The 42,458-nt window shown below is 64.4% G+C and carries 39 protein-coding genes; 12 read left to right on the forward strand and 27 right to left on the reverse strand.

The features are described 5' to 3' along the window. Positions 1-82: 82 nt before the first annotated feature. Both FJ471_RS20320 and FJ471_RS20325 read right to left on the reverse strand, forming a co-directional pair. Positions 83-997 carry a DMT family transporter gene (locus FJ471_RS20320; protein WP_140806317.1) on the reverse strand — a complete coding sequence of 305 codons (915 nt, stop codon included), beginning with the start codon at positions 995-997 and terminating at the stop codon, positions 83-85. Positions 998-1,034: 37 nt separating this feature from the next. Next, complete coding sequence (locus FJ471_RS20325; protein ID WP_140806324.1) at positions 1,035-1,931, reverse strand: DMT family transporter; 897 nt, start codon at positions 1,929-1,931, stop codon at positions 1,035-1,037. 165 nt (positions 1,932-2,096) lie between these two features. Between FJ471_RS20325 and FJ471_RS20330 the strand changes: the two genes are divergently transcribed. Further along, a complete protein-coding gene (locus tag FJ471_RS20330) occupies positions 2,097-3,074 on the forward strand; it encodes a hypothetical protein (RefSeq protein ID WP_140806331.1) in 978 nt (325 codons plus the stop codon). 24 nt (positions 3,075-3,098) lie between these two features. Here the strand turns inward: FJ471_RS20330 and FJ471_RS20335 are convergent, their stop codons facing one another. Continuing rightward, positions 3,099-4,601 (reverse strand): peptidase S10, encoded by a 1,503-nt coding sequence (locus tag FJ471_RS20335; protein WP_140806338.1) that lies wholly within the window; start codon positions 4,599-4,601, stop codon positions 3,099-3,101. A gap of 164 nt (positions 4,602-4,765) precedes the next feature. On the opposite strand from FJ471_RS20335, the gene FJ471_RS20340 reads away from it, so the two are divergent. Continuing rightward, positions 4,766-5,521: a LuxR family transcriptional regulator gene (locus FJ471_RS20340; protein WP_140806346.1), complete on the forward strand. Its 756-nt coding sequence runs from the start codon at positions 4,766-4,768 to the stop codon at positions 5,519-5,521. 15 nt (positions 5,522-5,536) lie between these two features. Here the strand turns inward: FJ471_RS20340 and FJ471_RS20345 are convergent, their stop codons facing one another. Further along, positions 5,537-6,637, reverse strand: coding sequence for a polyamine ABC transporter substrate-binding protein (locus FJ471_RS20345; protein ID WP_140806353.1), 1,101 nt, complete (start codon positions 6,635-6,637; stop codon positions 5,537-5,539). 89 nt (positions 6,638-6,726) lie between these two features. Further along, on the reverse strand, positions 6,727-7,833 hold the full coding sequence (aguA, locus tag FJ471_RS20350) for an agmatine deiminase (RefSeq protein WP_140806361.1): 1,107 nt from the start codon (positions 7,831-7,833) through the stop codon (positions 6,727-6,729). A 304-nt stretch (positions 7,834-8,137) separates the two neighbouring features. Here aguA and FJ471_RS20355 point away from each other — a divergent pair, with 304 nt between their 5' ends. Next, positions 8,138-8,644 carry an OsmC family protein gene (locus FJ471_RS20355; RefSeq protein WP_140806369.1) on the forward strand — a complete coding sequence of 169 codons (507 nt, stop codon included), beginning with the start codon at positions 8,138-8,140 and terminating at the stop codon, positions 8,642-8,644. Between the two features lie 300 nt (positions 8,645-8,944). Here the strand turns inward: FJ471_RS20355 and FJ471_RS20360 are convergent, their stop codons facing one another. From FJ471_RS20360 to rpsF, 13 genes are all read right to left on the reverse strand, one after another. Then, positions 8,945-9,169 (reverse strand): hypothetical protein, encoded by a 225-nt coding sequence (locus FJ471_RS20360; RefSeq protein WP_041008353.1) that lies wholly within the window; start codon positions 9,167-9,169, stop codon positions 8,945-8,947. Between the two features lie 125 nt (positions 9,170-9,294). Continuing rightward, positions 9,295-9,936 (reverse strand): hypothetical protein, encoded by a 642-nt coding sequence (locus FJ471_RS20365; RefSeq protein ID WP_140806374.1) that lies wholly within the window; start codon positions 9,934-9,936, stop codon positions 9,295-9,297. A gap of 88 nt (positions 9,937-10,024) precedes the next feature. Further along, on the reverse strand, positions 10,025-10,768 hold the full coding sequence (locus FJ471_RS20370; protein WP_140806376.1) for an SDR family NAD(P)-dependent oxidoreductase: 744 nt from the start codon (positions 10,766-10,768) through the stop codon (positions 10,025-10,027). A 79-nt stretch (positions 10,769-10,847) separates the two neighbouring features. After that, the gene (gene purF, locus FJ471_RS20375; protein ID WP_140806383.1) at positions 10,848-12,329 is read right to left on the reverse strand and encodes an amidophosphoribosyltransferase; all 1,482 of its coding nucleotides are present in this window, start codon (positions 12,327-12,329) and stop codon (positions 10,848-10,850) included. A 113-nt stretch (positions 12,330-12,442) separates the two neighbouring features. Further along, on the reverse strand, positions 12,443-13,120 hold the full coding sequence (locus FJ471_RS20380) for a CvpA family protein (RefSeq protein ID WP_140806391.1): 678 nt from the start codon (positions 13,118-13,120) through the stop codon (positions 12,443-12,445). A gap of 42 nt (positions 13,121-13,162) precedes the next feature. Beyond that, positions 13,163-14,566: a DNA repair protein RadA gene (gene radA, locus FJ471_RS20385; protein WP_140806398.1), complete on the reverse strand. Its 1,404-nt coding sequence runs from the start codon at positions 14,564-14,566 to the stop codon at positions 13,163-13,165. Between the two features lie 221 nt (positions 14,567-14,787). Beyond that, positions 14,788-16,278: a replicative DNA helicase gene (locus FJ471_RS20395; RefSeq protein ID WP_140806411.1), complete on the reverse strand. Its 1,491-nt coding sequence runs from the start codon at positions 16,276-16,278 to the stop codon at positions 14,788-14,790. 457 nt (positions 16,279-16,735) lie between these two features. Then, the gene (locus FJ471_RS20400; protein ID WP_140806417.1) at positions 16,736-17,701 is read right to left on the reverse strand and encodes a small ribosomal subunit Rsm22 family protein; all 966 of its coding nucleotides are present in this window, start codon (positions 17,699-17,701) and stop codon (positions 16,736-16,738) included. Between the two features lie 69 nt (positions 17,702-17,770). Continuing rightward, positions 17,771-18,091, reverse strand: coding sequence for a YnfA family protein (locus FJ471_RS20405; RefSeq protein WP_140806423.1), 321 nt, complete (start codon positions 18,089-18,091; stop codon positions 17,771-17,773). 67 nt (positions 18,092-18,158) lie between these two features. Then, the gene (locus FJ471_RS20410; RefSeq protein WP_140806429.1) at positions 18,159-19,445 is read right to left on the reverse strand and encodes a cyclopropane-fatty-acyl-phospholipid synthase family protein; all 1,287 of its coding nucleotides are present in this window, start codon (positions 19,443-19,445) and stop codon (positions 18,159-18,161) included. A 229-nt stretch (positions 19,446-19,674) separates the two neighbouring features. Beyond that, on the reverse strand, positions 19,675-20,259 hold the full coding sequence (rplI, locus tag FJ471_RS20415; protein WP_140806436.1) for a 50S ribosomal protein L9: 585 nt from the start codon (positions 20,257-20,259) through the stop codon (positions 19,675-19,677). A gap of 212 nt (positions 20,260-20,471) precedes the next feature. Next, entirely contained in the window at positions 20,472-20,720 is a 249-nt protein-coding gene (rpsR, locus tag FJ471_RS20420) for a 30S ribosomal protein S18 (protein ID WP_006203718.1), read from the reverse strand. Then, positions 20,720-21,211 carry a 30S ribosomal protein S6 gene (gene rpsF / locus FJ471_RS20425; RefSeq protein WP_140806442.1) on the reverse strand — a complete coding sequence of 164 codons (492 nt, stop codon included), beginning with the start codon at positions 21,209-21,211 and terminating at the stop codon, positions 20,720-20,722. Before rpsF ends, rpsR begins: the two co-directional genes overlap by 1 nt. Positions 21,212-21,666: 455 nt before the next feature. On the opposite strand from rpsF, the gene FJ471_RS20430 reads away from it, so the two are divergent. Next, complete coding sequence (locus FJ471_RS20430) at positions 21,667-23,295, forward strand: pilus assembly protein (RefSeq protein WP_140806450.1); 1,629 nt, start codon at positions 21,667-21,669, stop codon at positions 23,293-23,295. A 280-nt stretch (positions 23,296-23,575) separates the two neighbouring features. Here the strand turns inward: FJ471_RS20430 and FJ471_RS20435 are convergent, their stop codons facing one another. Both FJ471_RS20435 and FJ471_RS20440 read right to left on the reverse strand, forming a co-directional pair. Continuing rightward, positions 23,576-24,406: a hypothetical protein gene (locus FJ471_RS20435; protein WP_140806458.1), complete on the reverse strand. Its 831-nt coding sequence runs from the start codon at positions 24,404-24,406 to the stop codon at positions 23,576-23,578. A 358-nt stretch (positions 24,407-24,764) separates the two neighbouring features. Continuing rightward, positions 24,765-25,682, reverse strand: coding sequence for an NADP-dependent oxidoreductase (locus FJ471_RS20440; protein WP_140806465.1), 918 nt, complete (start codon positions 25,680-25,682; stop codon positions 24,765-24,767). A 103-nt stretch (positions 25,683-25,785) separates the two neighbouring features. On the opposite strand from FJ471_RS20440, the gene FJ471_RS20445 reads away from it, so the two are divergent. Continuing rightward, the gene (locus tag FJ471_RS20445) at positions 25,786-27,189 is read left to right on the forward strand and encodes a PLP-dependent aminotransferase family protein (protein WP_140806472.1); all 1,404 of its coding nucleotides are present in this window, start codon (positions 25,786-25,788) and stop codon (positions 27,187-27,189) included. Positions 27,190-27,268: 79 nt separating this feature from the next. Here FJ471_RS20445 and FJ471_RS20450 read toward each other — a convergent pair whose 3' ends face one another. Next, positions 27,269-29,197: an LTA synthase family protein gene (locus FJ471_RS20450; protein WP_140806478.1), complete on the reverse strand. Its 1,929-nt coding sequence runs from the start codon at positions 29,195-29,197 to the stop codon at positions 27,269-27,271. Between the two features lie 275 nt (positions 29,198-29,472). Between FJ471_RS20450 and fabD the strand changes: the two genes are divergently transcribed. The 7 genes from fabD to gmk all read left to right on the forward strand — a co-directional run bounded on the left by fabD (position 29,473) and on the right by gmk (position 36,274). After that, positions 29,473-30,414, forward strand: a complete 942-nt coding sequence (fabD, locus tag FJ471_RS20455) for an ACP S-malonyltransferase (RefSeq protein WP_140806485.1) — start codon at positions 29,473-29,475, stop codon at positions 30,412-30,414. Positions 30,415-30,645: 231 nt separating this feature from the next. Continuing rightward, positions 30,646-31,383 carry a 3-oxoacyl-[acyl-carrier-protein] reductase gene (gene fabG, locus FJ471_RS20465; RefSeq protein WP_140806501.1) on the forward strand — a complete coding sequence of 246 codons (738 nt, stop codon included), beginning with the start codon at positions 30,646-30,648 and terminating at the stop codon, positions 31,381-31,383. A gap of 220 nt (positions 31,384-31,603) precedes the next feature. Continuing rightward, on the forward strand, positions 31,604-31,840 hold the full coding sequence (locus FJ471_RS20470; RefSeq protein ID WP_006203723.1) for an acyl carrier protein: 237 nt from the start codon (positions 31,604-31,606) through the stop codon (positions 31,838-31,840). A gap of 34 nt (positions 31,841-31,874) precedes the next feature. Then, positions 31,875-33,137 carry a beta-ketoacyl-ACP synthase II gene (gene fabF, locus FJ471_RS20475; protein WP_140806509.1) on the forward strand — a complete coding sequence of 421 codons (1,263 nt, stop codon included), beginning with the start codon at positions 31,875-31,877 and terminating at the stop codon, positions 33,135-33,137. Positions 33,138-33,291: 154 nt separating this feature from the next. After that, positions 33,292-34,569, forward strand: coding sequence for an endolytic transglycosylase MltG (gene mltG, locus FJ471_RS20480; protein ID WP_140806517.1), 1,278 nt, complete (start codon positions 33,292-33,294; stop codon positions 34,567-34,569). 134 nt (positions 34,570-34,703) lie between these two features. Next, positions 34,704-35,594, forward strand: a complete 891-nt coding sequence (locus FJ471_RS20485) for a YicC/YloC family endoribonuclease (protein WP_140806523.1) — start codon at positions 34,704-34,706, stop codon at positions 35,592-35,594. 5 nt (positions 35,595-35,599) lie between these two features. After that, positions 35,600-36,274, forward strand: a complete 675-nt coding sequence (gene gmk / locus FJ471_RS20490) for a guanylate kinase (protein WP_095767013.1) — start codon at positions 35,600-35,602, stop codon at positions 36,272-36,274. Between the two features lie 39 nt (positions 36,275-36,313). Here the strand turns inward: gmk and FJ471_RS20495 are convergent, their stop codons facing one another. The 6 genes from FJ471_RS20495 to FJ471_RS20520 all read right to left on the reverse strand — a co-directional run. Continuing rightward, positions 36,314-36,607, reverse strand: coding sequence for a type II toxin-antitoxin system RelE/ParE family toxin (locus FJ471_RS20495; RefSeq protein WP_140806530.1), 294 nt, complete (start codon positions 36,605-36,607; stop codon positions 36,314-36,316). Beyond that, positions 36,604-36,912 (reverse strand): type II toxin-antitoxin system RelB/DinJ family antitoxin, encoded by a 309-nt coding sequence (locus FJ471_RS20500; RefSeq protein WP_140806536.1) that lies wholly within the window; start codon positions 36,910-36,912, stop codon positions 36,604-36,606. The genes FJ471_RS20495 and FJ471_RS20500 overlap by 4 nt, the downstream gene beginning before the upstream one ends. A gap of 81 nt (positions 36,913-36,993) precedes the next feature. Next, positions 36,994-37,839, reverse strand: a complete 846-nt coding sequence (gene rsmA / locus FJ471_RS20505) for a 16S rRNA (adenine(1518)-N(6)/adenine(1519)-N(6))-dimethyltransferase RsmA (protein ID WP_140806543.1) — start codon at positions 37,837-37,839, stop codon at positions 36,994-36,996. Between the two features lie 7 nt (positions 37,840-37,846). Further along, positions 37,847-38,881: a 4-hydroxythreonine-4-phosphate dehydrogenase PdxA gene (gene pdxA / locus FJ471_RS20510; RefSeq protein ID WP_140806549.1), complete on the reverse strand. Its 1,035-nt coding sequence runs from the start codon at positions 38,879-38,881 to the stop codon at positions 37,847-37,849. 69 nt (positions 38,882-38,950) lie between these two features. Then, positions 38,951-39,874 carry a peptidylprolyl isomerase gene (locus FJ471_RS20515; protein WP_140806555.1) on the reverse strand — a complete coding sequence of 308 codons (924 nt, stop codon included), beginning with the start codon at positions 39,872-39,874 and terminating at the stop codon, positions 38,951-38,953. 222 nt (positions 39,875-40,096) lie between these two features. Then, positions 40,097-42,458 (reverse strand): LPS-assembly protein LptD (locus FJ471_RS20520; protein ID WP_246684774.1); only part of this gene is annotated, 2,362 nt, incomplete at its 5' end.

The following is a 42,458-nucleotide window of genomic DNA, read 5'->3' on the forward strand; positions in this document are numbered from 1 at the left end:
GGGTGTGGGGGGACTTGGGGGGTGACCCGTCGAACTAACAATGCCCGACTCGAATGATGGTTCCGTGACTGGCAAAATATTTTTACGAACGCGCCGATTTCGCCTTCAACCAGTCGCGGCCGGCATGCGCGAAAACCGCGCAAAGCACGATGGCGCCGCCGATAATGCTGGCCGTCGGCGGGATTTCACCGAGAAACAGTAGGGCAAACAGGATGGCGAACGGCACTTCGGCCGAGCCGAGCAGTCCGGCCTCCGCCGACGGGATGAGCCGCGAACCTTCCGTCCACAGGATCGAGGCCAGCGCGAAAGAGCAGCCGAAAGTGGCAAGCAGCACCACGTCGCGGGCGGACACCGCGAGCGGATCGGTGACGAACCAGCCGAGCACGAAAAGCAGGAAGGCGGAGACTGCACCCGCCCACACGACCGGCGAGTCGCGAAAGGCGCGCACCATGATCATGTAGAGCGCGCTGCCGGCGGTCATCAGCAGCGCCAGCCCATCGCCGAACAGGTGCCCGTTGCCGAGGCCGGCGCCCACCATGATGGCGACGCCGCACAGCGACACCGCCGCCGCAACCATCGTCTGCAGCCGGAATTTTTCCCGCACCAGCACGAAGGCAAGCAGCGCCGCGATGAAGGGCGAGGTCGCGTAGATGACGGCGACATTGGCGACATAGGTGAATTTGAAGGCCGAGATGAAGGCGATGCTGGCCGCCGCCCCTTCGATCGCCAGCAGCCAGCCGCGCCAGCCGAGTTTCAGGCTTTCGCGCCCGCCCGAGCGCCGGCGGCGCCACAGCACGTAGAGGCTGATGAGGATCGAGCCGAAAAAGCCGCGCCAGCAGGTGATGGTCAGCGGATCGGCATGGATCGACTTGGTCAGCACGCCGGTGAGCGCGAAGGCGACCGCCGAGGCCGACACCAGGATGATGCCGAGCGTGCGCTCGGCCGCCACGTCGGCGGCAGGCGCAACCTTTTCGGGCAATTCGAGCGTATCCGTCATGGCGCCAGACTATTGGGTTGCTGCTGACAGCCTTCTGTCATGAGGCCTGCTCCCGTTTGCGGAAACGTTCGTTGCCGACGATGAGCAGGCCGGCGCCGATGATCAGCGTTGCGCCCATCAACACTTCCGTGCGTGGCAGATCTCCCCAGATGGCGTAGCCCAGCGCGAAGGCCCAGACCAGCGAGGTGTATTCGAACGGCGCGATAATCGACACCGGCGCGCGCTTCATGCCTTCGAACAGCACATATTGCGCCACCCCGCCAAGCGCCCCGACGCTGAGCAGCAACAACAGCTGCGCCCCGTCGGGCATGCGCCACCAGAGCAGCGCCGGCACGGCCGAGAAGAGCAGGAAATAGAAATTGTTGAGCGCGAGTTGGATCATGGTGCGCTCTTGCAGCGCCGTCTTGCGCAACAGCACGACGGCAATCCCCCAAAGCACGGCCGCGGCCAGCACCAGAAGCACCGGCGCCGAGAAGCCGAGCCGTGTCGGATCGCAGGCGATGAACACACCGACGAAGCCGATGAACACCGCCAGCCAGCGTAGCAGCGGCACCGTCTCGCCCAGGATCAGCACCGACAGCACGGTGACGATGATCGGCGCGGCGTAATAGATGGTGGTGAGCTCGGCGAGCTGCAGCGAGCGCGCGGCGTTGTAGTAGCAAAGCCAGGCGGCGAGCGTGAAGGCGCTGCGCACCAGCATCGGCTTGACGATCGGCGAGTCGATCGTGTCGGCGAACAGCCGCCTGCCGCCGATCGCGCCGCAGGCGACGAGCACCGTGATCGAGCGGACGAACATGATCTGCCAGACCGTCAGGCCGACCACCAACAGCTTGATCGAGGCATCCTGCGCCGAAAACAGGAAATAGGCGGCGGCCGTGAACAGGATGCCGGCCAGCACCCTTTCGCGGCTTTCAAGGACGACGACATCGGCCATGCGGTTTCAGCGGGTTTGCGTGAGGCGGCTCCGTCCAGCGGAGCCATGTCCGCAGCTATACGGGTGAAAACAGGCGCTGCGCTGCTCCAGCGCGACGCTTGCGTTGGCGCAGCCCACGAACAACACTCACCCCAATCAATCCATACCTCAGTGAGAATTGTGATTATGAACAAATCTATCGGATTTCGTGTTCGGCTTCGCGTGAGGATCGGAAAACCTCTAACAACCGATGAGATAAGCCGATCAGTTGAGCTCTCGGGGCGAGAAGTGACGGTTAGGTCTCAAAAAAAAGATCAGCCCTTGTCACAGGCGACGTGGATTGTTTTGTCTGCTAACGGGTTCGGAACAGAAGAGGAGGCGAAAAATTTTGGTGATCGACTCAGATTGCTCGTGGAGATAGCGGCCCTCAGTTCCCGTTTGGGTACAGATGTAGGATCAGATCGACCTACTTCTTGGCTGAATGAAGAATTTGCGCGATCCATGGGCTTGCTTCAGGCAGATGAGCGACTCGCACCAAACATTCATGGTCTTTTGATCTTACCTGACGACGATAAGATCCGCTTCCCAGCTGGAGAAATGAAGGCCCGGGTCACAGCGGATCCGGGTCATTTGCTGGGCGCGCTGGCAGAACTTGGCGAAACACTCCCGAAGGACATTACGGCAGTCATCCAAGGAGTGCGGGTGTTGAATCTCGCCCTAATGAACTCTCAGCCGCTCGCTCAAGTCGTTCTAGCCTTCTCGGCTGTTGAAGCTCTTGGCCAAGATGAGACCTGGACAAAGGCGCAAAAGGCTTTGCTCGAGGGCTTCGCCGAACAAGCGGAAAAAAATGCTAGCGAGAACGATCAAGGGAGCTTGGAGGTGGCCGAAGCGTTGCGTCGCAGCCTTCATCGAATTGGATTACGGCAAGGAGTCATGCGCGTTCTAACTCGAATGAGGTTAGATGAACTAAAAAAAGAATGGGACCGCCTATACAGTCTTCGCAGTGGGTTGTTTCATGGAACACTTGCAGTGGACGATAAGGTCAGTCAATTGGCCGTAGATGCTGTAACGCTCTGTGGCAGGGTGATTTTGAAGGTTTTGGAACAAGAAGGCGTCAAGGTACCGAAAGTTGCAAGCCTACATTTTGGCGCGTTTGATATCTAAGGCAGATCTGCAAATTGTCGGGAGCTATTGCGTCGCCTGGTAGAGCTCCGATGCCGCGTCCTTCAATGCACGCCGGCCGTCGGGCCGCAGATACATCATGTGGCCGCCTTCGACGACGTCGAGCTGGATCGGCTTGGCGTTGGCGAGCGAGGGGACCTGGTTCACCAGGTAGCGCGAGGCGAGATAAGGCGTGACGAGGTCGGTATAGCCGTTGACGATGACGACGCCGAGCGCAGGGTTGAGCGAGCGGGCGCGCTGCAGGTCGTTCATCACGCCGGCATAGCCCTGGCCCGAGGTGCCGTAATCCCAGTTGCGGCTGATCTCGCCATTGAGCAGCCGGTAGCTGACATCGGTGCGGTAGTTGAGCTCGTCGCGGGCATAGGCGACGAAAGCGGAGGTCAGCACCGGAACGCTGCGGTCGAGCACTGGGTCGGGGCCGGCGTCACGCGCGCTTTGCGGCGCGATGTCGGCGGTGCCGATGGTGGCGTCGTAGGGGCTGAGCACCTTGCCGGTGGCGCGCTGGAATTCCTTGGCGAAAAGCCCGGTGGGGACGCGGGCGAAATTGCGTTGGACAAGCTCGAGCGGCAGGCCAGTGATCTCCGACACGCGCGTGCTGGCGAGCTTGCCGCCTTGCTCCAGCCCGCTGTTCAGCGCCGTCAGGTAATCGCCGAGCGCGTAATGCTCGACCTCGGCCAGTCTGTCGCGCAATGCGTCGCCGCTGACGCCGTCGGCCTTGAGCCGCGTTGCCGCGAGCGAAGGCAACTCCAGCGCCCAGTGCAACTGGTCGAACTGGTCGGGGCGCACCAGCATGAATTCCAGCGCCGGCGAGATCAGCACGATGCCGCTCGGGCTCAGGCCCACATCCTCCTGCAGCGTGCGGGCAAGCAGTGCCGCGCGAAACCCGCCGTAGCTTTCGCCGGCGAGATAGAGCGGCGATCCGGTGCGGCCGTTCTGCGCCAGATAGAGGCGGATGAAGGCGCCGACCGAGCTGGCGTCGGCATCGACGCTCCAGAATTCCTTCGGCTCGTGCCCCGGCGCTTCGCGGCTGTAGCCCGTGCCGACCGGATCGACGAAGACGAGATCGCTCATGTCGAGCCAGCTGTCGGGATTGTCGATGAGCTTTTGCGGCGGCCGCCGGAATTCGCCGTCGGCGGCGGTCTCGACGATGCGCGGCCCGATCGCGCCGAGATGCAGGTAGGCCGACGCCGCGCCCGGTCCGCCGTTGAAGACGAAGGTGATCGGCCGGTCCTTCGCAGGCGCCGGCGACTGCTGCGTGTAGGCGACATAGAAGATCTCGGCGGTGACCTCGCCCTTGGCCGACAACAACGACAGTGTGCCGGCCTTGGCCTGGTAATCCAGCTTGCGCCCGCCAAGCGTGATCGAATGCTCGGTCACCTGCGGCGCCGGCAACAGCGACAGCACGCCGCCTTGGGGGGCGGGGCGTTCCGGCGTTTCGGCGAGCGCCGGCTGGGAAAAGGCGGCAAGCGCCAGGAGGATGAAGGGGACGAGTCTCAGCTTGGACCTCATGATGCCTCCGCAAGGGTTCCGCAATAGGTATGGCCTGGGCCTGCGAAGTCAAAGCAACTATTCGGCCTCGCGATCCGTCACGGTGCCTGAGCCAGCCATACCGGTCCGCCTTGCCGCCATTCGCCAGGTTGAACTTGCGGCGGCATGCGCTACGCTAGGCGCGAATGCTCTCGAATTTTTCCCTCGACCGATTTGCAAGCTGGAGCGGCGGCGTCGCCGCCGCGGCCGGCGCCGCGACGCCCGAGGAATTGTCGGCTCGCTTCACCACGGCGGCGGGGGTGCTGCTCGGCTCCGATCGCGTCTATGTCGGCTTCTATCGCCGTGACATCACCTCCCTGACGATCGACGACGCCGGCCCCGATCGCTGGAACCGCGACTACGACGCCCGCGTCTACCGGCTGGATCCCTTCTTCCAGCGGTTCGCCAGCAGCCGGCAGGATTTCCTGTTGCCGTTATCGGCTCTCCGCAGGGGCGATTTTCAGCGCTCGCCCTATTATCGCGAATTCTATGGCCCCTCCGACAGCTTCGACGAGATAACCGGCGTGTTCAATCTCGACCGGCTGACCGCTGGTTATGTCACCTTTCTCCGACGCAACGGCGCGCCGCCCTTTGGCGAGCAGGACCTGGCGCTCGCCGGCGCCGCGGGCGGCGCAACGAAGCTGGTTCTGGAAAGATTGTTTCACTTGTGCCGGCTCCGGGACAAGGGCCGGGCAGTCGAGGCCGCGCGGTCCCTGCTCAGCGCGCGCGAGAGCGAGATCGCGCGGCACCTGATCGACGGCGGCAACGCCAAGACCATCGCGCGGAGCCTTTCCATTTCGCCGGGCACGGCCCGCAACCACATCAAGCAGGTCTACCGCAAGCTCGGCGTGCACTCCCAGGTGGAGTTGCTGGCCGCCGTTCGCGAGGCCGCACGCAACTGATGTTGCGCGCCAGCCCTACTGCCCCGTCACCACGCGCGTCCACATACGATTTTGGGACCGCAGCAGCTTCGCGTCGCTGTTGCTGACCACGAACAGCTTGGCCTTCACGTCGTCGGGAGGAAAGACGCCGGGGTCGCCGGCGACCGCCTTGTCCATCAGCGGCAGCGAATCCGGTATCGCGTTGGCGTAGGAGACATAGCTGGAGTTGGCCGCGGCGATGTCGGGCCGCAGGTTGAAGTTGATCCAGGCCATGGCGTTGTTAGGGTGCGGCGCATCTTTCGGCACCGCCATAGTGTCGAAGTTGATGAGCGTGCCTTCCTTCGGAATCAAATAGGCGATCTCCAGCTTCTTGGCGGATTCGGCGGCACGCGTTCTTGCCTGAAGGATATCGCCCGACCAGCCAAGCACGACGCAGATGTCGCCGTTCGCCAGGTCGTTGATGTATTTCGACGAATGGAAATAGCGAATGTAGGGACGCACCTTGCCCATCAATTCCTCGACCTTGGCGAGGTCGTCGGGACTGGTCGACCGCGGGTCGATATGCAGATAGTTGAGCGCCATCGGGATGACTTCGGCCGGGGCGTCGATCATCGCCACGCCGCAATCGGAGAGCTTCTTGACGACGTCGACGTCGAAGACCATGGCGAAGGAATTCGTCGGCGCGTCCGGCAGCCGTTGCTTGACCGCGGCGACGTTGTAGCCGATGCCGTCGGTGACGGCCATATAAGGCACGGCATGCTTGTTTTGCGGGTCCGCGCCCGCGATCAGCGAAAGAGCGTGCGGATCGATCTTCGTGTGGTTTGCGAGCTTGGACGTGTCGAGCTCAAGGAAAGCTCCCGCCTTCACCTGGTTCTTCAGGAACGGATAGGCCGAAGGATAGACCACGTCATATCCGGAGCCGCCGGTGAGCAGCTTTGTCTCGAGCACCTCGTTGCCGTCATAGACATCGTAGCGAACCTTGATACCCGTCTCCTTCTCGAACTTCTCGGCGGTGTCCGGCGCGATGTAGTCCGACCAGTTGTAGACGTTGACGACTTTTTCGTCGTCCGCCGAAGCCGTGCTGGCGATGCCGCAGGCGAGCCCGGCAAGCAGCGTTGACAGGATCAGGGCGCGCATGAATCTCCTCCTTTTCGCCTAGGCTGGCACCGATTGATTGCTCAGCCCTCAGTTCTGTTTCGCAGCCGGTAGCCGGCGTTCGCCTTCGCTCAACATCGTTGTGGGGCATAGACCGGCAAGGTGATGCAGGCGACATTGCCGCCACCCAGCAAAATCTCGCGGGAGTTCTCGATGCCGACTATTCTATGGTCGGGAAACAGCTCGGCCAGCTTTGCCTTTGCTTTCACGTCGAGGCCGGAGCCGAACTCAGGCACGACCACGACGCTGTTGCCTGGATAGTAGTTGATGTAGCTCGCCGCGATCCGGTTGCCGGCCGGTCGCGCCCAAGTCGAATCGAGCCGGTCCAGGCTCTCGCTTTCTTCCGGCGTCATCTCGATCGGCATGGGATGAGGCAGGCGATGCACCTCGAGGGCACGGCCACGCGCGTCGCGGGCCGAGCGCAGCACTTCCTCGGCTTCCCGTACGATCTCATATTGCGGATCGTCGCGATCGTCGGTCCAGCTCAACACCACCACGCCGGGGCGCACGAAACAGCAGACATCGTCGACATGGCCGTCCGTCTCGTCGAAGGCAAAGCCGCGCGGTAGCCAGATGATGGTGTCGACGCCGAGATAGTCGCCCAGTTGCCGTTCCACCTCGGCCTTGCCGAGATGGGCGTTGCGATTTCGATTGAGCACGCATTGCTCCGTCGTGATGAGCGTGCCCTGGCCGTCGCATTGCAGGCCTCCGCCCTCGGCGATCAGCGGCGCGCGATAACGATCCATCCCCTCGATTTCGAGCACCTTTTGCGCCGCCAGGTCGTCCAGGTCCCATGGCGCGTAGAGCCCGCCATCGAAACCGCCATAGGCGTTGAAGGTCCAATCGACGCCGCGCACGGAGCCTTGATCGTTGACGACGAAATTCGGGCCGCTGTCGCGCAGCCAGGAATCGTTGGCGGACATCTCCACCACGCGCACATGCTCGGGCAGGCGGGCCCTGGCGTTCTGCCACTGCCGGCTCGATGCCGCCACCGTCACCGGCTCGCTTTGCGCGATCGCCGCGGCGACATTGGCAAACAGCTTCTGCGCCGGCTTGGCGCCGAGGCGCCAGGTGTCCGGCCGCTCCGGCCAAATCAGCCAACACCCCGATTTGGGCTCGAACTCGCCGGGCGCGCGAAATCCGTCCTGTTTCGGCTTCGTCGAAAGGGTACGTGGCATGTGGGGCACCGGAAAATGGCAGACGACACTCGTCCGGATCAGACTTTTCGGGGGATCGTCCGTCAATGTCCCATTTGGGATACCCGGATGCCGGCTGGAGCAAGTCCAGGAGAGGGATGGCAGGTACTTTCCCGGCTTGCCACGAACCAAGGAAGCAGGGCCGCTCGCCCTTCCTTTCGACGGTGAGGACCTGGGGCGGAGCGGCGGCAGGGATAAATGCATTGCCTTGCCGATCGATCGGGGCAAATCTCGATCCGACGGCGAATGGCGATGCAGCAACAAGTCGACGAAAAGGACCCGCAAAATGGACTCCACAGCACTCAAGGCCATGCAGGCCCCGCTCAAGGAAGCCTATCGCGACGATGCTGCCAGGGCGCTGATCACGCTCAAGGCGCGCGGTACGCTCGACGACCAGTCGATCGCCTGCAAGGTGGAGACGGGCAGGGCGCTTGCGGTTGCCGGGCTTCATCCCGCAACCGGCGGCTCGGGTCTCGAGCTCTGCTCGGGCGACATGCTGTTGGAGGCGCTGGTCGCCTGCGCCGGCGTGACGCTGAAGGCGGTGGCGACGGCGCTGGAGTTCAAGCTCGGCAACGCCACCGTCGAGGCGGAGGGCGACCTCGATTTTCGCGGCACGCTCGGCGTCGCCAAGGACGCGCCGGTCGGTTTTCGCGAGATAAGGCTGAAGTTCGACCTCGACACCGACGAGCCGCAGGAGCGCATCGATTCGCTCATGAAGCTCACCGAACGCTATTGCGTGGTGTTCCAGACGATCAACAACAAGCCGGCGTTGACGGTGAGCGCGGGGCGCTGAGGCTGCCAATCTCCCCCTCAAGGGCCCTTGTGGGGGAGATGCCCGGTAGGGCAGAGGGGACGCTGTCCCGCCGACGTCAGGCACCTGGCTCTACGGCGCGGCCCATGCCTTCGTCATACTCGGGCATGACCCGAGTATCCATGCCTTGACGCGCAGCGGTGCAGAATTCTGTAACCGCAGCAACGCCTTAGCGTAACGGCATGGATTCTAGGGTCTGCGCGCATCGCTTCGCTCCTTGCTCCGCCTAGGATGACGAAGCAGAAGGTCGCGCCGTTCAAGGGAGGAGAGATCTGCCCCCCGCTATTGCGCGGACGGCGTCTCCGCATCGCCTTCATCGGTGAAGGGTGAGGCGCTCGGCACGCATTGCACGGCCCAGCCCTGCGGCGTTGGCTGCTTCTGGTATTCGGTTATGGCGTTGGTGCACTGTTCGCGGGTGTCGAAGGTGCTCGGCAGCACCACCATGCCGCCTTGCGGTCCGGCGATCACAAGATACCAGACCAACGCTACGCTGGGGGTGGCAGCCATGGGTATTCCTCACTTTGCTCGAATGTCGGAGTCAGACCGATCCTAGCAACTCCCTCGGCACGGCGAAAGCAGGGCAGCGGCACACGCTTCCACCGCCCTGGTCACAGACCCGTGAACGACCGCGCCTACTCGGCCGCGAAGCAGTAGAACAGGCCGTCGCCGCCGGTGCCTTTGAGCGCCTCCTGGCTGCAGCCGCCGCGCGAGGCATGCGAGGAATTCCACGACTTCGCCGCCGCCGAGTCGTCGAGCCCGGTGCGGTCGTGATGGCCCATCATGGCAACACCCTCGGCGCCGCTCATCGTCCAGTCGCCGCAGGTCTGGTCGGCGATCCTGGTGCCGTCGGGCTTGGAGCCGGTCAGCATGTCGTGCCGGTTCGGCGTGTCGCCGCGGCCGTTGATCGTCTCGCCCTTTTCGGTCAGCGCCGTCTTTTTGCTGATGCCGTTGGCGTCGCTGTGCAGCGAGGCGACATCGTCGGCGATCTTCTCGCCCTTGGCGTTGAACCACGGACCCTTGCCGATCCGGTCGCGCACGTCCTCGGTGCTGCTCGACAGGTAGGCATGCCAGGTCTTGCCGGTGACGCCGGCCGCTTCCGCCAGCGACGCGCAGTGGGCATCGGCGCCTTTCAGGCCGCCGAGATCGGCGCCCTTGCCGGAGCCGACGCTGGTCACGAAGAAGCTCATGGTCTTGTCTTGCGAGAGGGCCACGCCGGCTGTGGCCGCGAGTGCCGCGGCAATGACGGTGGCGGCAAGGAGAGTGGGTCTACGCATGTCGATCCTCCGGTTTTCGAATGTTCTACATTCGAAGAACGTTGCCGGAGGGCTATTTCATCCGTCTTCAGTTCTACTTTCAGCAGGCCTATTCCGGCTGCCGGTAGGCGACGAAGCGGTTGTGCTTGGCCCGGAAGATCAGGCCCGTCTCCTTCAACTCCGGGCTTGCCAAAGGCACGATACGTTTGGCGATCTCGGACGGATGCGGCAGCGTCTCCGGATCCTCGCCGGGCATCGCCTGCGCGCGCATCGCCGTGCGGGTAGCGCCTGGGTCGGCGGCATTGACCCGGAGCGCCAGGCTCTCGGTCTCATGCGCCCAGGAACGCATCATCGTCTCGACCGCCGCCTTGGAAGCCGCATAGGGCGCCCAGAAGGCGCGCGCCGAATGGGCCGCGCTGGACGACAGGATGATGGCGCGGCCGGCGTCTGAGAGCCTCAGCAGCGGGTCGACCGAGCGGATCAGCCGCCAGGTCGACGTGACGTTGACGGTCATCACCTTGTCGAAGGTCTTGGCCTCGACATGGCCGATCGGCGAGATGACGCCGAGCACACCGGCATTGGCAACCAGGATATCGAGCTTGCCCCAGCGTTCATGGATCGCGCCGCCCAGCCGGTCGATGCCGGGCATGTCGGTCAGGTCGAGCGGCACCAGGGTCGCCTGGCCGCGGCCATCGGCCTTGATCTGGTCGTCAAGCTCCTCCAGCCCGCCCACCGTGCGGGCGACCGCGATCACATGCGCGCCGGCCGCCGCCAGTTCCCTGGCGATGAAATAGCCGATGCCGCGCGAGGCGCCGGTTACGACCGCCACGCGGCCGGAAAGGTCGAGGGTCATGCGAGAATGTCCGTGAGCTAAAGCAATTCCAGGAAAAGTGTTCTACGGTTTTCCGTCCGGAATTGCGTCAAAACAAATATTACGACCCGCTCGACGCCAGCAGCGACAGCGTGCGCACATTGTCGTGGCCTTCGAAGTCGAGCAGGCGGGTGGGGTATTGTCCGGTGAAGCAGGCGTCGCAGAATTGCGGCTGGTCATCGTCGCGGCGCGCCTCGCCGACGGCGCGGTAGAGCCCGTCGATCGACAGAAAACCGAGCGAATCGACACGGATGAACTCCGCCATTTCCTCGACCGACATGCGCGATGCGAGCAGCTTCGACTTCTCCGGTGTGTCGACGCCGTAGAAGCAGGATGCGCTGGTCGGCGGCGAGGCGATGCGCATGTGCACTTCCTTCGCGCCGGCGTCGCGCACCATCTGCACGATCTTCTGGCTGGTGGTGCCGCGCACGATCGAATCGTCGACCAGCACCACGCGCTTGCCCTCGATCATGCGGCGGTTGGCGTTGTGCTTCAGCTTGACGCCCATGTGGCGGATCGAGTCGCCCGGTTGAATGAAGGTGCGCCCGACATAGTGGTTGCGGATGATGCCGAGCTCGAAGGGAATGCCGGCGGCCTGGGAAAAGCCGATCGCGGCCGGCGTGCCGGAATCCGGCACCGGCACGACGATGTCGGCCTCGACCGGGTTTTCCTGCGCCAGCTCGGCGCCGATGCGCTTGCGCACCTCGTAGACATTGCGGCCTTCGACCGAGGAATCCGGCCGCGCGAAATAGACATATTCGAAGATGCAAAAGCGCGTCTTCTGCGGCTCGAACGGAAAGATGCTCTCGATGCCCTTCGAGGTGACCACCACCATCTCGCCGGGCTTGATGTCGCGCACGAAGCGGGCGCCGATGATGTCGAGCGCGCAGGTCTCGGAAGCGAGGATCCAGGCGCCATCGAGGTCGCCCAGCACCAGCGGCCGGATGCCAAGCGGGTCGCGGCAGCCGATCATCTTCTTGGCTGTCATCGCAACCAGCGAGAAAGCGCCCTCGACCTGGCGCACCGCGTCGATGAAGCGCGAATTCAAATCGCGCTCCTTGCTGGTAGCGACAAGGTGCAGCAGGGTTTCGGTGTCAGACGTCGAAGAGAAGATAGAGCCCTGCTTCTGCAACGCGCGCTGCACGGTGAGCGCGTTGGTGAGGTTGCCGTTATGGGCGACCGCAAGCCCGCCCTCGGCAAGCTCGGCGAAGAAGGGCTGGATGTTGCGCACGCCGGCGCCGCCTGTCGTGGCGTAGCGCGTATGGCCGATGGCGCGATTGCCCTGCAGGCTGTCGATGACGCGCTTCTTGGTGAAGGTGTCGCCGATCAGGCCGACATGGCGTTCGACATGGAACTGTGTTCCATCATAGGAGACAATGCCGGCCGCTTCCTGGCCGCGATGCTGAAGGGCGTGCAGGCCGAGTGTGACGATGGCCGCCGCGTCCAGCCGGCCGAAGATGCCGAACACACCGCATTCGTCATGGAAATGGTCGTCGGCCTCGGCGGAAGGGACATTGCCTGCATCTGCCGTTGAGTCTGCCATCTGGTGCTCAAGCTCCGCTAAAGCTGCCATATAGGGCGATCTCTCGCGGAACGCAACGCGCACCGCCGGGCATTCACAAATAGCAGGGGCAAGCCGCGCCGGCTTGCCCGCAATCAGTTTGCCGGCGCTGGAGCGGGAGCCGGGGCAGGCGCCGGAGCCGACTCGTTGTCGGCTGGGGCGTCGCCCTCGCTGTCGTCGGGCGCCGGCGCGCTGTCGTCGCCGGTGGCCGGCGGTTCGGCCGCGGGCTGGTCGGTCGTCGCCGGCGCGCCGGCCTGCGGCGTGCCCTTATGCGTGTATTTGTTGACCAGCTCTTCCGTGTTCTCGGGCAGCACGCTTTCGAGCTTGGCGCCGATCGTCTCCAGCAACGGCCGCGACTTGGCGTTGGCGATCCAGGCCGGCGCCTTGGCGCCGGCCAGCCAGTTGAAGAACAAAAGCGCCACCGCGACCACCAGGATGCCGCGTGCCGCGCCATAGAGGAAGCCGAGCGTGCGGTCGAGCGCGCCGATGCGCGAATCGATGATCCAGTCGGCGAGCTTCATGGTGATGACGGAGACGACGATCAGCGCGATCAGAAAGACGACGCCGGCGGAAGCCGCCATCGCGATCTTGTCGTTGTCGACATAGGGCTGAACATAGGGCAGGACCGGCTTGTAGAAGAAGAACGCCGCCGCCGCCGCCGCCGCCCAGGAAACCACAGACAGCACTTCGCGGGAGAAGCCGCGCACCATGGCGAGCATTGCTGAGACCAGGGTGAAGCCGACGAGGATTCCGTCAAGCAGCGTAATCGGCATGGTTCTCGCCCCACTTCCTGTCTTACGGCCCGACGAGCCGTATCACTCCTCGTCGTCGGCACGGCCGCGCCGTGAGCCGGCTATGCGCGCCACAAGGTCGGCAAGCTCGGTGGGTTGGAAAGCGCCGGCCCCGATCCCCCCGGCAAGTTCCTCGCTGCCGAGCGGCAGCACCGCGCTTCCAAAACCCAGCTTTTCGGCTTCCTTGAGGCGCTGCTGCGCATGCGCAACCGGCCTCACGGCGCCCGATAGGCTGATTTCGCCGAAATAGACGCAATCGGCGGGAAGGGCAAGACCGGTGAGCGACGAAACCAGTGCGGCGGCGACCGCGAGATCGGCCGCCGGCTCGCTGATACGGTAGCCGCCGGCGACATTGAGATAGACGTCGTGTTGGCCGAAGCGCACGCCGCAATGCGCTTCCAGCACCGCGAGCACCATCGACAGCCGCGCGCCGTCCCAGCCGACCACGGCGCGGCGCGGCGTGCCGAGCGAGGAGGGCGCGACCAGCGCCTGGATCTCGACCAGCACCGGCCTTGTGCCTTCCATGCCCGCGAAAACCGCGGCGCCCGGCGATTTCGCGTGACGTTCGCCGAGGAAAAGCTCGGATGGATTGGAGACCTCGCGCAGGCCCTTATCCGACATTTCGAACACACCGATCTCGTCGGTCGGCCCAAAACGGTTCTTCACCGTGCGCAGGATGCGGAAGTGGTGGTTGCCTTCGCCTTCGAAATAGAGCACGCCGTCGACCATGTGCTCGACGACGCGAGGGCCCGCGATCTGGCCTTCCTTGGTGACGTGGCCGACGAGAACGATCGCAGCGCCTGTGGATTTCGCATAGCGGATCATCGCCTGGGCGGCGGCGCGCACTTGGGTGACGGTGCCCGGGGCCGAATCGGCAAGGTCGGTCCACAGCGTCTGGATCGAATCGAGGATGACCAGATCCGGCCGCTTGCCGTCGGCGATGGTGGCGAGGATGTCTTCGACATTGGTTTCGGCGGCAAGCTCGACCGGCGTCGAGGCGACGCCGAGGCGCTGGGCTCTCAGCCTGATCTGCGCGACCGCTTCCTCGCCCGAGACATAGACGATGCGATGGCCTTTCGAAGCGAGCGCTGCGGCGGCCTGCGTCAGCAGCGTCGACTTGCCGATGCCGGGATCGCCGCCGACCAGCAGGGCCGAGCCGCGCACAAAGCCCCCGCCGGTGGCGCGGTCGAGCTCGCCGATGCCTGACACGATGCGCGGCGCGTCCTCGATGTCGCCCGACAGGCTGGTCAGCACCACGGCGCGGCCCTTGCGGGCGTTGCGTGTGTTCGCCGGCCCCGAGCCGATGCCGCCGGACGTGCCTTCCTCGACCAGCGTGTTCCACTCGCCGCAGGCATCGCATTTGCCGGCCCAGCGCTGATGCACCGAGCCGCAATTCTGGCAGATGAACTGAACGCGCGATTTGGCCATTAGGCGCGGCCCGACATTGGATAGGCTGGCGGGACGGCGCCCCCCTCTGTCTTACCGGACATCTCCCCCTCAAGGGGGGAGATCGGCAGTTTCGCCGACGGCGCCCATCTTGCAACGTCGGTGATTGGCGAAAGCCGACGCGACATCCAATCTCCCCCCTTGAGGGGGAGATGTCCGGCAGGACAGAGAGGGGGGCGAAGGAATGAGGCCTTTCTCAAGAGTTACTCAAACCTCTCCGGCAGATGATGCTCTTCCGCCAGATCCGAAAACCGCGTGAACTCGCCGTGGAAGGCGAGGCTGACGGTGCCGGTCGGTCCGTGGCGCTGCTTGGCCACGATGCACTCGGCCTTGCCGCGTGCCTCGTTCATCTCGTTTTCCCACTTGACGTATTCCTCGGTGCCGAGCTTCGGCTCGCGGTTCTTGAGGTAATATTCCTCGCGATAGACGAACAGCACCACGTCGGCGTCCTGCTCGATGGAGCCGGATTCACGCAGGTCCGAGAGCTGCGGGCGCTTGTCGTCGCGGCTTTCGACCTGACGCGACAGCTGCGACAGCGCGATGATCGGCACGCCGAGCTCCTTGGCCAGCGCTTTGAGGCCCGTGGTGATCTCGGTGATTTCCTGCACGCGGTTCTGCGAGGCCTTGGCGCTCGAGCCCTGCATCAGCTGGATATAGTCGATGACGATGAGGTCGAGGCCGCGCTGGCGCTTCAGCCGCCGCGCGCGGGCGGAGAGCTGCGCGATCGAGATACCGCCGGTCTGGTCGATGAACAGCGGGATCTTCTGCATCGTCTGCGAGCAGGCGACGAGTTTTTCGAAATCCATCTCGGTGATCTCGCCGCGGCGGATCTTCGATGACGAGATCTCGGTCTGCTCGGAGATGATGCGGGTGGCGAGCTGCTCCGACGACATTTCGAGCGAGAAGAAGCCGACGACGCCGCCATTGGCGGCTTTGAAGCTGCCATCGGCCTGCTGCGCCGGAACGTAAGCCTCGGCAATGTTGAAGGCGATGTTGGTCGCCAGGGACGTCTTGCCCATGCCCGGGCGTCCGGCGAGCACGATCAGGTCGGAAGGCTGCAGGCCGCCCATGCGGCGGTCGAGATCGCGCAGGCCGGTGGCGATGCCGGACAGATGGCCGTCGCGCATATAGGCGGCGTTGGCCATGTCGACGGCGGTCTTGACCGCATCGTTGAAGCTTTCGAAGCCGCCATCATAGCGGCCGGTTTCGGCGAGTTCGAACAGCCGCCGCTCGGCGTCCTCGATCTGGTCGGACGGCGACATGTCGACCGGCGCGTCATAGGCGATGTTGACCATGTCCTCGCCGACGGTGATCAGCGCGCGGCGCGTCGCGAGGTCGTAGATGGCGCGGCCATAGTCGGTGGCGTTGACGACGGTGACGGCTTCGACGGCAAGCCGAACGACATATTGCGCCACCGTCATGTCGCCGACCTTCTCGTCGGCCGGCAGGAAGGTCTTCAGCGTGATCGGCGTCGCGATCTTGCCCATGCGGATGAGCTCGGCCGCGACCTCGAAGATCCGGCGGTGCAGCGGCTCATGGAAATGCGCGGGCTTGAGGAAATCCGAGACACGATAGAAGGCGTCGTTGTTGACGAGGATGGCGCCCAGCAGCGCCTGCTCGGCCTCGATGTTGTTCGGTGCCTCGCGATAAAGCGGCGTCTCCGCCGCGCCGAATTTCAGTGCCGCCTCTGCCATGATATCCCCGATTTCGATCCCGCTTTCCTCGATACCAGAACGGGAAGATTCGGTGCTGACCTTTCTGCAACACTCCTCGGTCCAACCGGCTTGATGCCCAATGTTCACAGGATCGGCAAACCATCCACAGGACAGTATTCCGGTGGCCCGATTCCGTTTGACTCGGCAAGAGGCGATTCTTAGCTGCAGATATAGAACGAAGCAAGAACAATCTAGCGATTGATTGCCGTCGGGGATTTGTCCGGAACGGATCTATCGCACATGTTCGCGCAGAGTAGCGCGGACGTTCGAGATTGGCCGAAATGCTCGTGACATCGTCATCCACGGGTCTGCGCGCCGCTTCACGTCGCTCCGCCCGTGGATGACGAAGTTCAGTCGCTTCGGCTAATCTCCAACGCCGCGATTCTACTAGCGCCTTGACTATGGGTCATCTCTCCGCGTGATCGGCCTACGTGCCTCAGCCCACCACATCACCCCAGTCCGCCCGTCGCGCCGCCTTGAAGACATCACCGTCGCGCTTGCTGAACAGCTGCTCGCCGGCGCTGCCGTCCGGCCGGCAGAGTTTCAGCACCACCTTGCCGGAGCCACCCTTCGGCGGCGCGATCACCCGTGCGGCGCGCGCTGGCGCCGGTTGCCGGGAGGCGGCGAGGTAGATGAACTTCTCGTCTTCCCACGGCACCTCGGCTTCCTTGACGAGACGGTGCAGGCGCGAACGGGCGACGCGGCGTGCGAAGTGGCACCAGTCGGGCGGCGTGAGCGGGCAGGGCGCCGCGTGCGGGCACGGCGCCAGCAGGTGCGCTCCCGCCTCGATCAGTTGTTGCCGTGCCGCGAGGATGCGCCGCCAGCCGGCGGGCGTGCCGGGCTCGACGAGGATGAGCGTGTCGGCCGTGAGCCGCCAGAGGCGATCGATGAGCTTCGGCAGCGATGCGGGTGCGACCTCATCGAGCACATAGGCGATGCTGACGAGGTCGGCGGGCTTGAGGCCGTCGAGATCGATGGTCGCGTCGCCGCCGATCCAGTCCGTGCGGGCCGCGATCGCGCCTTCCGCGAGCGACTGGCCGACCTTGCGCACGGCCGCGCTTGCCTCGACCAGCACCGCGCGTTCGAGCTCGGGCCAGGCATTTGTCGTGGCCCAAAGCATGGTGCCAGGTCCGGCGCCGACATCGAGCAGGCTCGTCGGCCGGAAGTCAGGCCGGGCCTCGCTCAACGCCTCGAGGCTGGCGCGCACGGCGGCATAGGTGGCGGGCAGCCGCGTCGCCAGATAGGCCTTGACCGCCATCTCCTCGCCCATATGCAGGCGGCCGTCGCGCAGCTCGGCGCGGTAGCGCTCCGAGAGCGTCCGCGCCGCCTGTTTCAGCGCCGGCAACGGCACCTTCTCCAGAAAGCTGTCGACCCCTTGCCGGAGCGCGGCGGGCAGTTCCATTTCAGGCTCCCTTGGAATCAAAAAGATAGAGCATGATGTTGTCCGAAAACCGCCTCACACTTTTCGGCATCATGCTCTCGGCGCAAGCAGGATGACGGAGGCACCGACGATGCAGAGCGCCGCCCCCGCCAAGTCCCAGCGGTCGGGGCGCGCGCCTTCGACCAGCCATAGCCAGCCGAGCGAGGCGGCGATGTAGATGCCGCCATAGGCGGCGTAGGCGCGGCCCGCCGCGTCGGTGTCGACCAGCGACAAAAGGAAGGCGAACAGCGCCAGCGAGAAGAGGCCAGGGATGAGCCAGAGCGGCGACTTCTCCAGCCGCCACCACGCCCAGAACGAAAAGCAGCCGGCGATTTCGGCCAGCGCTGCCGCGGTGTAGATGAGATAGGTCATGAAAAAGGTCTCGCGAACGAGACCTTTTTCGTGGCGTCAGCCCGCAATGGCAAGCGGCAATGCGCGCCTACTCCACCTTCTTGCGGCGGATCGGCTTGGCGGGGGCAGGCGCGGCCGGCTCCTTGTGCCCGATATCGCGCAGCTCCAGCGCCTTCTCGCATTTGGCCATGTAGTCGCGCGTCATCGGCAGCGTGTCGTTCTTCTTGGCGATCTGGAACTGGAAGATCACCAGGTCCTGCCAGCGGAAGGCGGCCTCGGAGGCGGCGAGATAGAACTCCCACATCCTGCAGAAATGCTCGTCATAGATCGCCTTCGCCTTGTCGCGATTGGCGGCGAAGCGCTCGCCCCAATGCTTGAGCGTGTCGGCGTAGTGCAGCCGCAGGATCTCGATGTCGGTGACGACGAGGCCGGATTTCTCGATCGCCGGCATTACTTCGGAAAGCGCCGGGATATAGCCGCCGGGGAAGATGTATTTGCGGATGAAGGCGCTGGTCGCCCACGGCACGCCGGAGCGGCCGATGAAGTGAAGCAGCATCACGCCGTCGGGTTTCATAAGCGTCGCGGCCTTGTCGAAGAAGGTGCGGTAATGGTTGACGCCGACATGCTCGAACATGCCGACCGAGACGATACGGTCGAAGCGCTCATTGATGTGGCGGTAATCCTTGAGATCGAAATGCACGCGGTCCTGCAACCCTTGCGCATGCGCGCGGTCGGTGGAGACGCCGTGCTGCTCGGTCGACAGCGTCACGCCCTGCACGTCGACGTCGAAGGCCTTGGCGAGGTAGAGGCCCAGCCCACCCCAGCCGGAGCCGATGTCGAGCACCGTCTGGCCGGCCTTGAGCCGAAGCTTGGCGGCGATGTGGCGCTTCTTGGCAAGCTGCGCTTCGTCCAGCGTCATGTCCGGCTGCTCGAAATAGGCGCAGGAATACTGCATGTCCTCGTCGAGGAAGAGCTTGTAGAGCTCGCCGGAAAGATCGTAGTGCCGCTCGACGTTGCGGCGCGAGCGCGAAGCGGTGTTGATCTGCTGCAGCCGGCGGAAGGCGTGGCGCAGGCCCTCGATCGCCTTCGACCAGGTCACGTCGATGCCGCTCGAGCCCATGTTCTGGAAGGCGATGCGCATCAGGCCGAGAACGCCGCCCTCGAGCACGTCGAGCTCGCCGTCCATGTAGGCTTCAGGCACCGCCAGCATCGGGTCGAAGGTGATGGCGCGCTCGGCATGCGTGGTCTTGATATGGATATGCACCGGCTCGCCGCTGCCTTCGCCGAACTTGTGCGTCGTGCCCTTCGGGCCGGTCACCTTGAGGTCGCCGACCCGTACCAGGCGTTCGAGAACGTGTTTCAACAGGATATTCATGACCAAATGTCCCCTCAGTCGGATCACCCGGTAATCGGACTGGAATGCCAGATCGAAATGCCACTGCGCGTCGCCCGCGTCCAATCGACGCGCCACGCTGTAATGTGCACAAGATATAGGGTGTCGAAAAGTTCCTTTTGGCACAAAAAAGCCCGGGTCGGAGACCCGGGCGTTGGTCCAGAAATCCTGGACGCCTGCAAGCCGAAGCGATGCTTCGGCGATAGGCAGGTCAGGCGTTCTCTTCGCCGCCTTCGAACTCGGCGTTCGGGTCGAAGAAATTTTCCGGCCGGGCATTGTCGTTGATGTCGTCGCCGTAGATGGCTTCGGCGGTGGTCAGCGTCTCGCCCTTGGCCTGGCGCTCCGCCTCGTCGGCCGAACGGGCGATGTTGAGCGTCACGGTGACCTGGACCTCCGGATGCAGCGCGATCGCCACGTTGGAGAGGCCGATGGCCTTGATCGGCTGGTTGAGCTCGATCTGGTTGCGGTTGACGGTGAAGCCTTCGGCGGTGAGCAGATCGGCGATGTCGCGGGTCGACACCGAGCCGTAGAGCTGACCGGTCTCGCCGGCCGAGCGCACCACGATGAAGCTCTTGCCGTCGAGCTTCTCGGCGACCTGCGTGGCTTCCGACTTACGCTCGAGGTTGCGGGCTTCGAGCTGGGCGCGCTGGCCCTCGAACTTCTTCTTGTTGGCTTCGTTGGCGCGCAGCGCCTTGCCCTGCGGGAGCAGGAAATTGCGGGCGAACCCGTCCTTGACCTTGACGGTCTCGCCCATCTGGCCGAGGCGGGAAATGCGCTCGAGGAGAATGACTTCCATGATTTCGTTCCTTCGTCGGTGCCGTCGATCAGTCGATCGACATTGGATGAATTGGAACAGGTCAGGAAGCAAAAGGCGTCGCCGCCGGTGTCGCTGTCCTGCCTGTCTGGCAGTTAGAGGCTTTGGCCTCAACTCGGGCTTTGCAGTTCGAACCGGTCGTGCCCATCACGGCCGGAGGAATGAGCAGGCGGCGAGCCGCCTGCTCGAGGTTTTTAGCGGACCACGTAGGGCAGCAGGCCGAGGAAGCGGGCGCGCTTGATCGCCTTGGCGAGCTCGCGCTGCTTTTTCTGGCTGACGGCGGTGATGCGCGAAGGCACGATCTTGCCGCGCTCGGAAATGTAGCGCTGCAGCAGACGCACGTCCTTGTAGTCGATCTTGGGCGCGTTGGCGCCGGAGAACGGGCAGGTCTTGCGGCGGCGATGGAACGGGCGCCGGGTCGGGATCTGGTTGATGTCGACCATTATTCTGCACCCCCTTCAAAGCCTTCGCGCGGACGGCGCGGGCCACGATCGCCACCGCCATCGCGGTCGCCACCGAAGCTGCGCGGCGGACGGTCGCCGCGGTCGCGGTCGCCGAAGGAACGCGGGCCACGGTCGCGGTCGCCGAAGCCGCCGCGCTCGGAGCGCTCTTCGCGCTTCTGCATCATCGCCGAAACGCCTTCCTCATGCGCCTCGACCTTGATGGTGAGGAAGCGAAGGACGTCTTCCGACAGGCCCATCTGGCGCTCCATCTCGTTGAGCGCGGCCGGTGGACAGGTGATGTCCATCAGCGTGTAGTAAGCCTTCCGGTTCTTCTTGACCCGGTAGGTGAGGGACTTCAGTCCCCAGTTCTCGATCCGGCCGATCGAGCCGCCATTCGCCGTGATGACGCCCTTGTACTGTTCGACAAGCGCGTCAACCTGCTGCTGCGACAGGTCCTGCCGGGCAAGAAACACATGTTCGTAAAGAGCCATTATGTTAGTGCCTTTCTTCGTTTCTCTGTCCGGCCCTCGCGGCTAAGCCTCTGCAACTTGTCTGACCCGACGGAACGGGGAAGAAAGGAGCAACCACGAGACGGTCGAGAGCGGAGACACGGGAGACCGAAGCGCTTCTGGCTTCATGCGTGGCTTCCGAAAAAACCACGGCCCTCCGTTCAGCCCCCAGCAAGGACCGGCAGATTGCGCGGGTCTATATAGCAATTCGCCAGGAAGGCAAGGCCGGGAAGGGGTCAGCGTGACTGCAGAGTGTCGCAGGTTCCAGAAAAACGCCAACGGAGCCGGTACGCGATTTTATCGATTTTGCAGTAATCGGGTTTTAACCACCACATAAGGTTGTATGCGGTTGTAACCGCCCGTTTATCATGAAAGGCGCATGAGAGGCACGCGGGCCGCAAGGCGGCAGGAAAATCGAGCAATTCCGGGGGTAGGGAATGCTTCTCAGGCAGTTTTGGCGCTCTCGGAGCGGCAATTTCTCGTTGATGCTGGCGTTGGGCGTGCCGGCCATGTTGGGGGCGGTGGCGTTTGCCACCGATGTCTCCACCCTGATGCGGGCAAAAAGCAGTCTGCAGAACGCGCTGGACGCGGCTAATCTCGCCTCCTCGCATCTCGGCGATGCCGAGACGACGCGCGTTGGAGCCTTCAACAGCTATTTCCAGGCCAATGTCGCCGGCCACGGCGAGCTCTCGAACGCCAAGGCCACGCTGACCGTCGACAGGGGCGTCAACTTCGTCAAGACCAGGGCCACCGCCTCGGCAGACGTCAATCTCAACTTCGCGTTCCTGTTTGGCGCCGAAAAGCATATCAGCGTCGATGCTTCGGCGGTCGAATCCAACAACCAGCTCGAAGTGGTGCTGGTGCTCGACAACACCGGTTCGATGGCCGGCGCGCGCATCAGCGCGCTGCGGACGGCGACCAAGTCGCTGCTCGACTATCTCGAGGCGGTCAAGTCGCCGACGCGCCAGGTGCGCGCAGCACTTGTGCCCTTCGTCACCGCCGTCAACGTCAACGGCCCCGAATTCGACCCGTCCTGGATCGACATGGACGGCAAATCGCCCGACAACGGCATCAATTTCCCGATCGTTGACGGCAAGCGGCCGAACCATATGGCGCTGTTCAAGCAGCTCGGCCAGCAAGGCGGCTGGAACAATACGGGCTGGAAGGGCTGCGTCGAAGCGCGGCCCGGCGCCTTGAACATCGCCGACTCGCCGCCGGATCCGTCGAAGCCGGAAACGCTGTTCGTGCCATATTTTGCGCCGGACGACCCTGACGTCGCCAAGAAGCCGTCGGCCTCCTACGGCAACTCGTCCACCGGCTACAACAATTCCTATCTCAATGACAGCATCGACAAGACCAAGCTGAACCAGAACATACTGGGCATCGACCTGAGCGGGCTGCTGACGGGCGTGCTCAACGCGCTGCTCAACGCGGATTTGACGACGATCGCGAAATATGTCGCCTCGACCGGCAAGGAAATCACCGAGACCGGAAATCCGATTACCATCGGTCCGAATCGTTCCTGCCCGACGCCGATCGTGCCGCTGTCCACCGATTTCAACCAGCTGCGCACCGCCGCCGCAAAGATGAGCGAATGGAACGGCTCCGGCACCAACGTCTCGGAAGGGCTCGCCTGGGGCATGCGGGTGCTGTCGCCGCAGCCGCCCTACACCGACGCCTCGCCTTACAAGACGGCCGGCGTCACCAAGGTGGTGATGCTTTTGACCGACGGCGAGAACGTCGTCTACGGCGCCTCCAACACGCCGCAGAAATCGGACTACACATCCTATGGCTACCTCGCCAGCGGCCGTTTCGGTTCGAGCAACCAGACGACGGCGGCGCGCAACGTCGACGGCTGGACCAAGGACGTCTGCACGCAGTTGAAGAACCAGGGCGTGCAGATCTACACCATGGTGCTGCAGGCCGACACGGCGGCCAATCGTTCGCTCTACAGCGCCTGCGCTTCCGATCCGAGCGACTATTACGCCGTCGAGGATCCGGCCAAGCTCCCCAACGTGTTCCAGACCATCGCCAACAAGTTCTCCAGGCTGCAGCTCACCAACTGACGAGGGTCGGCGCCGCGGCATGGGAACGATCTGACGGAATGGAACCGCACGTCCGTTGCCGATGCACGATGCGAGGAGTGTCTGGTTTGCGCTCCTCGTGGAGCAAATTCCGCCGCAGGCCCGTCATTTCTCCCGCAACAGGCCCTTTGTGCTGCTGGGGTAGGGGCCACCTGCTTATCAACCCAGGTGGCCCAAGCCCGAACGGCGGCTTGACGTGGTTTCTATCCGAAGCGCTCAGGGCCGGGAAGCTGCCCGGGGGCGATGGAACGTGGGGGAAGGTCTATTGCGAGACCGTGAACCCACACTGCTTCTGTTCCATCTCGATCTGCTTCGTAATGCGGATGGCGTTCTGTGCGTAGGCTTCGGTCACGGAACCGCTGTTCACGGTCTTGTCTTTCAGCGGGCTCACGGCTGCGCAGAGGTGGAAAACATGCGGCTCCGCGGATTTTTTGGCGCCGTCCTCCGGCGCGATCCAGTAGACGACATCCTGGCCGGCCGGGTGTTGCGCGTCCTTCGTAGCGGCAGTCACCGAGGCCGAGTCCGTGGCGATCTCCTGCGCCTGGGCGGCGACGTCGGGCGAACAGGCTGTGGTCGGCTGCCCCGCCTTGATCTGGGTCGCGCAAGCATTCATGTCCTGGGTATATTGCTCGACCGACGGAGGTTGGTAGCTGACGCCGACCAGCGTCGCGAGCACGGCCAGCACGGCGCCAAGGCCGCCGGCAACCTTCTTGGTCTGCGGATCCATGTTCTTGTCGGTCAAGATCAGGAAAACCAGCGGGAGGAAGGCAATCAGCGTGATGATCGCGCCGAGCTGGTTTTGGAAGAAGAACCTGGCCGTGTCGGATGCGCGGGCCGGATCGTGCCTATTGGCCGCCTTCCACAGCAAGTTGCCGGCGATTGCGAAGACCGCGATTCCGACCAGAAAGCCGATCAGCAGCGGCATGTTCCCGTGGTCGAACTTGTGCTGGTAGAACAGGTAGATCCCGGCGATCTCGCCGCCAATGGCGACGATCCAGCAGAGCGCCGCGAAAAGGCGCAGCCGCGTCGCGGAAGACTTCTGGCCCTGCGTCGCTTGCCAATCCTTGGTAACGTCTGGCCTGTTGTCGCTCATGACCGAATCCCCGATATCGACACTTTTGCGAGCGCGGCGGCATGTCAAAAGGCCAACCCGTTCGGCGCAGCGTCATTGAACCAACGTCTTCATCGACTGCCCTGGCGACGCGGCTAAAATGCGAGCGCCACTGCAGACCGCATCTCATCCTTATTGCGCATGAATCGATCCGTCCATACCACGGACGCAGATGCCGGTGCGGCGATGGCGCCGTTCAAATCCTCTTGGCCACACCGGATCGAGAACAGAGCGCGGTATCTCGGTGCCTATGGGCAGATGCCCTCGAGCGAGAGGTCCAACCAGCGGCCCCCACTGAAGCAATGGGGCCGCATCCGCGCTGCGCCGGGTAGCAGCCGGTTCACGGGTGAACGCGGATGACCGTTTTCCCCGCGCGTCGCTCGGTCGCGTTGAAGGCTGAGATCGCCTCGTCGAGGGTAGCGACTTTGCCGATGTTCGTCCGCAGTCGTCCGTCCCGCACCCGCTGAACGATCTCACCCAGTTGGGCACGATCGGACTCGACCACGAAGTCGATGGCCAGGCCATCCACGGGACGTGCCTCGGTCGGGCCGACCGCGGTCACCAGTATGCCTCCGGCTCGAATCAGAGCCGTGGACCGCTTCTGAATGTCGCCGCCGATGACATCGAACACCAGATCGATCCGACCGACGTCCTCCAGGGTGTCGTTCTCAAGATCGACGAACGTATTTGCGCCGAAGTCGAGCGCCTTCTGGCGGTCGCCGGCACGTCCGGTGCCGATGACATAGGCGCCGGCCTCGCGTGCGAGCTGCGTCACCATGGACCCGACTGCGCCGGCCGCGCCGTGAGCGAGGACGCTCTGGCCGGCCTGAAGGCGGCCGTGTTGAAAGAGTCCCTGCCATGCGGTCAGGCCCGAGATCGGCAGGCTCGCGCCCACCGTGAAGTCGACATCGCCCGGCAGCGGCGCGAGGTTGCGCGCCTCCATGGCCACATATTCCGCCAGCGTCCCGTCGCGGTGCCAGTCGGCGAGGCCGAACACGCGCTGTCCAACCGAGAGCCCGGTCGTGCCGTAGCCGAGAGCGGTGACCACCCCGGCCAGTTCGTGTCCAGGGATCGATGGTGTCCGGTCACGATCGCGGCGGTCGGCCCAGGTCGAGGGCCACTCGAGTTCAGTCGGGACGAATCCCGATGCATGAACCCGGACAACGACGTCGTTTATCGCTGCCTGCGGCTCGGGCCGGTCCACCAGCGTCATCCCGGCCGTCCCTGCGGCCTGGTCCTCCACAACAATTGCTTTCATGAAGATTGTCTCCTCGATCGTTCGTGACGATGGCCGCTAGATGTGTCCGGCTCTGGTCATGAAACAGGACCAAGATTGGCGGGAATGATGGTACCATTGCTCAATGACCGTTGTGCCCATCGATCTCGACCGTGCCGCAAGAACGCCGCTGGCGACGCAGATCTACCGGGCGTTCCGGGACGCCATCGAGACGGAGCGGCTGGACCCCGGGGCGAAGCTCCCTTCTTGGCGTGATATGGCCGCACAGCTCGGCGTCTCGCGCGGCACCGTACGCGTCGCGTATCAGCGCCTCATCGACGAGCAGTTCGCCATCGGCGCCGGCGCGGCGGGCACCCGCGTCGCCAAGCGCCCCTCGCTTTCGTCGCCGCCCCTGTCGTCGACAGACTTGCCGCCTCTGCCGGAGCTGTTCCAAACCTATGGAACAGCGCCCTTGCCGTTCCAGATGGGCGTGCCCTCACAAGACGCCTTTCCGTTCAAGCTTTGGTCGCGGGTCGTCGCGCGAGCGGCGCGGCGGGCGGCGGCCGCGCCGGTCAGCTATCCCGATCCCCGGGGTGATCCGCAACTGCGAAAGGAGATCGCGGCCTATCTGGGAATTGCACGGGGTCTTCGGTGCAGTCCCGCCCAGGTGTTCGTCACGGGAGGTTATTCCGGGGCGCTTGGTCTGGTGGTGCGGGCTCTGCAGGTGGAGGGGGCGCGAGCCTTGATCGAGGATCCGAGCTTCCCGATCACACGCAAAGCGCTAGAGCTGGCCGGGATCGCCGCGACGGCCGTTGCGGTCGACGCCGAAGGCCTGGATGTCGCTTGCGCCATCCAGAGCGTCCAGGACGCGGCACTGGCAATCATCACGCCAGGGCAACATGCCCCGCTCGGGATGACGATGTCGCTGACCCGCAGGCTTGCGTTGCTCGCCTGGGCTCGGCGGAGCGACGCCTGGATCATAGAGGACGATTATCTGAGCGAGCTGCAACTGACCGGCCGGGCGGCTCCAGCGCTCGCATCGCTCGATCACGGCGGACGGGTCCTCCATGTTGGCAGCTTCAGCAAGACGATCAGCCCAGCTCTGCGCCTCGGCTTCGTCGTTGCGCCCTCCGGAATGACTGGCCGGTTCGGTGACGTGTGCGCTTGCCTGGCGCCGGCTCCAGCCCCGGCGCTCCAGGGCGCGGTGGCCGAGTTCCTGCGCGAGGGGCATTATATTCGGCATCTGCGGCGCATGAAGCGCCTCTATGCCTCTCGGCGGCAGGCGGTGCTCGATGGTCTCGCGCAGGTCGGGTCGAAGTCGCTGAAAGTCGAAGCCACTGCTGGCCTGGCGGTCATCGTCTCGACAACCGCCTCGGTGTCGGATGTAGAGATCGCCGGCCGCGCCCGCTCGTTCGGCTTGGCTCCGTCTCCTCTTTCTCAATGGTGCGTCCGATCACCCCCGTCACAGGGACTCCTGCTCGGCGTGACCAACTTGGATACGCGCCGGCTCACGCAATATTGCCGACAGCTTGCGGAAGCGGCGCAATAGCACCCTTCGCATTCACCGATCCTTGAAGGCCTGTCACTGCCGCGGTTTGCGGCGCCCCCGCCTCCAACGACCGCCCATCTCAGCTCGTATGCGCGACGAGCTTGTCCACCGTCTCGGGGAAGAAGTCGGGCGCCGAGTGCCGCTTGCCGAACATCATGTCGTACTGGATGAGCCGGAAATCGTTGATCTTCGGATCGATCTGCTTCTGCCGCGCCCAGTCCGGCGTCGCTTCGCCAGCGGGCGACAAAAGCAGGTTGCGGTCGACCACCCGGTAGCGTTCGCGCAGCGCGCCGAGGAAGCCGGTGTAATAGGGGTGGGTGATGCCGGCCGTGGTCAGGATATGGTAGGGCAGGAAGGCCGGGCTCACCGAGCCCAGGTTCTGCACCGGACCGGAGCGGTTCGACCAGATGATCAGCGGCGTGTCGTGGTGCTCGAGCGCGGCGTCGGCGCTAGGCTCCCTGCGCGGCGCGACATTGTCTTTGAGGAAGCCGGTCTCGACATAGACGGGTCCGAGCGGCGGCAGGTGGTCGCCGAAGAAGGCGATGATGGTCGGCCGCTGGCGCGCCTTCGCCCAGTCGATCAGCCGCTGCAGGCCACGATCGGCGTCGGCCGAGCCCTCGGCATAGGAAAGCAGCGATTCCCGCGCCCAGGAACTGATCGGCGCGTCGACCGAATGCGTCGGGTTGGAGTAGCGATAGGGCTCGTAAGGACCGTGGTTCTGCAGGCTGACGGCGAACAGGAACACCGGATCGTCGCTGGCGTCGGCCTCGCGGATGATCTCGTCGGTCATCGCCGCGTCCGAGGCGAGCGGCCCGCGCTTTTCCATCGGCGGCAGCGTCTCTTCCGAGCGGAAGTCGTTGAAGCCGAAATCGGCATAGACGGCGCCGCGGTTCCAGAACCAGTTGGTGCCCGGATGGATGGCGCGCGCCCGGTAGCCCTCGCTCTTCAGGAAGGTCGCCAGCGAGGGCGTTGGGGTGCGCACATATTGCTGGTAAGGGATCGAGCCGGCCGGCAGGAAGGCGTTGGAAAAGCCGGTCAGCGCCTCGAACTCGATATTGGCGGTCATGCCGCCGAACTCAGGCGAGAACATCGAGCCGGAGCGCAACGCCCTGACCGTCGGGATCGGGTCGGGCTTGATGGCGACGCCGGGCAACTGCGTCGGATCCCAGAAGGATTCGCTCATCACAACCACGATATCCGGCTTCTCGCCCGGCACCGACGCGGCGACGTCGGAGCGCTGGATCGCGTCCATCGTCTTTTCCGAATAGCCGGGTGGCGCCGAGACATGCGCCATCGGCACGTTCATCGCGAAGGCCAGCGCAAAGCCGTTGGAGGCATAGTTTTCCTTCTGGTCCCACATGATCGGGATGATCTGCAGCCGGTCGCGCGTCCACGAGAAGGTCGCGTAGTCCATGATCGAGACGAAGAAGGCGAGCAGCGGCACGGCAAGCGCCAGCCGCGCCAGGCGGCCCTTGCGGCTGAGGATCGGCACCCGCCGCCGCCAGGTCCGCCAGCCGTAGACGAGCAGCGTCAGGCCGCCGACGATGCCGACCGCCATCATGACGGCCGTCCACGGCCGCTCGCGCACCAGAAGCGGCATAAGCGCCACGATCTGGCGGGCAAACAGAAAATCCGTGGGGTAGAGGGGATCACCGAGATAGTGCGATTTCTGGTGGCCGACAAAGGCCAGCGCCAGCGTCAGCGGCGCCACGATCATCAGGCTCTGGTGGCTGCGCCCGAGGATGGCGTCGAGTCCGACCAGCACCAGGGCGAAGACGATGATGGTGGTCCAGCCCGGCTTGAAGGGCTGCAGGAAGAAATCGACCGTGCCGAAGAAATCGCCGCGCACGATCCATTCGATCGCGAACACGAGCAGTGCGGAAACCAGAAGCGTCGTCAGGCCGTAGCGTACCGTCGGCCATGCCCGCCCCGGCAGGTAGCCGGTGGACGGATCGTCTTCCAAAAACTGCGGCACGGGTTTGGCCGCGCCTTTCCTGATCCTTGCCACTCTGCTTCCCCCGGCCACGCAACCCGCCTTCCACACGCGTCACGCTTCTGTCATCGAAGTGTCACGCAAAGCTAGCGCCTGTGGCGGAAATAAGAAGAGCCAGCAAACTAAACGTGAGCGGTTTTCATCAGGTGTGATCGCCAAAAAGCCTTTTGGAACAGGGAGTCAGCGCGGTTTTCCGGCTGAAATGCGGGCGGAAGAGATGCCCGCGGGCTTGACTTGGCCGTCCGCCTTGCGCCAGAGGCAGGGAAAACCAGCCTTTGGAGAGACCTCAAATGGCCGTCGCATTCACCTTTCCGGGACAGGGCAGCCAGGCCGTCGGCATGGGCAAGGACCTCGCCGATGCCTTCCCCGAAGCGCGCCGCGTCTTCGAGGAAGTGGACGCCGCGCTCGGCGAAAAACTGTCGAAACTGATCTGGGAAGGCCCGGAAGAGACGCTGACGCTGACCGCCAACGCGCAGCCGGCGCTGATGGCGGTGTCGCTGGCGGCGATGCGGGCGCTCGAAGCGCGCGGCTTCTCGCTGAAGGACAAGGTGGCTTATGTGGCCGGTCATTCGCTGGGCGAATATTCCGCGCTTGCCGCTGCCGGCTTCGTTTCGGTCGGCGATGCGGCGCGGCTGCTTCGGACCCGCGGCAACGCCATGCAGGCGGCGGTGCCGGCCGGCGAGGGGGCCATGGCCGCCATCATCGGGCTGGAGCAGGCCGATGTTGAAGCCGCTTGCGCCGAGGCCGCCAAAGGCTCCGTCTGCCAGGTCGCCAACGACAATGGCGGCGGCCAGCTGGTGATTTCCGGCGCCAAGGCGGCGGTCGAGCTGGCGGCGAAGCTTTGCACTGAAAAGGGCGCCAAGCGGGCGCTGATGCTGCAGGTTTCCGCTCCCTTCCACTCGGCGCTGATGGCGCCGGCGGCCGACATCATGCGCGAGGCGCTGACGGGCGTGGCCAAGCAGGCGCCGGTGGTCCCCGTCGTCTCCAACGTGACGGTGACGCCGACCAGCGATCCGGACGAGATCGCCCGCCGGCTGGTCCAGCAGGTCACCGGCCGCGTGCGCTGGCGCGAGACGGTGGAATGGTTCGGCGCAAATGGTGTGGCAACACTCTACGAGGTCGGCGCCGGCAAAGTGCTGTCGGGTCTGGCGCGCCGCATCAACCGCGACATCGCCACCGGCGCCATCGGCACGGCGGCGGAAGTCGAGGCGGCGCTGGCGGCACTTGGCTAAGGAGCGCTCGAACGTTACCGATAGGTGTCGAATTGTTCACTTCGAAGATTGGTCTAAGCAAAACCGAACGGCTGAACGAGGACTATCGCGTTGCAGGTGAGGTTGTGGAGCGCATTCGGCGCGGTGACGAGGATGTACAAAAGGCCGAAGATTTCTGGCGTGGTTTAGATGATTTGACGTATACGGAGCCAGGATCGCCCGCGGCGAATTCGGAAAAATGAGGTTGCAAAAATGTTCGAACTGACCGGCCGCAAGGCGCTCGTCACCGGCGCAACGGGTGGCATCGGCGAGGCGATCGCCAGGGTGCTGCACAGCCAGGGCGCCATCGTCGGCCTGCACGGCACCCGTGTCGAGAAGCTGGAGGCCCTGGCTGGCGAATTGGGCGACCGCGTAAAACTGTTTCCGGCGGATCTGACCAACCGCGACGCGGTCAAGGCGCTCGGGCAGAAGGCGGAAGCCGATCTCGGGGGCGTCGACATCCTGGTCAACAATGCCGGTATCACCAAGGACGGCCTGTTCGTGCGCATGTCGGACGCCGACTGGGACACCGTGATCGAGGTGAACCTCACCGCCGTGTTCCGGCTCACCCGCGAGCTGACCCATCCGATGATGCGCCGCCGTCATGGCCGCATCATCAACATCACCTCGGTGGTCGGCGTCACCGGCAATCCCGGCCAGACCAATTACTGCGCCTCCAAGGCCGGCATGATCGGCTTTTCCAAGTCGCTGGCGCAGGAGATCGCCACCCGCAACATCACCGTCAACTGCGTCGCCCCGGGCTTCATCGAATCGGCCATGACCGACAAGCTCAACGACAAGCAGAAAGAGACGATCATGGCCGCGATCCCGACAAGGCGCATGGGCACCAGCGCCGAGGTCGCGTCCGCCGTCGCCTATCTTGCTTCCAATGAGGCGGCTTACGTTACCGGCCAGACCATTCATGTGAATGGCGGCATGGCGATGATCTGACGGGGTGATGGTCTGACCGATCAGGGTCGGCCGCGCCTGTGAAAACAGCCATTTCGGCTTGGACGCCCGCCATTTTTCGTGTAATGCGGCCCGCAACCCGGCGGTTCGGGCAAAAGCCGGTCCTGTGGCGTTGCGTTGCCCGCAAGACCATCTTTCAGCTTGATTAGCGGCATTCCGCCCGCTAACGAAGATAGACAACATGAGACGAGGATTGCCCCAAATGAGTGACACCGCAGAGCGCGTCAAGAAGATCGTCATCGAGCATCTCGGCGTCGATGCCGACAAGGTGACGGAGCAGGCGAGCTTCATCGACGATCTGGGCGCGGACAGCCTCGACACGGTCGAACTCGTCATGGCGTTCGAAGAAGAATTCGGCGTCGAGATTCCGGACGATGCCGCCGAGACCATCCTGACCGTCGGCGACGCCGTGAAGTATATCGACAAGGCCTCGGCCTGAGTTCTTTCGCAGGCATTACCGGGGAGGACCTGCGATGAGGCGTGTCGTCGTCACGGGCCTTGGCCTGCTTTCGCCGTTTGGCACGGGCGTCGAGCACAGCTGGCGGGAATTGCTCTCCGGCCGCAGCGCTTGCCGCCGCGTCACTGAATTCGAGGTGGACGATCTTGCCTGCAAGATCGCCCACGTCATCCCGCGCGGCGACGGCTCGAACGGCACCTTCAATCCGGAGGCCGTGCTCGAGCCGAAGGAACTGCGCAAGATCGGCGAGTTCATCCTTTACGGCATCGCGGCCGCCGACGAGGCGCTGGCCGATTCCGGCTGGAAGCCTCAGACGCATGAGGAGCAATGCGCCACCGGCGTGCTGATCGGCTCCGGCATCGGCGGCATCGACGGCATCGCGGAAAACGCGATGATCCTCAAGGAACGCGGCCCGCGCCGCATCAGCCCCTTCTTCATTCCCGGGCAGATCATCAACCTGGTTTCCGGCCAGGTCTCCATCCGCCACGGCCTGAAAGGCCCGAACCATGCGGTGGTCACGGCCTGTTCGACCGGCGCGCACGCCATCGGCGATGCGGCCCGGCTGATCATGTGGGGCGATGCCGATGTGATGCTGGCGGGCGGCGCCGAAGCGCCGATCACCCGGCTGTCGATTGCCGGCTTCGCCGCCTGCCGCGCGCTTTCCACGGAGCGCAACGACAGCCCCGAAACAGCATCGCGACCCTACGACCGCGACCGCGATGGCTTCGTCATGGGCGAGGGCGCCGGCGTCGTCGTCCTGGAGGAGCTGGAGCACGCCAAGGCGCGCGGCGCCAAGATCTATGCCGAAGTCACCGGCTATGGCCTGACTGGCGATGCCCACCATATCACCGCGCCGGCCGAAGATGGCGATGGCGCCTTCCGCTGCATGACGGCGGCGCTGAACCGGGCGAAACTCTCGCCGGCCGACATCGACTACATCAACGCGCACGGCACCTCGACCATGGCCGACACGATCGAGCTCGGCGCGGTCGAGCGGCTGGTCGGCAATGCCGCCTCGAAGATTTCGATGTCGTCGACCAAGTCGTCGATCGGTCATCTGCTGGGCGCCGCGGGTGCCGCGGAAGCGATCTTTTCGATCCTTGCCATCCGCGACAACGTAGCGCCCGCCACCATCAATCTCGACAATCCGGAACGCGAGACGGCGATCGATCTCGTGCCGAACAAGCCGCGCCAGCGCCAGATCGACGTCGCGCTGTCGAATTCCTTCGGCTTCGGCGGCACCAACGCCTCGCTCGTGTTCCAGCGTTACAATGGCTGAAAGATCCTAGGAAAGAGTGCATAGCGTTTCCGACCGGGATTGCTCAGAGACAGACAATCAGCCGGCAGTCCCGCCACCTGCCGTCATTTTTGCCAAATTCTCCCCTAGCTTCTTGCCGGGGGATTCGTTGCAGATCAGACGGTAGGGCGCGCCCATGAGCACAAATCCGGGGAGCACAAATCCTGGGAGCACAAACCCAGGCGGCGACGGGGAATTCGGACGGCAAGGCACAAAGGGCCCGATCGTGCCGAAGACCGCGGCCGAGGCGTTGCGCCCGGAAGCCGGCACGCCGCCGCCGTCGAAGCGGTCGCGCGCCTCGCGCAGCCAGGTCGTCGTGTTCCTCAATTTCTTCCTCTCCATGGTCATCCTGGTCGTGCTTGCCTCGGGGGCCGCGCTCTATTTCGGCATGCAGGCTTTCGTCGAGCCCGGTCCGTCCGCCAATGGCGATACTTTCATGATCAAGCCGAACACCGGCGTCCAGGAGATCGCCGACCAGCTCGAACGCCGCAGCCTGATCAGCGATGCCCGCATCTTCCGGCTCGGCGTGCGCGCCACCGGCAATGAAACGGCGCTGAAGGCTGGCGAATACGCCATCAAGCCGCGCGCCTCGATGCGCGACATCATGGACCTCTTCAAGAGCGGCAAGTCGGTGATGTACTCGCTCACCATTCCCGAAGGGCTGACGGTCGAGCAGGCGCTGCAGCGCGTCGCCGATCAGGAGGCGCTTACCGGCGACATGCCGCCGAGCTTGCCGCCGGAGGGCAGCATTGCCACCGACACGCTGCGCTTCACGCGCGGCGCCACCAGGCAGCAGATGGTCGACAAGCTGGTTGCCGACCAGAAGAAGCTCGTCGACGACGTCTGGTCGCATCGCGCGCCCGACCTGCCGGTCGCCAACGTCGATGACTTCGTCACGCTGGCTTCCATCGTCGAGAAGGAGACGGGCCGCAGCGACGAGCGCTCGCGCGTCGCTGCCGTGTTCCTCAATCGCCTGGCCAAGGGCATGCGGCTGCAGTCCGACCCGACCATCATCTACGGCCTGTTCGGCGGCAAGGGAAAGCCGGCCGACCGGCCGATCTATCAGTCGGACCTCGACAAGCAGACGCCCTACAACACCTACATGATCAAGGGCCTGCCGCCGACGCCGATCGCCAATCCCGGTCGCGCTGCGCTCGAAGCGGTCGCCAATCCGTCGAAGACCGACGACCTCTATTTCGTCGCCGACGGCAATGGCGGCCATGTCTTTGCCGCGACGTTGGAAGAGCATAACCAGAATGTCGCCCGCTACCGGGCGCTGCAGAAGAAGCAGGCGGATGCTGCGGCCAAGGCTTCCGGCCAGACGACGGCGCCGGCCGCTCCCGATGGCAATGCCGACGGCAATGACGCCGGGGGCAATGGCGACGGCGGCGAGAACGGCGACGCTGCCCAGTAGGCTTGCCGCACGCGTCCTTTGACGCGAGGCCATATTCATGTTTTGAGGGGGCGCCGGCCGATCGTCCGGCGATTTTTGGGGCGCGCAGCGCTGGGCCACGTATGCCTTGGCTGCGACAGGGGGACGACAGGGCAATGAGCCTGCAAAGCATGACCGGTTTTGCGCGGTCCGCCGCCGAAAGCGAGGGCACCTCGATCGCCTGGGAGGTGAAATCGGTGAACGGCAAGAGCGCCGAGGTGAGGCTGAGGTTGCCGCAGGGGTTCGACCGGCTGGAGACCGCTGTCCGGCAGACCATCCAGAAGCGCTTCGCGCGTGGCAATTTCCAGGCGACGTTGAGCATCGGCCGCGCCGTTGCAAGGCAAACCCAGCCGGTGGTCAACGAGGCGTTCCTCAAGGACCTTGCGGGGCTCGCCAAGCGCTTGCAGGAGCAGTTCGGCACCCACCCCGCCACCGCCGACGGCCTGCTCTCCCTGCGCGGGGTGCTCGACGTCCCGGAGGCCGTCGAGACCGATGAGGAACGGGCCGCTCTCGATGCCGCGATCGTGTCGGCGCTCGAGGCAGCGCTCGCCGGCCTCGAGCAGGCGCGCCTCGGCGAGGGTACGGCACTTGGCGCGCTGCTTTCCGGCCATGTCGACGCCATCGAGGCGCTGACGCTCAAGGCCGAAGCCGACTCCTCGCGCGAGCCCGCCGCGATCCGCGAGCGCATCGCCGAGCAGGTGCGCCTCCTGATGGATGCTTCGGCCAATCTCGATGCCGCCCGGCTGCACCAGGAAGCGGCCTTCCTCGCCACCAAGGCCGACATCCGCGAGGAGATCGACCGGCTGAAGACGCATGTCGCTTCGGCGCGGGCGCTGCTCAAAAGCGGCGGTGCCGTTGGCCGCAAGCTCGATTTTCTGGCCCAGGAATTCAATCGCGAATCGAATACCTTATGCTCCAAGTCGAACGCCGCCGCGGTCACCGCGATCGGGCTGGAGCTCAAGGCGGTGGTCGACCAGTTTCGCGAGCAGGTCCAGAATCTGGAGTGACGGGAATGGTTGCCAAGGAACCGACGGCTGCCAGGGATTTGGGATCCCGCATCCGCCGCCGCGGATTGATGCTGGTGCTGTCGTCGCCGTCGGGCGCCGGCAAGTCGACGATCGCGCGCAATCTTCTGGAAAGCGATGGAAGCCTCGAGCTTTCGGTCTCCGTCACGACAAGGCCACGCCGCGGTTCGGAGATCGAAGGCGTCCACTATCATTTCCGCACCATGCGCGAGTTCGAGCGGCTGCGCGATTCCGACGCGCTGCTCGAATGGGCCGAAGTGCACGGCAATTGCTATGCGACACCGCGCGAGCCGGCGGAAATCGCGCTGGCCGAAGGCCGCGACATGCTCTTCGACATCGACTGGCAGGGCGCCCAGCAGCTCAAGGAGAAGATGCGCGCCGACATCGTCTCGATCTTCATCCTGCCGCCTTCGATGAAGGAATTGAAGGCGCGCCTGAAGCGCCGCGCCGAGGACCAGGAATCGGTCATCGAAACCAGGCTGAAGAACGCTCGCCTCGAGATCGAGCATTGGAAGGAATACGACTTCGTCATCGTCAACGACGATCTCGACCGCGCCTTCGCCGAGGTTCGCGCCATCGTCACGGCGGAACGGCTTCGGCGCGACAGGCGGCCGGGCCTGTTCGATTTCATTTCGGGATTGCTGGACGAGAAGACGGGGTAAGGCAGCAGCTCGTTGGCACCTTGGACCAAACAAGCCTCATCAGCTGCCCGGTAGCTCATCTGGCCAACGTTGTGCGCCGTGAAGCGCGCGCAGAATTCGAACGGCATTCTCGGTCACTTGATAGGCGGCGATATACGGGGTTCCGACGATGACAAGCTCTCGGGTTTGCGCAAGCCTGCCGGGCCGGCCGCTCTCGGGAAAGTCCTGAAGGCGGCTTGTCGCCGTGATTATCCGCTCGTCTATCGCGATTGCGGCCATAGGATTTTCGGCCTCGATATGCGTGAATATCCCGTCGCGATCCGAAAGCGCCAGGACTGACCAGACGATCCTCAAGATTTAGCGTTACCGGCCTTGCGACGCGCCGCCGCGCGTCGCTTGGCAAAATGCGCCTCAACTTGTTCGCCCGAAATGTCTGGTCGGGTGTCGTCGATTGCTTCGCGCACTTTTGCGCGAAACCACGCATCGTGCGCCTCACTCGTTGCGAGCAGATCGATAGGCAACGCGCCCTCGTTGGCGGTTCGGGTAAGAAGTATACGGACTGCATCCGAAACCGTGAGGCCCATGCTTTCGAGCACCGCGGAGGCCCGATCCCGGATTTCGGCGTCGATACGCGTCTGGACAAGTGCGTTCGTTGGCATGGCAACCTCCTTTGCCATATTGTAATGCATTTGAATGACGATTGCCAGCGCAGCCTTCCTTTCCCGTCCACCGAAAAAGAACTACATCGCGTTCGTCAGCCTGACGAACTCCTCCACGCTGAGCGTTTCGGCCCGCCGCGTCGGGTCGATGCCGGCACGCGTGAGCAAGGCTTCGCCGCCCAGGCTCTTCACGCTTTGCCTGAGCATCTTGCGGCGCTGGCCGAAGGCCGCCTCGGTGACGCGGCCGAGCTTTTTGCCGTCCACGGGCAGGGGAGACTGCCGTGGCACCAGATGCACCACGGAGGAAGTGACCTTCGGCGGCGGTGTGAATGCCTGCGGCGGCACGTCGAACGCGATCCTCGCCTCGGTGCGCCAGCCGGCCAGCACGCCGAGCCGGCCATAGGCGTCGCTGCCCGGATCCGCGGTAATGCGCTCCGCCACCTCGCGCTGGAACATCAGCGTCAGCGACTGGTAGAAGGGGGGCCAGTCGGCCACCGTCAGCCAGCGGATCAGAAGCTCGGTGCCGATGTTGTAGGGCAGATTGGCAACGATCTTCACCGGCGCGCCGTTCGCGGTGTCGGCAAGTGCTGCAAAATCCGTTTTCAGAGCATCGCCGGCAATGACCTCGAGGCGGCCGGGATAGTGGCTGGAGACCTCGGCCAGCGCTTCCAGGCAGCGCTCGTCGCGCTCGATGGCGATCACGCGCCGCGCGCCGTTGAAGAGCAGCGCCCGCGTTAGCCCGCCTGGGCCCGGACCGACCTCGATCACCGTCGCCTCGCCGAGATCGCCGGCCGCGCGCGCGATCTTGCCTGTCAGGTTCAGGTCGAGCAGGAAATTCTGCCCAAGCGCCTTCTTGGCCTGCAGGCCGTGCCGCTCGATCACCTCGCGCAGCGCCGGCAACCCGTCGATCGTGGTGCGTCCGCTCAATGGATCCTCACGCGGCCGCCATCTGCCGGCCGCTGTCGGCGAGCCGGCGCGCCAGCCTCAGCGCGGCGATCAGGCTGTCGGCGCGCGCGATACCTTTGCCGGCGATGTCGAAGGCCGTGCCATGGTCGGGCGAGGTGCGGATGAAAGGCAGGCCCAGCGTCACGTTCACCGCTTCGTCGAAGGCCAAAGTCTTGGCCGGTATCAGCGCCTGGTCGTGATACATGCACAGCGCAGCGTCATAGGCGGCGCGCGCCCGCGGATGGAACATCGTGTCGGCCGGCAGCGGTCCGATCGCGTCGATGCCTTCCGCTTTCAACATCTCGACGGCCGGGGCGACGATGGCAATGTCCTCCAGGCCCATGGCGCCGCCTTCGCCGGCATGCGGGTTGAGCCCGGCGATCGCAAGCCTGGGCCGCGAGATGCCGAAACGGCTCTTGAGATCGGCGGCGGTGATGCGCGCGGTGGCAATGATCAGTTCCGTCGTCAGTACCTTTGGCACGTCGGCCAAGGCGATGTGGATGGTCACGGGGACGGTGCGCAGATCCGGTCCGGCCAGCAGCATTACCGGCGTCACGTCGCTGCCGGTGTGGCGCGAGGCCAGATGCGCCAGATATTCGGTGTGGCCGGGAAAGCCGAATCCGGCATCATAGAGCGGCTTCTTGGCGATCGGGCAGGTGACCACAGCGGCGGCGCGGCCGGCCAGACAGTCGGCGACGGCGCGGTCGATGGCCTCGATCGTGCCGGCGGCGTTGGCCGGATCCGGTTGTCCCGGGCTGTCGACGTGGCGCGCCTCGAGCGGCACGACAGGCAGAGCCCGGGCAAAGTGATGCGCCGCCTGTCCCGGCAGCGTCTCGGCAATCGTGATGTTCGCGCCGACGAGGCGGGCGCGGGCTTCGATCAGCGCGGGGTCGGCGATGAGATAGAAGGGCGGCACGCCGGCACTGTCGCCTGCCTGCCAGGCGGCGATGGCGATTTCGGGCCCGATGCCCGAGGGGTCGCCGACGCTGAGCGCAAGCGGGGCATCGGTCTTCTGCACACTCATGCCAGTTCGCGGATCAGGCCGCTCATGGCTTGGGCGAACTTGCTGCTGTGTCGAGACACGCTTGTCGCTCTAGCGCTCGACGATCTTGGCCTTCTGGCGCAATTCGGCGACATACTTCTTGCTGAGTTCTTCGGCGTCCTTGTCGCTGCTGCCTTCGGCCTGGAACACCGTCTGCGCGGCCTTGTCGTCGGAAACCTCGCGCGAGGAGCAGATGCCGATGAATTCGACGCCGCGCTCTGTCTCGCGGGTCGGCGTCGCGCCGCCGGCCTTGGTCGCCTTGATCTGCTCGGCCCAGTCGGACGGCAATTGCGGCGCCAGAAACCGGCCGAGATCGCGCACGGTGACGTCGAGCAAGCCCTTGGCAAACTCGCGCGTGGTGTTGCAGCCGTTGAAGCGGGCGCGCATGGCGTCCGCTTCGCGCTTGCGTTTGGCGAGCGTGGCGGCGCGCTCCGATGCCGGCACCACGAAGATCACCTGCTGCAGCATGTATTCCGTCGCGGTCGGCTTGGCGCCGCCCTTGTCGAGCATGCGCCGCACGGCGTCCTGCTCGGTCACCGAGCCGCCTTCGCCGGAGCGGTAGCGTGCGCTGAGCGCCTGGTTCCAGGCCATCTGGGCGCGGATGAATTCCTTGAAATGCTCCTTGGTGACGCCCGATTGCGCCATGATCGCGTCCAGTTTCGCCAGCGGCATCTTGTTGCCTGAGGCAAAGCGCTGGTAGGCAGCGTCGACCTGCTGATCGCTGATGCGGATGCCGAGCCGCTTGGCCTCCGCCAGCCGCAGCGTCTGGTCGATCATCTCCTCCTTGGCATCGCCCTTCTTGTGCTGCAGCTTGAAGAAGGCGGCCCGGTGCGCGATGTCGCCGGAGGTGATCGGTATGCCGTTGACGACATACTTGATCTCAGCGGCGAAAGCGGGCTGCACGGCAGCCGTGACCGAAACCGAGGCCGCCGCCACCAGAAGCGCGAATCCCGCTGAAAACAGGTATTTCCTCATCTTGCCTTCCCAATTTTTCCCCACCACGACGGCATCGCGCGTCCTCCGAACGCCTGCACGATGCAGTCGACCCCATGCCCGTCCTATGCGGCGAAACGATGTCGCCGGCGCATGACGCCGAGAATCGAGCCTATACTCAAGGGATCGCGCGTCAAATCAAGGCCCAAGCACCATGAGCGCCCGGAACGGCGCACGGCTCCGAGTCCATGCGCGCAGTCGTGGTCACTGAATGGTATCGACCGAGCTTGTTGACGAGCCGAAATCGCCGAGCGTGCGGAACGACAGGTTGAAACCGATGTTCTGCGACACTTCCTTGGTGACGGTGTCACGCGTCTGCGAATACGTCATGATGTAAGTGAAGCAGGAATCGTTATAGGCGAACCCGACACCGTCCTTGACCAGCACATTTGTCTCGATGTCGTAGGTACCGGTGCCGAACAGCCGCCAGTTCTGCGCCAGATGCGTCGAGGCGCCGAGCGTGAGCTCGTGACGGTCGGTGGTGAAGCCATAGAGCGGCTGCGCCTCGATGAAGGCATATTTGGCGCTGAGCGATATCGGCAGGCTGGAATAGGCAGCCTTCACTTCGGCGCGCCTGACCTCCCAAGTCTGCTCGTCGAAACGACTGCTCAGCGAGCCGGAGAAACCGCTTGGGCTGTTGAAACCGACCAGGCCGACATAGTCCGAGGTCCGCTTATCCAGGCCGGACTCGGCCCCGACATTCACGAGATCGGGTGCGGCAAAGGAGTTTTCGCCGGCAAGCTGGTAGGACTGACCGAAAATAGCGTTCGTGGCCCAGCCATTGTCATAGGCGCCCGAGTAACGGAAGCCGACATTGGCGCGCGTGCCGCCTTCGATGCGGTCATAGCCCGAGAATTTATCACGCTCGAACAGCGTGGTGGCATCGAAGACGAAGCTCTGCGCGTCTTCGTTAGGAATGGCCAGCCCGCCGACATATTGCTCGTTCGGACGCACGAAGACCTGCGCCGTCGGCTCCAGGATATGGCTGGAGCTGGGCATCGAGAACAGCAGCGGCCAACGCGCCTCGAGGCCAAGGGTGGCCATGTAGCGGGCAAGCGACGAGCGCATGTCGACGTCCTGGCCGAGATTCGTCGCCATCTGGTTGACGGCATCGAGCGAAGCCGAATTGGCGTTGACATAGCCGGTGTCGCCACGCAACGCGAGCAATGGCGTCAATTGCAGGCCGCCATCGGTGGTGAAGGTGCGCTTCCATTCGGCTTCCGCGCTCAGCCGGCTCGACTCGCCTTCGATACCGCGCACATTGTTGATGGAATCGGGATTCTTGATATCCGCGAGCACGGCGTCTAGCCGGTTGCGGCTGATCACGCGTGCGTTGACGTTGAACGACAGCTGGCCGCCGGCCACCGACGTGTCCGGGATATAGGCGTAGTCGAGCGACGGCAGCACCCAGGGCTGCTTGGCGGCGCGCGCCGTCGGGTCGCTGGAGAGCGTGTCTTCCTGCACCTCGAAGCGCATGGCGCGGACGTCGAAATAATTGCGGTCGCTCAAGCCCGTCAGATAGATCGACGACTGGTGGACGAGATCGCTGTAGCCGTCGATGTTGTAGGTGCGCGAGAATTCCTTGTCGGTCTGCAACAGCACGTCCCAGCCGAAATTCCAGCGCTCGTTGATGGCGAACTGGCCCTTGGTGCCCATCATGCCGCGGAACTTGTTCGGATCGTTGGGTGCGCCGGAATTCACATTATGGCCGGCGGAATCGATGAACGCGTCGGGATCCTGCTGGTTGATGCCGGCGATCTTCAGCGTGTACTGGCCGTTGTTGAAGCGCTGGCGCCACTCGGCCTCGCCGAGGAAGCCTTGCTTGGTATAGCCGCTGCCGGTGACGGTCAGGTCATAGGTCGGAGACAGGGCGAAATAATAGGGGACTTTGACGCCGACGCCGAGATGGTTGTTGTAGACGATGCCGGGGATCAGGAAGCCGCTCTTGCGCTTCACCGTCGGGTCGGCGATCTCGAAGGCCGGCAGGTAGGCAAGCGGGAAGCCGAAGAATTCGAAATTCGAGTTCTCGAAGCGGACCGTCTTCTTCTCGCCGTTCCAGATGATCTTTCGCGCCTTGACGCGCCAGGTCGGCGCTTTGTCGGGCTTGTCCTCGCAAGGTTCGCAGGCGGTGTAGACGCCGTTGTGGAAGGTGGTGAGCACGCCGCCCATGCGCTCGGCGCTCTCGGCGGCGAAATAAGCCTTGTCGATCGTCTCGACGCGCAGCGCGTTGAGAAAACCGTCGGCGAAATCGTCGGTGATGTCGATATGGTCGGAATTGACCTTGGTGCCGTCGCTGTTGATCAACTCGACGGCGCCGCTGGCAACGAGGCGCTTGGTGTCGCGGTTGTACACCACACGCTGGGCGACCAGCTTGTTGCCGCCATAGTCGATCTGCACGCCGCCGACAGCCGTCACCGTATGCTTGTCGTTGTCATAGACGAGCGTATCGGCGGCCAGCAGCATCTGCGTGCCGGAAGGGACGGACTTGGCAGCGATGGTCTGCGCCAGCGCGGGTGCCGTCGGCCCCGCACACGCGAACAGACATGCCAAGGCGGTCGCCCCATAG

This window comes from Mesorhizobium sp. B2-7-1 (assembly GCF_006440735.1).
In the GTDB taxonomy this organism is placed as follows: Bacteria; Pseudomonadota; Alphaproteobacteria; order Rhizobiales; family Rhizobiaceae; genus Mesorhizobium.

What these genes read in the sequence shown, in the direction of transcription:
- gmk (WP_095767013.1), top strand. Translation starts at nt 35,600, where the DNA reads ATGGTTGCCAAGGAACCGACGGCTGCCAGGGATTTGGGATCCCGCATC.
- rpsF (WP_140806442.1), bottom strand. Translation starts at nt 21,211, where the DNA reads ATGGCTCTTTACGAACATGTGTTTCTTGCCCGGCAGGACCTGTCGCAG.
- radA (WP_140806398.1), bottom strand. Translation starts at nt 14,566, where the DNA reads ATGGCCAAATCGCGCGTTCAGTTCATCTGCCAGAATTGCGGCTCGGTG.
- FJ471_RS20370 (WP_140806376.1), bottom strand. Translation starts at nt 10,768, where the DNA reads ATGACCCTCGACCTTTCCGGCCGCGTGGCGGTCGTAACCGGCGCCTCG.
- FJ471_RS20470 (WP_006203723.1), top strand. Translation starts at nt 31,604, where the DNA reads ATGAGTGACACCGCAGAGCGCGTCAAGAAGATCGTCATCGAGCATCTC.
- FJ471_RS20360 (WP_041008353.1), bottom strand. Translation starts at nt 9,169, where the DNA reads ATGGCTGCCACCCCCAGCGTAGCGTTGGTCTGGTATCTTGTGATCGCC.
- FJ471_RS20395 (WP_140806411.1), bottom strand. Translation starts at nt 16,278, where the DNA reads ATGGCAGAGGCGGCACTGAAATTCGGCGCGGCGGAGACGCCGCTTTAT.
- FJ471_RS20400 (WP_140806417.1), bottom strand. Translation starts at nt 17,701, where the DNA reads ATGGAACTGCCCGCCGCGCTCCGGCAAGGGGTCGACAGCTTTCTGGAG.
- fabG (WP_140806501.1), top strand. Translation starts at nt 30,646, where the DNA reads ATGTTCGAACTGACCGGCCGCAAGGCGCTCGTCACCGGCGCAACGGGT.
- rpsR (WP_006203718.1), bottom strand. Translation starts at nt 20,720, where the DNA reads ATGGTCGACATCAACCAGATCCCGACCCGGCGCCCGTTCCATCGCCGC.
- fabD (WP_140806485.1), top strand. Translation starts at nt 29,473, where the DNA reads ATGGCCGTCGCATTCACCTTTCCGGGACAGGGCAGCCAGGCCGTCGGC.
- pdxA (WP_140806549.1), bottom strand. Translation starts at nt 38,881, where the DNA reads ATGAGTGTGCAGAAGACCGATGCCCCGCTTGCGCTCAGCGTCGGCGAC.
- FJ471_RS20515 (WP_140806555.1), bottom strand. Translation starts at nt 39,874, where the DNA reads ATGAGGAAATACCTGTTTTCAGCGGGATTCGCGCTTCTGGTGGCGGCG.
- FJ471_RS20500 (WP_140806536.1), bottom strand. Translation starts at nt 36,912, where the DNA reads ATGCCAACGAACGCACTTGTCCAGACGCGTATCGACGCCGAAATCCGG.
- FJ471_RS20430 (WP_140806450.1), top strand. Translation starts at nt 21,667, where the DNA reads ATGCTTCTCAGGCAGTTTTGGCGCTCTCGGAGCGGCAATTTCTCGTTG.
- FJ471_RS20405 (WP_140806423.1), bottom strand. Translation starts at nt 18,091, where the DNA reads ATGACCTATCTCATCTACACCGCGGCAGCGCTGGCCGAAATCGCCGGC.
- FJ471_RS20440 (WP_140806465.1), bottom strand. Translation starts at nt 25,682, where the DNA reads ATGAAAGCAATTGTTGTGGAGGACCAGGCCGCAGGGACGGCCGGGATG.
- FJ471_RS20340 (WP_140806346.1), top strand. Translation starts at nt 4,766, where the DNA reads ATGCTCTCGAATTTTTCCCTCGACCGATTTGCAAGCTGGAGCGGCGGC.
- FJ471_RS20435 (WP_140806458.1), bottom strand. Translation starts at nt 24,406, where the DNA reads ATGAGCGACAACAGGCCAGACGTTACCAAGGATTGGCAAGCGACGCAG.
- FJ471_RS20325 (WP_140806324.1), bottom strand. Translation starts at nt 1,931, where the DNA reads ATGGCCGATGTCGTCGTCCTTGAAAGCCGCGAAAGGGTGCTGGCCGGC.
- FJ471_RS20330 (WP_140806331.1), top strand. Translation starts at nt 2,097, where the DNA reads ATGAACAAATCTATCGGATTTCGTGTTCGGCTTCGCGTGAGGATCGGA.
- FJ471_RS20445 (WP_140806472.1), top strand. Translation starts at nt 25,786, where the DNA reads ATGACCGTTGTGCCCATCGATCTCGACCGTGCCGCAAGAACGCCGCTG.
- FJ471_RS20335 (WP_140806338.1), bottom strand. Translation starts at nt 4,601, where the DNA reads ATGAGGTCCAAGCTGAGACTCGTCCCCTTCATCCTCCTGGCGCTTGCC.
- FJ471_RS20355 (WP_140806369.1), top strand. Translation starts at nt 8,138, where the DNA reads ATGGACTCCACAGCACTCAAGGCCATGCAGGCCCCGCTCAAGGAAGCC.
- FJ471_RS20345 (WP_140806353.1), bottom strand. Translation starts at nt 6,637, where the DNA reads ATGCGCGCCCTGATCCTGTCAACGCTGCTTGCCGGGCTCGCCTGCGGC.
- FJ471_RS20485 (WP_140806523.1), top strand. Translation starts at nt 34,704, where the DNA reads ATGAGCCTGCAAAGCATGACCGGTTTTGCGCGGTCCGCCGCCGAAAGC.
- mltG (WP_140806517.1), top strand. Translation starts at nt 33,292, where the DNA reads ATGAGCACAAATCCGGGGAGCACAAATCCTGGGAGCACAAACCCAGGC.
- FJ471_RS20320 (WP_140806317.1), bottom strand. Translation starts at nt 997, where the DNA reads ATGACGGATACGCTCGAATTGCCCGAAAAGGTTGCGCCTGCCGCCGAC.
- FJ471_RS20365 (WP_140806374.1), bottom strand. Translation starts at nt 9,936, where the DNA reads ATGCGTAGACCCACTCTCCTTGCCGCCACCGTCATTGCCGCGGCACTC.
- aguA (WP_140806361.1), bottom strand. Translation starts at nt 7,833, where the DNA reads ATGCCACGTACCCTTTCGACGAAGCCGAAACAGGACGGATTTCGCGCG.
- FJ471_RS20410 (WP_140806429.1), bottom strand. Translation starts at nt 19,445, where the DNA reads ATGAATATCCTGTTGAAACACGTTCTCGAACGCCTGGTACGGGTCGGC.
- FJ471_RS20380 (WP_140806391.1), bottom strand. Translation starts at nt 13,120, where the DNA reads ATGCCGATTACGCTGCTTGACGGAATCCTCGTCGGCTTCACCCTGGTC.
- rplI (WP_140806436.1), bottom strand. Translation starts at nt 20,259, where the DNA reads ATGGAAGTCATTCTCCTCGAGCGCATTTCCCGCCTCGGCCAGATGGGC.
- fabF (WP_140806509.1), top strand. Translation starts at nt 31,875, where the DNA reads ATGAGGCGTGTCGTCGTCACGGGCCTTGGCCTGCTTTCGCCGTTTGGC.
- purF (WP_140806383.1), bottom strand. Translation starts at nt 12,329, where the DNA reads ATGGCAGACTCAACGGCAGATGCAGGCAATGTCCCTTCCGCCGAGGCC.